We start from the raw sequence: 55,882 nt of genomic DNA on the forward strand, positions 1-55,882 counted from the left end.
GGCGCTGCTTGCGTCGCATCCTTCCGTACGCCGGCTGCTGGTCCGGCGCAAGGCCGTGCTCGATACGACGGCCGGACTGCTGCTGATGGGAGTGGGCGGGCGGATGCTGGCTGGACGCTGATTCGCGGCGTACGTTCCTCTCATGGTCATGCCGACCGTGCAAACCATTGCCGACGGCAGCGAATGGCGGTGAGGCTGCGGCGGCTTGAACTACACGTCCTGGTATGCCCGTTGCCGCACCAGCGCGCATCTCTGGCCGTGCACGTAGCGGGTACATCACTTACCTTTACGACCTTTTTACTTGCGCCCGCGAATACGTTCATTAGAATGTGTTCGCCATCCATCACCGAGCACGCATCATGCGCATCCGAAGTCCTCGTCCTCCGAGTTGCTTTTCTGCCTGACAGGCAGGACGCCTGCGTCTCGTTTTCCCGAGCCACCGTCCTGCCGCCTGGCGGACGGTGCGCGCCGTAGTCATTCCCGTGCACGCCTGAACACGACGTCGATGCGATAACCGCGCATCGCGAAGCGTGCGTTCGATCATATGTGCACGGCATATCGCATGCAACGACGCATCATCGATCCGCCGATCCGGTCCATTTATTTTGCATTCCTGATTTCATTCTGGGAAATTTCCGCTTCCGGAGCCCGTTCATGTTCGAGATCGACAAGCAGTACACACGCGAATTCATTCACACCGCCTGCGGCGGCAGCAAGCAGGGATTCTTGCCGACGAAGAACGGCAAGGTCGTGGCCGCCTGCCTGCGCACGGACCTTAACCCGCACGCGCCCGACGTCATCCTCTGCGACGGCAGCGCGTCCGCGCGCTCGGCCGGCAGGACGCTCGCCGCGCAACGCGATGCGATTCCGGTGTTCATCAAGACGGCAACCGACGCCTACCGCTTCGTCGGCCAGTACGTCGTCAGCGAATCGCTCACGGCGCCGCTCGACTGTGCGCCCTACGTGCGCAACAGTGGCTTCACGGCCGCGCAGATCTCGCGCGTGCTCAAGCTCAAGCGCAGCTGACACGCTTGCGCGGCGCACCGCGCGCCGCGTCCCGGTCGTCTTTCATACAGGAGCCATCATGCTTGGCCTGACATTCTGGAAACACGTGATCGGCGCGCGGACCGATGCAGTCCGCGACAACAGGACAATCGCGCACGACCGGCACCGCCGGGTGTCGAGAACGCTCGTGCTGACCAGCGCCGCGGTGGCGTTCGCGGCGATCGCGTTCGGTGCGCCGGTCGTCGGCATTTCGGTCTTTCTGCTGACGACGTTGCCGTTTGTGCTGTCGGGTACCTGAGGCGCCGGTATCGGGCACTGTTTCAACGGCAATCGATACGAAATTTTAATACCGCGCCCCTACGTCTCTGACACCGTCTTTACGCGGTTTTGTCTAGGATTTCCCTGTCATCCCGACACGGAGAGATCCGCATGCAAACGCAGCAGGCCGCCGCCGGCGGCCAACCCGACCTTCCCCACCGACGCGGCGGCACGCCACTCGCGACCCGGCTGGCCGACGCGTGTCCGCCGGAGCACATCCTGCTCGACGTCCCGGTGGAAAGCGCGATCCAGCTGTTCGACCTCGTCGCGCGCCATATCGAACGCACGAGCGGCGTGTCCGCCGAACGGATCCGGACCGAACTCCTCAGGCGCGAGCAGCTCGGCTCGACCGGTCTCGGCCAGGGCGTCGCGATTCCGCATGCGCGCGTCGACGGGCTCGGCTCGGCCGTCGCACTGTTCGTTCGCGCGCTGTACCCGTTCACGTTCAATGCACCGGACCGCAAGCCCGTGCGCGAATTCATCGTGCTGGTCCTGCCGCAAGCGGACGACCGCGCGCACCTCGAACTGCTCGCCGACGCGGCGCGATGTTTCAGCGAGCGCGCGTTCCGGCAGGCGTCGCGCGACGCGCAGACACCCGGCGAAATTCACCGGTTGATGCAACACACCCACTGATGCCGCACGACACGGCGACAGGCACTCCCTTCATCCTTTCGGATTCCCATGTTCCCAGACCCTGAAAGTCCCACTCTTGCGTCGCGGCGCGTAGCCGGCCTGGCCCGCTCGCTGCCGTTCATGCAGGCCCTGCACGGGCAGACCGTCGTCATCGTCAACGATGGCGGCGCGAACGACGCGCGCACCCGCGCGGCCTTCGCGCAGGATGTCGCGCTGCTCGCACTCACCGGCGTTCGCCCGATCGTCGTCCAGGGCCGACCGGCCGCGTCCGAGACGCAATCGGTCCACACCGCGCACGCCGCGATGGCCGCCGTCAATCATGAACTGGTGCGCCTGATCGGCAGTCACGGCGCCAGGGCGATCGGCATCGACGGTCACGACGGCGGCCTGCTGGTCGCCAGCGCGGAACCCGACCGCGCCAACACGAGGGCGGTCGCGCGGTTCGACGGCGCCGCATTGAATGCCTTTCTGGAAAACGGACTGGTGCCCGTCGTGATGCCGGTTGCACCGGACGACGCGGGTCGCGATCACCTGCTGCGCCCGGAACAGCTCGGCAACCTGTTCGCGCAACGCACGGGTGCCGTCACGCTCGTGATGATGGTCGGCACCGCGTTGCTGCACGAGCTTGGCGAACTTGCCGGGCTGTACGGCATCACGGAACTCGAACAATGGCTCGCCGAGCATCCGGCCGCCGATGCGGCGCCTTGCGTGCGGGAAGCGCTCGATGCACTCGCGCACGGCGTGCAGAACGTCCACCTCGCCGATATCGGGCGACCCGAATCGCTGATCGACGAACTGTTGACGGAGGAAGGATCGGGCGTGGTGTTCTGTCGGCGCGGCAACACCGACCTGCTGTCGGAAACCCGCCGCTACTTCGCCGATTCCGCTTGCGTGCTGCGCGACGGATTCAGCGTCGAGAAGAAACCGGTCGTACGGTTCTGACCGGGTAGCAGGAAAGCGCTTGCGGCGACCCGAAAAGGCCGCCGCAAGCGTGCAACCTCAACGACGCGTCGCCAGTCGCCGCACGACACGCACGAGTGCATCGACCTCGTCGCACGTGTTGTAGAACGCAAGCGACGGGCGCACCGTCGCCTCAAGCCCGAAACGCCGCAGGATCGGCTGTGCGCAGTGATGCCCCGAGCGCACCGCGATGCCCTCTTCGTTCAGCGCCTGCCCGACCTCCTCGGTTTCATAGCCCTTCAACACGAACGACAGCACGCTCGCCTTGTCGCGTGCAGTGCCGACGAGCCGCACGCCCGGCACCGGCGCGAGCACGCTCGTCGCATACGCGAGCAGGTCATGCTCGTAACGTGCGATGTTCTCGATGCCGACGCGGTTCACGTAGTCGAGCGCCGCGCCGAGCCCCACCGCATCGGCGATGTTGCCGGTGCCGGCCTCGAAACGATTGGGCGGCGGCTGAAACACCGTGCGCTCGAACGTCACGTCCGCGATCATGTTGCCGCCGCCTTGCCACGGCGGCATGTCTTCGAGGATCGCGCGCTTGCCGTATACGACGCCGATACCGGTCGGCCCGTAGATCTTGTGCCCGGAGAACACGAAGAAATCCGCATCGAGCGCCTGCACGTCCACGCGCATGTGAGAGATCGACTGCGCGCCGTCGACGAGCGCCTTCGCGCCCGCGCGATGCGCAAGCTCGACGATCTCCTTCACCGGCACGACCGTGCCGAGCGCGTTCGACACCTGCGTGACGGACACGATCTTCGTGCGGTCGTTGAGCAGCTTCCGGTATTCGTCGAGCAGCACCTGCCCCGAATCGTCGACCGGAATCACGCGCAGCTTCGCGCCTTTCTGCGCGGCAAGCTGCTGCCACGGCACGATGTTCGCGTGATGCTCGAGGTTCGATACGATGATCTCGTCGCCTTCGCCGACGTTCTGCACGCCCCACGACTTCGCGATCAGGTTGATCGCCTCGGTCGTGCCGCGCACGAACACGATCTCGTCGGGCGACGATGCGCCGATGAAGCGCTGCACCGTTTCCCGCGCATGCTCGTAGGCATCCGTCGCGCGGCCGGCCAGGGCATGTGCCGCACGGTGAATGTTCGAGTTCTCGTGTGCATAGAAGTAGGCGAGCCGGTCGATCACGGCCTGCGGCTTGTGCGTCGTCGCCGCGTTGTCGAACCAGACGAGCTGCTTGCCGTTCACGCGCTCCTGCAGGATCGGGAAATCGCGGCGAATCGCGTTCACGTCGAACGGCGGATGCGCACCGCGATACAACTGACCTTGCGGCTCGGCTGCATGCGTATCGTCGATGAAGTAACGCGGCACGTCGGCGCCCGATGCACGCGACACCGGCACGTCGCGATGCACGGCGAGCAGCTCGCGCAACGCGTCGTCGCCCGGCAGCCCGAACGCTTCCGGCGACGCAAGGCCGTTCGACGGCACGACGATGTCCTGCGGCGTCGCCTGCCAGCCCTGCAGCGAACCGTCGGTGAAGTAGTACGGCGACGCCTTCGCCGCGCCTTCCGGTGCCGGCGCATTCACCTGCGGCACGCCGAGCGCCGCGCCGCCGACACGCGGTTCGAGCGCGGGCGCGATCGACACGACGTTGTCGGGCAGCCCGTTCTGCGCGGCCGCATGCGGCGCAAGCGCCGGTGCGCGGTTGCCGAGCGACAGCACATGCGTCGGCGCGGACGGCGCAAGGTTCGCGCCGGGCACTTTTCCTTGCGGCAGCGCGAGCCCCGGCACGCCGGTGCCCGCTCCGCCCGGACCCGCGAGCGGCGAGCCGCCCGGCACCGGGTTGCTGACCGACGCGAGGATCGGCGCGGCCGCCGGCAACGCGGACGGCACGCCGCCGGCCGCACCGCTGCCGGCCGACAGCCCGGGCGCGGTGGCCTGCCCGGGCGGCGTCGCGAAGAACTCCGACGCGAGCCGCGCGAGCGTTGCCGGGTCGGGCAACCCTGCCGGCAGCGGCGCATGCGGCAGCGCGTGCGCGTCGCCGCCGGCCAGGCCGGGATTAACGGTAGGTGTCGGGATAGTCATGGAACTTGGCGATTTCGACGTCATCGAGGACAGCCAGCGCATCCGGCGAATGGACCGCGAGCGAGCAATACAGCGAGATCAGGTACGACGCGATCGCCTGGTTGTTGATCCCCATGAAGCGCACCGACAGGCCCGGGCCCTGCTCGCCCGCGACGCCGGGCTGATACAGGCCGACGACGCCCTGGCGCTTATCGCCGACGCGCAGCAGCAGGATCTTGGTCTTGCCGTCCGCGACGGGCACCTTGTCCGACGGGATCAGCGGAATGCCGCGCCACGTGAGGAACTGCGAGCCGAACAGGCTGACCGTCGGCGGCGGCACGCCGCGCCGCGTGCATTCGCGGCCGAACGCGGCGATCGCGAGCGGGTGCGTGAGGAAGAACGCCGGCTCCTTCCACACCTTCGTCAGCAGCTCGTCGAGATCGTCCGGCGTCGGCGCGCCCGTCAGCGGGAAGATCCGCTGGTCGTCGGTCACGTTCGCGAGCAGCCCGTAGTCGGGGTTGTTGATCAGCTGGCTTTCCTGCAGCTCCTTGATCGTCTCGATCGTCAGGCGCAGCTGTTCCTTGATCTGGTCATGAGGACTGCTGTAAAGATCGGAGATCCGCGTATGCACGTCGAGCACCGTGCTGACCGCATTCAGGAAGTATTCGCGCGGCTGTTCCTCGTACGGCACGAAGGTCTGCGGCAGCACGCTTTCGTCCTCGAGCTGCGTGCACGCGGCGCGCACGGCTTCCGGGTTCTTCACCTGGTTCAGGCGATAGATACCGGCCTCGACCGGCACCCATTGCAGCAGATGGGTCAGCCAGCGCGGCGTGATCGTGGAAAGCTGGGGGACGGTCTTGGTAGCGTTCGCTAGTTGGCGGGCGGCGTGATCGCTCAGCGCGGCCGTGCCGCTTGCAACGGTCGACATGTGTGGCTCCGGGTTCTTAAGATGAAAAACGGGATTGCTTATGACGCTGGGTGATTATCGGAAGCACGCCCCTGCCGGCTCAACATGCTATAGCCGTCAGGCGGTGCAACCGAACGGGAAACGGTGCGACGCGGCCTCAGGTGACGTACACGCCCGGCAGCAGCATCGAGATCGATACGTCGAACGCACGCGCGATCTTGTCGGCCGTGACGATCGACGCGATCGCCTCGCCACGCTCGATCTCGCCGACATACGAACGGTTCAGCCCCGCATGCTCGGCCAGCTGCTCCTGCGACCACGTGCGGGCTTCGCGCAGCTTGCGCACGTTGGCGCCGAAGTGATGGATGAGGTCGCTCATCGCGCCTCCTAGGCGACCCGAGCCGCCGCGCGCGGCACGGCGTTCGCTTCGCTGCGCAGCACGGCCTGCGTGACGTTTTCGCCGGCCGGCACGTCCTGCGTGAGCCATACGTTGCCGCCGATCACCGCACCGCGCCCGATCGTCACGCGGCCGAGAATAGTCGCGCCCGCATAGATCACGACGTCGTCCTCGACGATCGGATGGCGTGCGAGCCCTTTCTCCAGATGGCCGGCCGCATCGCGCGGGAAGCGCTTCGCGCCGAGCGTGACGGCCTGGTACACGCGCACGCGCTCGCCGATGATCGCCGTCTCGCCGATCACCACGCCCGTGCCGTGATCGATGAAGAAGCCCGCGCCGATACGCGCGCCCGGATGAATGTCGATGCCCGTTTCCGCATGCGCCTGTTCAGCGATGATCCGCGCAAGCAGCGGCAGGCCGAGGCCGTACAGCTCGTGCGCGAGCCGGTGATGGATCATCGCGAGGATGCCCGGGTAGCACAGCAGCACCTCGTCGACGCTGCCGGCCGCCGGATCGCCGTGGAACGCGGCCAGCACGTCGCTGTCGAGCAGCCGGCGGATCTCGGGCAATCGCGCGGCAAAGGCCTGCACGGCTTTCGACGCGACCTCGTCGACGCGATCGGGTGGCGGCCCGTCGGCATTGCGCTGGCGCGCCGCGTAACGCAATTCGAGCGTCACCTGCGCGAGCAGCGCATTCAGCGCCGCATCGAGCGCATGGGCCACGTGGAAGTTCTCGCTTTCCTGCCGAAGATCCGGCGGCCCGAGCCGCATCGGGAACAGCACGCCCTTCAGCGCGCCGATGATCTGCGCAAGCGCTTCGCGCGCGGGCAGGTCGCGCCCACCCGGTTCGAGCGAGCGCCGCTGCTTCTCGCGCCATGCGCGGCGCACCGTCTGCAGCGATTGAACGATGTCGTCGATGTCGAATGCGGCCATGCTGCTTTCTCCCTGTCCCGGCCGTGAATCAGTCCTGCGCCCACGGCAGGCCACGCAAGCGCCAACCGTTCTGGCTACCGCGATGCTGCCGCTCGTCGAGGTCGCCCTCGAAGCCTTCGAGCACATTGAATACCTGCGTGAAGCCACCCTTCGTCGCGGCCTCGGCCGCCTGCGCCGAGCGGTTTCCGCTGCGGCACAACAACAGCACGACGGCCTCCTTGCCGGTCTTCGCTTCCAGCTCGCGCACGAAGCGCGGGTTGCGCGTCAGGCTCGTGCCGGTCGCCCACGGCACATGCAGCGACTCCGGCACGTGGCCGACGAATTTCCGTTCCTCCGCCGTGCGCACGTCCACCAGCAATGCATCGCCGGCCGAGAACAACGCCCACGCGGCTTCCGGCGCAACGCCGCCCGCATAGGGCGTGCCGGCCGCCACCGCCGCCGCGCGCGCGTCTTCGAGCGCCTGCTGAGCAGCGGTTCGTTCTTCCAGTCCAACCGTCATGACACTTCCTTGTTTTCGTAGATTCGTATGAACAAATACACCGGGAATTCGGCCGTTGCAGCTTGCGTGCTGTCTATAGCCGTCAGCGCCACTATGCGAGTGCGCTCGGGTAAGCAGAACCAATAAAAATTCATTTCCTAATCAGCGCCGCGGGGAATGCAATAGCAGACGCGCGCTATCGGCGCGGGCTCGCTGGCGGGCTGGAAATGCGGGACGAGGACCGTTCGATGTCATGCATCGAAGGGTTTTGAAAGGAAGAGAGAGACGATCAACGCGGCGCGCGCCGCGTTGTCATGGAATCCGAAATGGAACGAACGGGCAGTCGAGAATGGCACGCGCATCGCCGACGCACGCGCCCATCAAACCATCACGACACCGGATCGACCGGTGTGATCGGCACGCCACGCGCTTCGATATCGCGCCCTGCGAGCAGACACAGATCCTCGCGATGATGCGGGGCCACCACCTGCACGCCAACCGGCACGCCGTTCACGAGCGACGTCGTGACGGCCAGCCCCGGCAGCCCCATCGCGGGCAGCGCGCGCAACGTGAGTTGCGCTTCCCACACGCGCTCGAAGCCGTCCGGCCCCTGGCGGTCGAGATCGTCTGCGAACGGCAGTTCCGATGAAACGGGCAGCAGCAACACCGGATACGCGTCGAGAAACAGCCGCCAATGTCGCGTCAGCGTCGTACGCCGGACCAGCGCCCGGCTGATCACGTCGGCCGGCAGGTCGCGCACCTTGCCGCGCACCGCGGCAATCACGGCCGCCGCGCCCGGATCGCCGTCCTTCTCGACCGAATTCGCCAACGCATCGAAACCGTCGCCGAGCCATAACTGTTCCTGCAGCAACGCAGCTTCGCGCATCGGCGGCGTATCGTCGATCTCGTCGACGGTCCAGCCCGCGTCGACCAGCCGGCGCGCGGCATCACGCAACGCGGCCTCCACGTCGGGCACGACCTGCAAGCCGCCCGGGCGAACGCACAGCACCGCGCGCTTCGGCACCTCGCGCCCGTCGAACGGCACGGCCACGTTCCATGGATCGCGCGGGTCCGGCGCAGCGAATGCACGCAGCGCGAGCGACAAGTCGTCGATCGTGCGCGCGATCGGCCCCGCCGTCGACATCAGCTGCGCGCCGATCGCACGCTCGGGCGACGACGCATTGAACGCCGGCACGCGGCCGAGCGACGGCCGGATCCCGTGCACGCCACACGCATAAGCCGGGTAGCGCACCGAGCCGCCGATGTCGGTACCGACCGCGAGCGGTCCGATCCCGGCCGCCACCGCGGCCGCCGCACCGCCGCTCGATCCGCCCGGCGTCAGCGACACGTTACGCGGATTGCGCGTGTGGCCATGCACGAGATTCGACGTGAACCAGCGCAATGCGAACGTCGGTGAATTGGTGCGGCCCAGCAGGATTCCGCCAGCCTTCCGGATATTGGCGACCACCGGGCTGTCGGCCGGTGCGATCAGGTTTTCCTGCAGGCGTGTGCCGTTGGTCGTCGCAAATCCCGCCTGATCGATGTTGATCTTCACGGTGACGGGCACGCCCGCGAGCGGCCCCGGATCGTCGCCACGCGCGAGCGCGCGATCGACTTCGTCGGCCTGCCGCCGCACGTCGCCGGGACGGTGTTCGACCACCGCATTGATCGCCGGATTCACTGCATCGAGACGATCGAGCACGGCGTCCGCCACTTCGCGCGCGGACACTTCACGCTGACGCACGCGTTTCGCGAGTTCGGTTGCGGACAGTTGCCAGAGTTCGGTCATGACTTCTCCTGGTGGAAAGACATCACAAACGCCCACGGCGCCGCGCTTCCTCACGAAAGCACGGCACCGTGTTCACTCACTGCATATCCTGCTTCGCGCGTTCGGCGGCCGCGATGATCGCGTCGGCCACGGCCTTCGGCTGGCTCAGCATCGCGACATGGCCGCCGTTCACACGCGCAACCGTCGCACCGATCCGCTTCGCCATCGTTTCCTGCAGCGTCGGATCGATCATCTTGTCTTGCGTCGCGACGACGAACGTCGACGGCTTCGCATGCCACGCGGCCTGTGAGACCTTCTCCGAAATGCAACCGCTATACCACGGCCCCTGGGTCGCGGCAACGATACGCTGTTGCGCGGGCGGCAAGTCCGGCGCGAAATCCTGCGCGATCGCCTTGTCCGACAGCCGGGCGAAACCGCCTGCATCCTTGCGCAGCTCGCCGGCCCAGGCCGGCGCCGGCAATCCTTGCGTGACATCGGCGATCGACTGACCGTTGTCGGGCGCGAACGCCGCGACGTACACGAGCGACTTCACCTTGTCGTTGTTGCCGGCATCGCTGATCACGACGCCGGCCCACGAATGGCCGACCAGCACGACCGGCCCTTTCTGCTCGTCGATCGCGCGCTTCGTCGCGGCCGCATCGTCGGCGAGCGAGCTCAGCGGATTCTGCACCGACACCACGTGCAGCCCGCGCGCCTCGAGCAGCGGAATCACGCGGTTCCAGCTCGATCCGTCAGCGAACGCGCCGTGTACGAGCACGACATTCGTGCCCTTCAGGTCTTCCGTTAGCGCAGCCTGCGCCGCGACCGCACCGAACAGTCCGCCGATCACCGCGGCGGACACCAGAACGCTTTTCATCAAACCGGCCATCGTCATGCTCCTTTCTATGTCGTGTTGTTCAAATGAAGTCCCGCACCGAAGGCCGCGCCTGCACGCAACAGGCGCGGCACCCGATCACGAATGCGCGTACAGGTCGTCGGCCGCATTCCGTGCGGAGCGCGATTGCGCCGCGTCGCGATGGCCGGCAGGCGTCGACGCATCGGCCACGTTGTCGCCTTGCGACTTCGACGGGCCGTTCTGGTCGGAACGCGCCACCTGCAGCGCGGCGACAACGTCTTCCGGGTAGTGCGGCTCGCTACGTGCCGGGTTGTAGCCGGCCTGTTCGAGGCGGACGAGTTCGGCACGCACGTCGGCACGCGTGAGGCTGTGGCCGGTATCGGCGAACGACAAAACGGGAGCGACGGCGAGGACGGCAACGGCGAGGATTCGAGTGGCATTCATGAGGGTTCTCCTTGACGGAAGTTGAGGTGTCGATCACTTGGCATCCGGTACGAACGTCTGGCACCGAACGTTTGCTGCATGTCGACAGTAGAACCCGCCCACGTATCCGGCATGTTTCCGGAACCGGTGCTTTCTGCATGCCAGTTTTTCAGGAACGCCCGCAGATACAGTGCGATACAAACCCGTTTGCCGATGCGCGCGTTCACGCCCACGCACCATAAAAAAAGCGTGCCTCGCACGGCACGCTTTTTCCATTGATCTCACATCGTCGTTTCACGTCACGGTGCAAGCCGCGTGAACACGTAGTCGTGGTTCTTCACCAATGCCTGGTGACACGCAAAGCACGTCTGATGCTGGCCGATATCGGCCGGCACGCCGTTGATGAAGCGCCCGAAGCCCCAACCGCCCGTCGACGCATAGCGGCGCGAATCCTTCACCATCACCTGCACGGTCGTCGCCTTGCCGGGTACTGTCGCCGACGCGAACTCGTCGGACTGCTTGCGCTTGTACGCAAGCTTCACGAGGATCGTGCCGTCCGGAAACGGCAGCGTCGCCTGTTCGAGCGCGCGGATCGCAACGGGGTTGCCGAGCACCACGCGCAGTTCGTCGAGCGGCGCGGCCTCCTCGGCCGGCGCAACCATTTCCCACTTCCGGTAGCCGGGCGGGATCGTCACGCCGTAGATCGGCGATGCAGCCGCGTCCGGCTTCGGTTGCTCCGCGAACGCGGCCGGCCCGTTCGCCGACAGCGCGCCGCCCAGCAGCACGCCTGCGACGAGCGCGCGGCGCGCGCCGCGCTGCAACACTCCCATGCCAGCCCGCATCAGAGATGCTCCACCTGCAGGATCGCATCGGCAAATGCCTGCGGCGCTTCCTGCGGCAGGTTGTGGCCGATGCCGCCGGTGATCGTCCGGTGCTGGTACTTGCCGGTGAATTTCTTCGCGTACGCGGCCGGTTCCGGATGCGGCGCGCCGTTCGCATCGCCTTCCATCGTGATCGTCGGCACCGTGATCGCCGGGCCGGCCGCCAGACGCCGCTCGATGTCGTCGTATTGCGCTTCGCCCTTCGCGAGCCCGAGGCGCCAGCGATAGTTGTGAATCACGACGGCCACGTGATCGGGGTTCTGGAACGACGCGGCCGAGCGCGCATAGGTTTCGTCGGAGAACTGCCACTTCGGCGACGCGAGTTGCCAGATCAGCTTGTTGAACGCATCGCGGTTCGCCGCATAGCCGAGTTCGCCACGCTCGGTCGTGAAGTAGAACTGGTACCACCACTGGAATTCGGCCTGCGGCGGCAGCGGCTTGCGGTTCGCCTCCTGGCTGCCGATCAGGTAGCCGCTTACCGACACCAGCGCCTTCACGCGCTGCGGCCACAGCGCCGCGATGATGTCGGCCGTGCGCGCACCCCAGTCGTAGCCGCCGAACACGGCACTGTCGATTTTCAGCGCGTCCATCAGCGCGACGATGTCGACGGCCGTCACGGCCTGCTGGCCGTTGCGCACCGTGTCGGCCGAGCGGAACGTCGTCGAACCGTAGCCGCGCAGGTACGGCACGATCACGCGATAGCCCGCCTTGACGAGCAGCGGCGCGACTTCCGCGTAACTGTAGATGTCGTACGGCCAGCCGTGCAGCAGGAACACCACGGGGCCCTTCTTCGGCCCGAGATCCGCATACCCGACGTTGAGCACGCCTGCGTCGATCTGGTGGATCGTGCCGAGCGACGCCAGGCCGGCCGTACGCTTCCCGGTCGATGCATCGGGGGCGGATTGCGCACGCGCCAGCGCGCCGAACCCGAGGTCGGCGAGGCTCAGGCTCGCCAGCGTCGTGCCCAGGATCAGGCGGCGGCGGGTGTTCACGGTATCAGGCATGACTCGTTCTCCATTGTCGATCGCTAAGGAAGGCGCCCGCGGCACGTGCGGGCAATCAGGTGTCGCCGTTCGCAGCGGCGGCGCATGGCACCGCGCCGCCGTGTGAATCGCTTCACCGGTTTTATATCCGAACCATCCGGAGGCTTTGTATCTCAACGTATCCGTGTGCGAACACGACACACAGCGATTCAAAAATCACGCGAAAGACGACGCTTTCGGGCGGCCGCGCGGCACACGCGGCGCCCGTGCGCCGGTACGTCAGAACAGCTTGGCGATCGCGGGCACACTGAGCACCGCGACGTAGTAGCCCATGAACTGCACGCCCGTGTTGAACGCGAACAGGCGCGACAGCATCCCGCCGAACAGGCCGATCGTCACGATCACGGCGAGCCCCAGCAACTGCCCTTCCCAGACGCCGATCACGACGATCAGCCCCGCGAAGGTCGCGATGATCGCCTCGTGGCTCAGCTTGCGCGCGACGAACGACGCCGCGCGGTGCGCATGGTGCATCGCGAGCGGATAGGCGATCAGCGCGGCCAGCAGGATCGACAGCAGCCCGTAGCCGAGGAACTCGGGCCAGCTCATCAACGTATGCAGGTTGTGGATCTGCCCGCTCGCCGCATCGACCGTGAAGCGCGGCGGCGCATTGAACAGCGGCGCGGCCGGGCCGGCCGCCACCGGGCTCAGCGGCAACCCGAACGCAATCAGCGGAATCATTGCCTCGGCGATGTAGGTCGCCTCCGTCACACCGTTACGCGCGGCGATCACCGTCGTCAGGCGCTGATAAGCGTGACGCACGCGCGCGCCGACGATCTCGCCCATCAGCACCGTCATCGCGACCGGGCTGAACACGAAGGTCGCGCTCGACACGGCGGCCGTGCCGACCGTCCACGCAACCTGCTCGCGGTCGAGCACCTTCAGCGGATTCGGGAAATAGCCGCGCCAGCTTTTCACGTCGGGGGCGAGCACGAACGTCGACGGCCCGTCGCGGCGCATGCGCCGCCGCTCGGCCGGCGACAGGATCGAGAACAGGTCGGCCACCAGCGGCCCGATCGCGATCCCGAGGAAGTAGCTGACGCTCAGCTTCACGCCGTAGTGGCCCGTCAGCGCCTGCAGCCCGACCACCAGCATCACGAACGGCACGAGCAGCAGCACCGATGCCCAGCGCCCCGCGGAGAAGTACGCGATGCCGATGGCCGCCGCGAGGAACACCCACGGCGCGGCCTTCGCGATCGCGGCGCCAAACGGCGCGAGCAGCGACGCGAACAGCACCGCGAGCGGCAGCGCGACGAACGCGGCGACGATCGCGCCCGAGATCATCTTGCGCAGCGCGATGTGCGGCACGCCGAGCGCACGCAACAGCGTCGCCTGCTGCAGCAGCGGCGCGGCCATCGTGTCGCCGGGAATGCCGAGCAGCGCGGTCGGGATCGAATGCGTGATGTGCTTGGCCACCGCACCCGCGAGGAAGAACGTGAAGACGCCGGCGGGCGGCACGCCGAGCAGCGCGACGAGCAACGTCAGCGGCGCGATCGTCGTCGTTTCGTCGGTGCCGGAGATCAACCCGATGCCGGAGAACACGATCGCGCCGAGCAGCCCCATCGCGAACGCGGCCGGCAGCGCATGCAGCAGTGCGTCCATCAGCGGCCTCCCGCGCGTGCGCGCCCGGACGATGCGTCGTACGACGCGAACAGGTCGAGCAACCCGAGCTCCTCCATCTCGGCACGCGCGCTGGCCGACAGGTCGCTCGTCGAGCCCAGCCCGCCCGATGCTTCCGCGAGCTGCCGGAGCGCCTCGTCGCGCTCGGCGCCGCCGGCCGCATGTTCGATCACCGTGCGCTTCGGCTTGAACAGCACCGCGCAAATCGTGCCGGCCAGCAGGCAGCCGCCGAGGCCGATCAGCATCGCGTAAGCACGCGCAATCGCCACGTCGTGGACGAACGATGCGAGCACGATGCGGCCGATCTCGAACGCGCCGAGGCTGATCGCGATGCCGAGCAGCACCGACCACGCAAGATGTTTCGTCGCCACCGTGTCGCCCCACACCTCGACGAGCGTCGAGGCCGCCGCATCGGCGCCGGCCAACTGCCGCGCACGATGCGGCGCGGTTGCGACCGCGCTTGAACCGGTCTGTTCCATGTGTCTCCTCCTGGATTGATATGTCGCCGGTCTGGCCGGCGTGGCGCGCTGCACGCCGCACGTATCGCGCGGCGCGCAGTCCGCGCGTCAGCCGCCGCTGCGGCCCGCGAGCAACTCGACCGCGAAGTCGGTGCGCACGTCTTTCGCCGCGACCATCTGCTGCGCGATCCGGTCGATCTCCGCGCCGGTCGCACCCGCCGCGACGGCGATGTTGCGCGCATGCAGCGCCATGTGGCCACGCTGGATGCCTTCGGTCGCGAGCGCACGCAGCGCACCGAGATTCTGCGCAAGCCCGACCGCGACCGCAATTTCACCGAGTTCCTGTGCGGACGTCACGTTCATGATCTTCAGCGCGAGACGCGCGAGCGGATGCGTCTTCGTCGCGCCGCCGACGAGCCCGACCGGCATCGGCATCTCGATCGTGCCGACGAGATCGCCGTTGGCGGCCTTCTCCCACGTGGTCAGCGACGTATAGCGGCCGCTGCGGCTCGCGTACGCATGCGCGCCGGCCTCGACCGCGCGCCAGTCGTTGCCGGTCGCGACCACGACCGGATCGATGCCGTTCATGATGCCCTTGTTGTGTGTCGCCGCGCGGTACGGGTCGGTCGCCGCGAACACGTACGCGTCGATCACGCGGTCGATCACGTCTTCGCCGGAATAGGCGTCGGTCGCGAGCGTGGCGGCCGAGTACCGTACCTCTGCACGCGCCAACCGGAGATCCGCCAGGTTGGACAGTATCCGCAACCGTACCTGGCCCCCGGTAATCGCTTCGATACGCGTCGCGACGGTTTCGGCCATCGTGTTCACCGTGTTCGCGCCCATCGCGTCGCGCACGTCGACGATCAGGTGCGCGACGACCATCGCGCCGCGCGGCGTGTCGGGGAATACATGAACCTCGATGTCGCGGCAGCCGCCGCCGAGACCGACGAGCACCTTGTCGCGACTGTTCGCGAGTGCGATCAGCTCGGCCGCATGCCGCAGGATCGCGAGCCGCGCGCCGTACGGATCGTCGACGCCGATCACCTGCACCTGCGCGCGCATCAGCGGGCCGCTGCTCGACGTGCGGAAGCCGCCGGCTGCGCGGGACAGTTTCGCCATGTACGAGGCGGCCGCAACGATCGACGGCTCCTCGACGGCCATCGGCACGATCACGTCACGGTCGTTGATCCGGAAGTAACCGGCCACGGCCATCGGCAGCTCGAACGTGCCGATCACGTTCTCGATCATCCCGTTCGCGGTATCGAGCGCCAGCGCGCCGGGTTTCGCGAGCAGCGCGTGCTCGGCATCGTCGAGCCCGACGGCGCGGGACAGATGGGACAGGCGTTGCTCGGGCGTGAGCGAGCGGAAGTTCGGCAAGGCGGAATCGGTCGGCATGAGGGGTCTGCTGTTTCAGGGTGGCGGTGTCGCCCGTCGACGCTTGCGGCGGGCAGCGGATAGCCGAATAATAGTCACGCTGTACCCATTGAAAAGGTACAGAACGCGCAGACAGTCACTCAACCGTACCCATGACAGTGGACCAGCCCGACGGAACATTCCGATGAAACAGCGTGCAAAAGCCAGCCTGTCTGGCGCGATGGCGGACAATCTCGCCAGACAGATCGAGGAAGGCGTGTTGCCGGCCGGCGCGAAGCTGCCTTCCATCAGGGAATACGCTGAGGCGTCCGGTTGCTCGAAGAACACCGTGATCAGCGCGTTCGAGATGCTCGCGGCCGACGGCCTGATCGAGCCGCGCCGCGGCTCCGGATTCTTCGTCACGCGGCGCGGCGCGGCCGCCCCCGAGATCGACGAGCCGAGCTCGCTCGACCGCGCGATGGACATCGTGTGGCTGATGCGTGAGCAACTGCATGTGAAGCCCGACGTGCTCAATCTCGGCGAAGGTTTCCCGCCGATCGAGTGGCTCGAGGAAACGCGGCTGAACCAGTACCAGCAGCGCATCATGCGCACGAGCGCCGCGTCACTGTTCCGCTACGGCAGCCGCTTCGGCTACCTGCCGCTGCGCCAGTCGCTGCAGCAGAAGCTCGCCGGCTACGAGATCGAGGCGCCGCCCGCACAGATCGTGCTCACGCATGGTGCGAACCAGGCGATGGACCTCGTGCTGCGCTACTTCGTGCGCCCCGGCGACACCGTGCTCGTCGACGATCCCGGCTACTACCCGCTGTTCGGCAAGCTGAAGCTGAGCGGCGCGAATATCGTCGGCGTGCCGCGCGAAATCGACGGCCCCGACGTCGCGAAACTGGCGGAACTGATCGCCGAATACCGGCCGAAGCTGTTCTTCACGCAATCGGTCGGGCACAACCCGACCGCGACCGATACGAGCGCGGCCAAGGCGCACCGCATCTTGCAGCTCGCCGACGCGCACGATCTGATCATCGTCGAGGACGATGCACTCGCCGACCTGCGGCCACGTTCGCTCACGCGCATCGCGACGCTCGACCAGTTGCGCCGGACCATCTATATCGGCAGTTTCTCGAAATCGGTGTCGGCTGCGCTGCGCGTCGGTTTCCTGGCGTGCAACGCCGCCCTTGCCAGCGATCTCGCCGACGTGAAGATGCTGACGCATGTCAGCAGCTCGGAATACTGCGAGCGCACGCTCGATGCGATCGTCAGCGACGGCCACTTCCTCAGGCATACGAATCATCTGCAGGAGAAGCTGCGGCGCGCGACCGGCACTGCGCTCGATGCGCTCGGCCGTCTCGGTGCGGAGGTCTATCGGCCCTGTGACCAGAACCTGTATCTGTGGGCCGCGCTGCCCGGCTGGCCCGATTCGATGCAGCTTGCGCACGCGATGCTCGAGCGTGGCGTGATCCTCGCGCCCGGTGCGGTGTTTTCGCCGCAGGCCGATCGGCCGTCGAAGTATTGCCGGTTCAACGTCGCGTATCTCGCGGACAAGCGGTTTGCGCAGGCGTTGAGTGCGGTTGCGTAGCCGACGCGGCTGGCCGGAGAAAAGACGAAACCGTTGTTGCGCGGCGCTACCTCTTTCGAATTCAGGTGATCCATTTGACCGATACCCACGAACAAGGCATCTCGCCGTTGAAACCGGCCGCAAGCCGCCAACCACTCTGGGTCGCGATACTCTGGACCGTGCTCGGACTCTCGACGCTCGCGTACGTGTTTCTTCTGGGCTATTTGACGGTGTACTGTGGCTCACTCGGCGAAGCACTGTTCTGGGCATTGCTTTGGCCGGTCACCACTGCAATACACGACTCCGCGCCCTATGCGCTCAATCTGTGGACCGGACTCGGTGCATGCGCCGCAATCGTACTGATTGCCCGGCTTCTTCAACGGTTCAAAGTGACATGGATAGCATTCCTGGTCACGCTGACCAGCGTGTACTTCGTTGCGGCCATCATCGCCCGACTGATAAATGCACAAGGGAATTGCGGTCTCTTTTGACGGCTGATCCATCGCCAATCGACTGCCGACGATAAACGGTGATCCGCGTCGAAAGCCTGGCGTTCGAGAAACGCGGGCCGCACAACCGCCGGCCCGCATTCCCCGCACCTGCCCCGCTTACGTGCGCCGCAACGGCCTGAACCCTGCCCGCACCTCACGCGCAAACAATTCCGGCTCTTCCCACGCCGCGAAATGCCCGCCCTTGTCGACTTCGTTGAAGTAGATCAGGTTGTGGTAACTGCGCTCGGCCCAACTACGCGGCGCTTGATAAATCTCCCCCGGAAACACCGTGATCGCGGCCGGCAACGCGATATCGACCGCGTTGAAGTTGTTCGAGTGGTCCTCCCAGTAGATCTGCGCGGCCGACGTCGCCGTATTCGTCAGCCAGTACAGCGAGATGTCGTCGAGAATCTCGTCGCGCGGAATCGAGCGCTCCGGCACGCCGCCGCTGTACGTCCACTGCGAAATCTTGTCGTACATCCAAGCGGCCTGCCCGGACGGCGAATCGGCGAGCGCGTAACCGACCGTCTGCGGACGCGTGACCATCATCGCCGAGTAACCGCAGTTGTCGCGATAGAACGTCGCGAGCTTCTCGTACGCGGCCTTCTCCTTCGGCGACAGCGAAGCCGGCGCGGGCGAATCGGTTGCGAGCAGCGTCGCGATGTCCGGCGGCACCGTCGCCGGCATGTTCACGTGAATGCCGGCCAGCCCCTGCACGCGCTGCATCGCCATCCGGTGCGAAATCACCGAGCCGCAGTCGCCGCCCTGCGACACGAAGCGCGTATAACCGAGCCGCGCCATCAGCTCGCCCCACGCACGCGCGATGTGGTCCGAGCCCCAGCCGGTTTTCGTCGGCCGACCGGAAAATCCGAAGCCCGGCAACGACGGCACGACGACGTGGAACGCATCGTCCGCACTCGCGCCATGCGCGGTCGGGTCGGTCAGCGGGCCGATCGCCTTCAGCAGCTCGAAGATCGAACCGGGCCAGCCGTGCGTCATGATCATCGGCATCGCGTTCTCGTGCCGCGAACGCACGTGGATGAAGTGAATGTCGAGCCCGTCGATTTCCGTGATGAACATCGGGAAACCGTTCAGGCGCGCCTCGCCCTTGCGCCAGTCGTAGTCGGTGCCCCAGTAGCGCAGCAGCGCCTGCATGCGCGCGAGCCGCACGCCTTGCGATTCGTCGGCGACGGTCTCGCGGCCCGGCCAGCGCGTCGCGGCGATACGGCGGCGCAGGTCGGCGACGACTTCATCGGGAATGTGCGCGGTAAACGGACGTATGCCGCTCGCGCCGGTTGCGGCATGCAGCGCGGTGGGCAGCATCGCCGAGACCCCGGCGGCCACGGAAGTGGCCAGCAGGTGGCGACGCATCGGGGAAAACGGTGTGGAAGACATCGTTCGGCATCTCCTTTCGTGAAGTGGAAAGTGAACATGCCGCGCGCGGGATCGCACCCAGGCTTTCAATCCGGCGCGCCCTCGTCACGCGGCGTCGCCCATTTGAAAGGTCTGATGTATCCCGGATTTGTCTGATTTGTATGCGTTTGTAGTTGCCGCGCGGCGAGCGGCCCGCCCCCGCCGCCCGCTCGCCGGTGCGACGCTCAGAGCGCCTTGACGATCGCGCCGTCGACGCGAATGTTCTGCCCGGTGATGTAGCCCGCGCCGTCGGAGAGCAGGAACGCGACCGTCTTCGCGATCTCGCCGGTCTTGCCGAAGCGGCCGGCCGGAATGCGTGCGACGATCTCCGGCGTTTCCGGCCAGCTGTCGATGAAGCCCGGCAGCACCGCGTTCATCCGGATGTTCTCGGCCGCATAGCGTTCCGCGTACAGGCGCGTCCATGCGCTCAGCGCCGCACGCAGCGTCGACGAAACGGGCATCGGCTGCTCGGGCGCGTCCGCCGCGAAACTCGAGATGTTGACCACCGCGCCGCCGCCCTGCTTCTGGAAGATCGGCGTCACGCGGCGCATCACGCGCACCACGTTCAGCAGGATCAGGTCGAGGCCGGCGTGCCAGTTGTCGTCGGTGATCGCCAGCAGATCGCCCTTCGGCGGATGGCCGGTGTTGTTCACGACCGCGTCGATCCGGCCGTAGCGCGCGACGGTTTCCTGCACAAGCCGGTCGATGTCGGCCTCTTCCGTCACCGAGCCTTTGATGCCGAAGCCGCCCAGTTCCTCGCCCAGCGCCACCGCGCTGCCCGACGGCGACATCAGCGCGACGCGATAGCCCGTCGCCGCCAGTTCGCGCGCGATCGCCGCGCCCATGCCCTTGCCCGCCGCCGTGATCAACGCCACTTTTTCTACAGTCACGATTTGCTCCTCGTTCCGATTCTGCCGCCGCGCAGCCGCCATTCGGCGCGCCATGGTGGTAATGTAGGCGCATCAAATCCGGCTGTCGAACCAGTATTTCTGCCGACAGCCGATAGTTTTTCTACAGCCTGACGATGCCGCCACGCCCTTCCCGCCTGCCGCCGCTGAATGCGCTTCGTGCGTTCGAAGTGTCCGCGCGGCACCTCAATTTCCGCGCCGCGGCCGACGAGATCGGCGTCACGCAGGGCGCCGTCGCGCAGCAGGTGCGCCACCTCGAGGACGTGCTCGGCCTGAAGCTGTTCGAGCGCCTGCCGCGCGGCCTTGCGCTCACGCACGACGGCGCCGCGTATTTCTCCGACGTGCAGCGCGCGCTGCACGCGATCGCCGACGCGACCGACAAGCTCGTGAAGCGGCGCGCGGCGCTGACGATCAGCACGACACCGTCATTCGCATCGAAGTGGCTGATCCCGCGGCTCGCGCACTTCACCGAAGCCCATCCCGACTACGACGTGCGCGTGATCGCCGATCCGCAGATCGCGACGTTCCGCCACGACGGCGTCGATCTCGCGATCCGCTACGGCAAGCCGCCGTTCGGCAAGCATCTCGTCGCGCATGCGCTGTTTCCGCTCGACGTGTGTGCGGTGTGCAGTCCTGCCGTGCTGACCGCGCCGGCTTCACCACGTGCGCTGGCCGGTCAGGTGCTGCTGCACGACGCGCACGACCTGTGGCCGGAGTTCCTTGCAGCGATGCCGGAGCCCGTCGATATCGATCCACACAAGGGGCTGCGCTTCAACCAGACGTCGCTCGCGATCGATGCGGCCGTCGCCGGCCAGGGCATCGCGCTCGCAACCGATCCGCTCGTCGAGCGCGACATCGCCGCCGGCCGGCTGTGCAAGCCGTTCGATTTCGCGTTTCCGCTGTCGATGGGGTTCTATCTCGTGTATCCGGCCGAGCGCCGCGACGATGATGCGATCGTGGTGATGCGCGAGTGGATGACCGGACAGGCGGTGGCGGACGGGCGGCCTTGAGCGCCTTGAAGGTCCTGCGACAGCGTCAGGGGGCAATCCAGCGCGCCGCGTAGCCGCTTGTGCCGTTCAGATCGAACACCGCCCGGCGATGCCCTGCTCGCGCAAGTTCGAGCCAGTCGATGCGCGTGACCGTCATGTGGATCAGGCAGAAGTTTTCGTAGCCGTCGCCGGTTGGCGCGGTGCTGTCGAGATGCGCTTCTTCCGGAGAGTTGATCACCGTGCCGGGTGGCAACGGCGCACGATACAGCAACAGCGTATGCGGACGGCTCGATTCCCAGATCGCACGCCGCTGCGCTTCGTCTTCGCAGATCGAGGCAACGCCTTCCGCGCGAATCTGCACGAGCGCGTCGAGATCGTTGGCGACGATCGAGAAGCGCGGATCGCGGCGCAACTCCGCGACTTTCTCCGAGCGCGCATCGGTATGAAACGACAGCACGCGATCGGCGCGGCTCACCTGACGCAATACGATCGTCCGAACCTTCGGCGCGCCATCGAGGCCGAACGTGGCCGCCTGCAGCATCGTGAACGGCGAGCGCTTCATGCTCACGCCTGATTCGAGGCAAGACCAGACGCGGTCGTACGTTTGCGCGAGCGATTCGGAGGTCGAGTCGGACATGAGGCGGCGGCGATCGTCAGTGTGTCGATCGCGGAAGCTTAACCGTTTGTTCGGGCGGCGGCTCGCATGCGACGCGAGCCGCCGTGCCTGTGCCGATCAGTTATAGCCGAGCACGACCGGCGCGGCATCGCCGGCATCGGTGGCCGGCTCCGCGCCGAAGCGGCCGAGCACGTCGGCTACATATTGCGGCCCGGCGCTGATCTGCGACGAGCGATGCTTTGCCGGCCGATTATCGCCCGCGCCCAACGCTGCGCTCATCGATGCCGTTTCGTTGACGGTGATATTCACGTTGATGTCTCCTCACGCGGCCAGCGCCGCACCATACGCGCGCACGAGGCGCGCAACGCCTTCCCGGATCGCATCGACGTCCGGTGCGGCGAACGACAGGCGCAGCGACGCTGCGTCGACGTTGTCCGCGAAGAACGCCTTGCCGGGTACGAACACGATCTTGTTGGCGATCGCCTGTTGCAGCAGCACGTCCGACGACACCGCGCCGATCCGCGCCCACACGAACATCCCGCCTTCGGGACGATGGAATTCGATCGCATCGCCGAACCCGTCGCGCAGCGCGTCGCACATCGCGTCGCATTTGCGCTGGTATGCGGCCGTGATCCGGGGCAGATGGCGTTCGAGCGCGCCGTCGGCCAGGTATTCGGCGGCGGCGGCCTGCGTCCACGGCGTGCTGCACAAGTCGACCGTCTGCTTCGCGATCACGCAGCGCCGCGCGATCTCGGCCGGCGCGATCGTCCAGCCCACGCGCAGCCCCGGCGCGACGATCTTCGACAGGCTCGCGAAATGCACGATCCAGTCGCGCGCGCCGTCCACTTCGCTGGCCAGCGCGAGCATCGACGGCACGGCTTCGCCCGCGAAACGCAAATCGCCGTACGGATCGTCCTCGATGATCAGGAAACGGTATTGCACCGCGAGACGCAGCAGCTTCAGCCGGCGTTCGCGCGTGAGCGTCGCGCCCGTGGGGTTCGCGAAGGTTGGAACGGTGTAAAGCAGCTTCGGTTGCGCGATCGCGCCGGACGCGAGTTGCTCGGCAAGACGGTCGACGTCGAGCCCTTCACCGTCGACGGGGATCGTCACGATGCGCGCCTGCTGCAGACGCATCGCCTGCAGCGTGGCCGGGTAAGCCGGCTGTTCGGTCAGCACGACGTCGCCGGGCGACACCATCACGCGCAGCAACAGGTCGAGGCCCTGCTGCGAACCGGTCGTGACGAGCAGTTCGGCCGCCGTGCACGCGACGCCGCGACGCGCCATCAGCGCGATCAGTTGCTGCTTCAGTTCGGCGAGGCCGTCGGTCGGGCCGTATTGCAGGCAGCGCACGGGCTGCGCGTACGCACGTTCGGCGGCCGCGTTCAGGCCATCGACGTCGAACAGGTCGCTGGCCGGATAGCCGCCCGCGAAGGAAATCATGCCCGGTTCGGACAGGTACTTGAACAACTCGCGGATCGGCGAGCCGGCGGGATTCTGGAATGAGGGAGTGAACGCGTACATGTCGTCGTGAGCTGGAGGGCGCGGACGGCCGGGATAGCCGTCAAGTGCCTGCCGCTGGGGCGCTTCTGGCGCCACGGCGGTGAATTCGAGCCACGATTGTCGATAGTCATTAAGGGCTCGGCAAACGATATCTATGCACTAGGTCTTGCGGTTTGGTCATTAAATCCCGGGTTTGGGCGTAGTGGGGCTGGGGTGTTGATGCGGGTTCCGGCGGCGGCTTATCGAACGAGTGTTTGATACGGGCGATTGTTTCGCCGAACATGATGCGGCCTCACGGGCCTTGGGGTCGTGGCAGTTGTTTAACGTCGTGGTCGGTGTGGATCGCGGCGTTCGTGGCGATGCCAGGGCGATATCGCCCTGGCGATCAGTCACGTCCGGGAAACGCCTGCAACCCACTCCCTGCAGCCACATCAAGCAGCCCTCACGGGTGTTATAGCGGCGACGGTCCTCGATCGGGATCGTGGCACGACAGCTTTCGCAGCGCCAGCTGGCTATAGTCCGGCTTGATCGTGCTCGCCCGGTCGACGTCGCTGACGTGCAGGTACACGCGGTCGCCCGGCTTGAATCCGAAAATCTTGAAATTGATTTCGATCGCCTTCATTCACGGCAGGTAACAACAGGGTGCCAACGATCCGTGAACCAGTGAACAAACTGACCAAGACGCCAACAGAACAGCATGTTTGGATTCCTGATCAGCTCCAATGCTCCCATCGACATGTTGAGCTTCCGGCTTCTGCTCGGCCTTGCACTCACTGGTCATGCAACACTGGTCTAGCAGCTCTTGAAATGACTGCACATCTCGACGAGCCAATTTCTCAAGCCAACTCGGGTCGAGATTTTTTGGCATTGCCGACACCAGTGAAACGGTCACGGCAATGGCCTAGGTGGCATCGAATCACTTCGGTCACAGATCGACGAGATGCGGCTGGTGTCCGAGCTACAGCCGCATCCTCAGGTAGCTCAGTTCACTTTAGGAAGAGCCGAGCTCGAACGACCGAGACGGAGTGTCAATCCTCCGACATTCCGAACACTTCAAAGATATCTTCCTCGTCTTCACGTGCCCGAGGATCTCCGTTCTGCTCGACAGAAACGAGACTACCCTTTCCGTACATCCGCTGGCCGATCTTCCGGAACTCAACAACTGCGATTACCGGTATCGCTACCGATATTTCATCGTCATAGGCGTGAACTTCACCGTCAACATCAAATCGCAATATTTCCGGCACGCCGTCTTCCGGAGAATGACACCGGCTCGACGTCGCCAGTTGGCCATTAGGGAAGCCGATCGCACGTTTCATTGCATGAATCCGAGCATCATCCGCGTCTTCGAACGTTAGCCGCGCTGCAAGATGCATGCTGGCCATAGCAATCAGCCAAAATGGGGTGACGCCGCTTCGACTCAGAGCTATTTTGACCTCTCGCCAGTGCGCCTCCGTGAGAGGAAGCCCGAGAGCAGCCGCACGGACAAACCCCGCATCAATATCGAAGAGAACGTAACTCGGCCCCCGGTTCAGGGTCTCAAGATCCGCCTTGCGAAGGGAAGCGTAGGTTTGGTGGCCGAGACAAGCAGCGAGAAGCTGATGCACTTGCCCGAGCTTAATTTGGGGTACGTGCTTGGAAAGAAGGGAGTGCGCGACGCAACTCCAGCGAGTGAACTGGTCCATGGTTGTCTCTCAAAGCGCAGCGAACGTTGAGCGTTTAGCGTCCGCCGCCTTGACAACATGCGACGCGGAATGAAGCAATAAGTATTCGTGCCAGTTTAAGCCGCTCAAAACTTGGGCTGGGAGCCCGGGCGAGTCACGCCTGACGCGATTCTGCCATACGCACAAATCAAAAACAAATCGTGTGTATACGACCGATCGGATGTCCGACCGTTTGAAGAGCACAATGTCGAGGACATGGCATGTCTTGAGCGGAAAGGTGGAATACCGTCTGTCGCCGCATCAGCAAACACGAGGCGGCCGTAGCCGCCTCACAACAACCTACCACTCAATCAGCCCGCCACACCCCGATTCGCCTCAATCACCGTCAACGCGGCCATGTTCACAATCCGCCGCACGGTCGCGCTAGAAGTAAGAATGTTCACGGGAGCATTAACGCCCAAGAGGAAAGGCCCCACCGCCACATTGCTCCCCGCCTCGGTCTTGAGCAGGTTATAAGCAATATTCCCCGCATCCACATTCGGACACACCAGCAAATTCGCCGCTCCCTTCAACGGCGACATCGGCAGCAGCTTCGCCCGCAGTCCTTCATCCAGCGCGCAGTCGCCATGCATCTCGCCATCCGCCTCGATATCCGGCGCCTGCTCCCGCACGATCTCCAGCGCCCGGCGCATCTTCACGCCCGAAGCCGCACTCCCTGAACCGAAATTCGACCGCGACAGCAGCGCAACCTTCGGCGTCAAATTCAGCCACTCCATCTGCCGCGCCGCCGCAATCGTGAATTCAGCAATCTGCTCCGCATCGGGGTTGTCGTTGACGTGCGTATCCACCAGCGCGACCGTGCGCTGATCGAGCAGCAGGATGTTCATCGCCGCGTAAGTCGACGCTCCCGGCTTCTTCCCGATCACCTCATCCACGAACCGCAGGTGATTGTGATACTCGCCCACCGTGCCGCAGATCATCCCGTCCGCATCGCCGAGCTGCACCATCATCGCGCCGATCAGCGTCAGGCGGCGACGCATTTCCACGCGCGCCATTTCCTTCGAAATGCCGTCGCGGCACCGCAGTTCCCAATACTTCGTCCAGTACTGCGGAAAGCGCTCGTCGTACTCCGGATTGGTCACTTCGACATCCTGACCAAGTCGCAGGCGCAGGCCGAACCGCTCGATGCGCGCCAGCAGCACCTCCGGACGCCCGACCAGAATCGGACGCGCGAGCTTCTCGTCGACGATCACCTGCACCGCCCGCAGCACCCGCTCGTCTTCGCCTTCGGTGAACACGATCCGCGCCTTGCCGCCGTCACGCACCAGCCGACGCGCGGTCGCGAACAGCGGCTTCATGAACGCACCGGAGTGATAGACGAACTGCTGCAGCTGCTCGACATAGGCGTCGAGATTCGCGAGCGGACGCGTCGCCACGCCGCCCTCCATCGCCGCCTTGGCCACGGCCGGCGCGATACGCACGATCAGGCGCGGATCGAACGGCTTCGGAATCAGGTATTGCGCGCCGAACGACACGTCGTACGCACCGTATGCCGCCGCGACGACTTCGTTCTGCTCTTCCTCGGCCAGCCCCGCGATCGCGTGAACCGCGGCGATCTCCATTTCGCGCGTGATCGTCGTCGCGCCCACATCCAGCGCGCCCCGGAAAATGTACGGGAAGCACAGCACGTTGTTGACCTGGTTCGGGTAGTCCGAGCGGCCCGTCGCGATAACGACGTCGTCGCGCGTCTCGTGTGCCAGTTCAGGGAAGATTTCCGGCGTCGGATTGGCGAGCGCGAGAATCAGCGGACGCGCCGCCATCGCCTTCAGCATCTCCGCCGTGAGGATGCCGCCGACCGACAGCCCCAGAAACACATCCGCACCGCCGATCACTTCGGCGAGCTTGCGCGCATCGGTTTCCTGCGCGAAGCGCGACTTGGCCGGGTCCATCAGCGTGGTACGGCCGCGATAGACGACGCCTTCGATGTCCGTCACCCAGACGTTTTCGACCGGCAGCCCGAGGTCGACCAGCAGGTCCAGGCACGCCAGTGCGGCCGCACCGGCGCCCGACGTCACGACCTTCACCTCCTTGATCGACTTCCCGACGACCTTCAACCCGTTGATGAACGCGGCGGAAACGGTAATGGCCGTGCCATGCTGATCGTCGTGGAAGACGGGAATCTTCATGCGGTCGCGCAGCTTCTGCTCGACCGTGAAGCATTCCGGCGCCTTGATGTCCTCGAGGTTGATCCCGCCGAACGTGGGTTCAAGGCCGGCGATGATGTCGACCAGCTTGTCCGGGTCGGTCTCATTGATCTCGATGTCGAACACGTCGATCCCGGCGAACTTCTTGAACAGCACGGCCTTGCCTTCCATGACCGGCTTCGATGCGAGCGGGCCGATGTTGCCCAGGCCGAGCACCGCGGTGCCGTTCGTGATCACGCCGACCAGGTTGCCGCGGCTCGTGAAGCGGTGCGCCTGCAGCGGATCGGCGGCGATCGACTCGCACACGCTCGCCACGCCGGGCGTATAGGCCAGCGCCAGATCGCGCTGGGTCACCAGCGGCTTGCTCGCCACGACCGAGATTTTCCCGGGGGTCGGAAACTCGTGATAGTCGAACGCGGCCTGCTGCTGTGTCTCTGTCTGTTTCATGTTTTGGGTCCCGGCGTGGGCGCCAGGCCAGTCCCGGCGCGATCCATGAAGCTGATTCTAGGGATCCGCCATAAGGTGATGATTCTGTTTTAATATCGGTCCATCACTTTTTCATGATGAATACATGACTAGTCAATGACTTTTGACGCAAATGACGTGGTCAGACGGCTCGGCGCTCGTCTGAAGATTCGGCATCTGGTGCTGTTGTTGCAGATTCAACAGCACGGGTCGCTGACGCGCGTCGCCGAGCACATGGCCAGCAGCCAGCCGGCCGTGACGAATGCGCTGTCGGAGCTGGAGAGCATGTTCGGCACGCCGCTGTTCGAGCGATCGTCGCGCGGCATGCGGCCCACCGCGCTCGGCGCGGTCGTGCTCGAGCGGGCGAAGGCGATGATCAAGGATCTCGACCACCTCGCCCGCGAAATGGAGGCCGTCGCCGCCGGGCACGCGGCCCATCTGCACATCGGCGTGATTCCGTTCATCTCCGGCCAGATGCTGTCGGCCGCGCTGAAGCGGTTGCAAGCGCGGATGGAGCGACGGCTGACCGTGACGATTCACGAAGGCACCAGCGATCAGCTGCTGCTGCAGCTCAGGGATCACAGCGTCGACATCGTGATCGGGCGCGCGTCGTCGGCGATCGATCTGGGGCAGGTTTCGTTTGAAGTGCTGTACCAGCAGCAGCCGCGCATGATCGCGAGCCGGCGTCTTGCGGCCAAGCTGGCGCGCACGCCGCTCGACTGGCACAAACTGCACGCGCTCGACTGGATTCTCGGCGCGCCGCATACGCCGATGCGCGAACAGGTGACCGACCTGTTCCTGTCGGCCGGCATCGCGCCGCCCGTGCCGATCGTCGAAAGCTACTCGTCGAAACTGATCGGCGAAATGATCGCGTCGAGCGACGAGGCCGTGTCGATCGTGCCGGCCGATATCGCGGAAGAACTGGTGCGGATCGCCGGTGTGGCGATCGTGCCTTACTCGCTCGTGTGGACGCTTCCGCCGATTGCGCTGTTTACGCGCTCCGCCGATTCACGTTCGCCCGCGCGCGATCTGCTCGTCGAGGCGCTGCGCGGCGTGTGCAGAGAGACGTACGGGGAAATGCAGCGATAAGCGGCTATTTGCTCGCGGCAAGGCGGCGCAGGATTTCCGCGCGCTCGGCGGTCAGCACGTGGTCGGAGCCCTCGCCGCGGTCGTAGCGCTTCGCCGTGCGATAGGAAAAGCGTTTCGAGTACTGATTGGCGGCGGGATCGAACACCCACGCGTCGACTTCGAAGAAGTGCTTGCCGAAATGGTCCTCGTCCTTCTCCCAGATATAGTCCGCCCGGACGAACAGCGGATACGGCGACACATCCGGCAACTTCCACATCGCGCGGTCGGCCATCTCCGTCTGGGTGACTTTCGGCATCAGGTTCTCGATCTTGCCGTTCGCGCCGACACGCAGGACGGCCACGCGCTCCAGCATCCCGCTGCCGCCGCCCGAGAACATCCCCGAGAAGAACACCCACGAGCCGCCCGACGCGATCGGCAACCGCTCGGACTTCGGATCCAGGCCGAACTGGTAAAGCCCCCTGGAAGAATGGGGAAGCGGCGCCGGCGGCATCTCGAAGCATGGTGCATGGTCGGGAAGCACGCAGAGCTTCACGCCGGACAGCGGGAGCCCGTCGCTGTCGAGCTTGCCTTCCACCTGCGTATAGCGCGGGAATGCGGATTCGCCAGGGGCTGCCTGAACGTCGGCGATCCCGACGACTGCAAAGCTCAAGATCACCGCGAGCGTCTTGCCGGTCCTGCGCATACACCACCCTCTCTGATTTTTTGAATGACGTGGATTGTCGATGATTCGGCAGGCTTGTGCCGACAATCGTTGCCGGGTTCACTTCGTTTGACGAGACGCCTGCGAGCAACCCGTCGATGATCCGGTCGACAGTCGATCGGCCGGCCTCTCGTACAACGACCAGTCACGGCCGTCCGACTTCAATCCGACGCGGACAAAGCCGAGCGATTCGTAGTAAGCGCAAAGCTTCGTGTTTTCAGCGTCGCAGTCGAGTCTAACGAAACGCCGGTTCGAGCCGCTCACCTCGCGGGCACACCAGTCAAGCACGAAGCTGCCAATCCCCAGCCCGTTGAAACCTTGCCGCACGCATAGCCCATGCACGTACCCGGCGACCGGTGCTTGAGGCCCCCAGTGGTTGTCGTCGTCGAAACCGAGCGCGAACGTTCCGATCAACGTGCCATCCTGTTCGACGACATACACCGCTTTCTCGGCGACATTGTTTCGCACCCACCGCTCGGAGAAGCCGTCGCCCGCGTTGCCCCACACATAATCGCCATGCGCGACCTTCTTGGCGTGTGCATCGTTCCGGATCTGCGTGAGCGCCGGCACGTCGTCTGCCGTGGCCCTGCGGATGACTTTCGAATTCATCGCTCGTCTTTCCGTTGAGTCTTCGCGGCGTGGCACGACAGCCTTCATCTCGCCAAGCCGCATTCGCAATAGCAATCGTGACGCTCTTACGAAGTCGTACCCTGGAACCAACGCGAACACGGGCCAGAATAAATGAGCACAGTCGCAATCGCATTGGCGAAAAAGGACACTTCGATCAGGTTCATCCTGAACGGGAGCGCCACCACAATGAAGGCCAGCGTCGTGACAATCGTGAGTACCAGTTCCAGCGTGCGTGCCAGCTTTTGTCGTTGGCAAAGGCCTATGATCAGGCTGGCGTTCAGGAACAGCCAGAATCCCTGAATCACGGCGATCATGGCAAGGCCCTGACGCATGAGCGTTACCTTTGCCGTGGGCACTTCACCAATTTGACTGATACCCATCTTCTGAAGCCAGACTGCAAATCCGGCCTCGATGAGCCAGACTATCGTGAAGAGCGCGATGGCATGACGGATCTGCGGCGGCGCGTCCGTGTGAAACGCCGGCATAGCCTTCAGTTTGCTGATTGGCATTGTCTTTTCGGGAGGCCGACGGCCGCCCGCCCCGGAATGTATTGGTATCGTCTCCGCCGCTAGCCGGCGCCGCGTAGCACCGAACGCCGACCGAGTGTAGCGCACCCGCTCTCACGGCAATTAAAACCCGACAAAGCGACCATAAATCCCAAAGCAGGCTTCGGCGGCGAACAATAGCGAAACGACGATACAGACAATACGCCAGCCACCGCGCAAACGGGTCGCCGCGAAATACAATCCGGCCGCGCCGACAAAAAGCGTCACTGGCCAGTAGTCGGCGCCGATCAAGATCGCGACGATATAAAAAGGCAAATCGATGGCGATGTCACTCATCCCGGTCGGCCCCCGTGCGCGCCTGACGCATGCGTTTGATCGTGCTTTCGAACACATCCGTCCGCCACCGACGGATCACCCCTCCGCCTGATGACAAACCACCTCGATATTGTGCCCATCCGGCCCGATGACGAACGCCGCGTAGTAGTTCGCGTGATAATGCGGCCGCAGCCCCGGCGCGCCGTTGTCCTTCCCGCCCGCCTCCAGCGCCGCGCGATGGAACGCATCGACTTGCTGCCGATTGTCGGCTACGAACGCGATGTGGAGATGCGCCGGTTTCTCGGCCGTCTGGAACAGACACAACGAAGGCTTGCCGGGCGGACTGATCTCGATCCCGTATGAAGGCTCGCCCTCACCCACCGTCACTGCACCGATCGGTGCGAGTGCCTTGAGGAAAAACGCCTTGCTGGCGGCAAAGTCGCTGACTCCGAATTTGACGTGGTCAAACATGAGATCCCCTCGGATAGACGGGCTGGCCTGCACCCGGGTGTGATGTCGAGACCACCGCGATGGTGCCACACACAGCCGGCGACCGTACACCTTCCGCTCACCAACAAAAAAAGCCCGACAGCGTCGGGCCAACGAGCGAGACACAAGGAGAATCCCGCTCACCCCTCACCGGGCGGTCACGCCGCGCCGCGTGACGTTGTCGAGATTCGGGCGATACCTGACGATCGCATGTCGATCGCCCTGCTTGCCTGAAAGGATTCGGAGAAACCGTGCTACTGCGAAACGGGCGCAGCGGCTGATCCGTCAGCCGGCATTTGAGGAAGAGGTACGGCCGCCCCGCTGTTCGATCCGCCACTCGTTGCGCCCGCAGCATTCGTGCTGCCCGTTTGCCCGCGACGGCCCCGGTGCGCGCCACGCACGACCGCAGGCTCACTCGCCGCGACCGGCCGCATCGGCGGATGGGTGATGTACTGGAAATTCTCGTTGATCGCGCTATTGCCCGTGTCGTACGGCGGGTGCACAAACACACTGCTGGTAACGGGCGCACTGGCTTGGGCGAACGCTGCCGGAACGATGAACATCGCGGCGGCAGCCGCCGCTACTCGCAACGCGACGAAGCGCGCGAGCGAACCGGCATCCCGGGCAGTCGGGTGTACTGTCACGCTAGTTTTCCTCCAATGCGCGTCCGGCTGGCGATCATTCGACCGCCGACGACACCCGCTCGAAAAAGTTGGCCCACGCTGAAAAGCGCGGGCCGAGCGGAGGTCACACAACACCTTGGGGGGGACAAGGCGAGACCAGTCTAGCCGGAGTCATCGGAAAGAAGATTTCATGCGGGATTACAGCTATTACTTCATATGACGAAGCCTCGGCTGGCGTCGTCGGCACCAGGCTGCAACACGTCGTTCGGACGCCCGCGTTACCGTGCGACCGGCTTCCGAATCGTCGAAGGTATGCAGCGCATCGCCGGGTTTGTTATCGTCCAATGGCGTGATGCCCCAACCCTCCACACCCACATCGAAGAAGGCGGCTCAATGATCGACCACGTCTACCTCTCCGTCACCGACATCGACAAGTCGCTGGCCTTCTATGCCGAAGCCTTGAAACCGCTCGGCTGGCACATCTTCGGCAACTACGATTCCGCGTCAGGCCCCGAAGGCGTCCCCGATCTTTACGGCCTGGGCGACGACGTGTACGGCAAGGGCAACGCGGTCGGATCAAGCATCTGGCTCCGCCAGCGCAAGCCCGGTGAAACGGGGCTGTATCTCGGGATCGTCTGCGACACCAACGAACTGGTCGACGCAGCCTATGCAGCCGCCATCAGGGCCGGCGGCATCGACGAGGGGAAACCGGCGGATCGCACCTATTTCGCACCAGGCTACTACGCGGCCAACGTCGCCGACTTCGACGGCAATCGCCTCGAGTTCGTCCACAAGGCATGGAACCCGAAGCGGCACGCATAGCGCCAACGAGCGCGGGCTCAGGTCAGTGCGCGCCACCCAGATGCTGCGTGAACCATTCCGCCGCCGCCCGACTGGTTGCGTCGAAGTGCTCGATATACGGCGTGAAATGGCCGCCTGTGATCTGGAGCAACCGCTTCGGTTGCAGCGCGTTTTCCCACGCCTTGAGGCAAAGGTCGGTCGGCGTCAGCACGTCCTGGTCGGCGACGATCATCAGCAGCGGAGTCGGCGAGATCCGGTCGATGTACTGACCCGGTTCGTTCTCGCGCGATAGCTCTGCACTGCGTAACGTCACTTCATTTCGCCAGTTCGGCGCAAACTGCGCGGCCGATTCGGTGAAGAACCGGTACGCATCCGCGCCGGCCATCGCACAGGCGGCCGAGGGGTCGGCACTGACGGTCGGCAACATGGCCGGCGGGCCACCCGCGAAGCGCTGCCGGCGATCGTCGTCGAAGCGCGCCAGCATCGCGGGTACGAGATCGGACCGCGTGCGGCGCAAGCCCGACTGATACCCGCTGATCGTCGGCACCTGCGACACCACGCATTTCACGCGCCGGTCGATGGCGGCCACTTCGAGCACGTGGCCGCCGCTGTAACTGGTGCCCCAGATGCCGATGCGTTCGGCGTCGACATCGGCGCGCGTCAGCAGATAGCTGATCGCATCGCGATAGCCACGCTTCTGTTGCACGGGATCGATTTCCTGACGAGGAACTCCGTCGCTTGCGCCGAAGTTCTTGTGATCGTAGAGCAGCACGGCAAAGCCGTTGGCGGCGAACACCTCCGCGTAGCGGTCCAGATACTGCTCCTTCACGGCCGAAAAGCCGTGCGCCATCACGATGGCGGGCCATGCTTCCCCGTCGGCGCTGCGCTGCGACGGCGCGTAGAACCAGCCTCGCAGCGTCGTGGATTCGGACGGGAATTCGATGTCGTGTCGCGTCATGTCGGGTTGCCTCATTCGGTCGGCGGGTTCGATGACCAACACGATAAGTGCAACACGCCCAGTCCCGCGTGTTCCGGAAAGACGTTTGCTACGCGGAATCGGACAGTTTCGCGTAAGCGCTCGGCGTTGTGCCGGTGAAGCGGCGAAACACGGTCGAGAATGCGCTCGTCGTTTCGTAGCCCAGATCGGCCGCGACGGCGATCACCGAGCAACCCGATGCCAGCAACGGGCGCGCGGCGGAAATCCGGGCCTGCTGTCGCCACTGGCTGAACGACAAACCGGTTTCCGCGGTGAACAGCCGGGCCAATGTTCGACTGGACGCACCGACTTCACCGGCCCACTCCGTCAGCGTGCGCTGATCGGCCGGATTCGACAGAATCGCATCGCAGACGCGTGCAAGCCGCCGATCCTGGCCGGACGGAAGTCGCAACGGCTGCTCCGGAGACCATTCGATTTCAGCGAGCATGAGCTGGATGACGAGATCGTCGCGGCCGGCAGGATGCGCGTCGATCGGAAGGGACGACGCGCGCACGATCAGCTCACGCAGCAGCGGTGAAACGTTGACCAGTCGCGGTTGATTCGGGTAGGCCGACGGGTACGCACGCGGGTCGACATATGCAGTTCGCATTTCGAGCTGCCCATGTGCGCGCATCGCATGCGAAAGGTCAGGCGGAATCCAGAGCGCGCGATGAGGCGGGATCATCCACATCGACTGGCACGCGAAGACTTCGGCAATGCCTGTGGTCGTGTAGACGAGTTGTGCGCGCGGATGCTGGTGCTCCGCGACGACGAAGCCGTCGGGAAACGCTTTCGGCATGACCGCCGCGATACCCGGCGCGCTCTGGTAGTCGCGCGGGTCGGTGCTCTTCTGAACGGAGGCGATGCCGGCGCGCTTCGGGTTGGTTGTCGCGTTGCGCTTGATCGCGCTATCGTGGCCGCTCCGTTCGCCCTTCATCGCTCGTCCTTTCACCTGTGCGGGATGGCCGGGTCATGCGATCCCGGCGAATCGGACGAATGATACGGGAATGCCTGCTGCGCTCCGACGAATAATGTCCCGATCGCGCGCTTCAGGTCGGAATGCGAGTGCCCGCTCGGACACCTGCATTCCACCCTCCCGACGCTCATGGAAAGCGCGTCGTTTATCGACTGCCTGCGAAAGAACGCGTCAAAGAATCCGGTTCAACGCATCCGAGAACCGCTTCACCGCGCCATCGACATCATGCAGCTTGTCGAGACCGAACAACCCGAGCCGGAACGTCTTGAAGTCCTCTGGCTCGTCGCATTGCAGCGGAACCCCCGCCGCAATCTGCAACCCGACATCCGCAAACTTCTTCCCGGTTCGAATCCCGTCATCGTCCGTGTAGCTGACCACGACACCCGGCGCCTCGAACCCTGCCGCCGCCACGCTCCTGAACCCTTTCTCGGCCAGCAACGCACGAATGCGTTCGCCAAGCTCGAGCTGCTCGGCCTTCACCTTGTCGAAGCCGTATGCCTCGGTTTCCTTCATCACGTCGCGCAGCGTCGTGAGGCTGTCGGTAGGCATTGTCGCGTGATACGCAAACCCGCCGCCCTCGTACGCCTCCATGATCTGCAGCCACTTGCGCAGGTCGCATGCGAAGCTGGTGCTGGTCGTCGAATCGATGCGTTCGCGCGCAAGCGGGCTCAACATGACCATCGCGCAACACGGCGACGCGCTCCAGCCCTTCTGCGGCGCGCTGATCAGGATATCGACACCACTCACCTGCATGTCGACCCAGACCGTACCCGACGCAATGCAATCCAGCACGAACATCCCGCCCACCGCATGGACGGCGTCGGCCACCGCGCGCAGGTATCCGTCAGGCAGCATCATCCCGGAAGCCGTTTCGACGTGCGGCGCAAACACCAGATCGGGCTTGCTCTCGCGGATCGCGGCGACCACTTCGTCGATCGGCGCCGGCGCGTACGCGGCCTGGCGGCCCGCTTCGACCGGACGCGCCTTCAGCACCGTCGTTTCGGACGGAATGCTACCCATGTCGAAAATCTGCGACCAGCGGAAGCTGAACCAGCCGTTGCGGATTACGAGGCACTTCTTGTTCGTCGCGAACTGCCGTGCCACGGCTTCCATGCCGAACGTCCCGCTGCCCGGGACGATCACGGCCGATTTCGCGTTGTAGACTTTTTTCAGCGTGGCGGAAATGTCGCGCATGACACCTTGAAAACGCTGCGACATGTGGTTGACCGAGCGATCGGTGTACACCACCGAATATTCGAGGAGACCCTCGCGGTCAACATCGGGAAGTAAACCTGGCATGCTCGCCTCCGGTGAAAGATGAACGATGGAATCAGGGCGCGCAGCGCCTGCGACTCGATACTGCTCTGCACCAATGCAATTGCGTCATTTCCTCGACGAATGCAGATTCTAACGAACGCCGCCGGCCGATTGGGGCATATTTTGTCCGCATTCCGGTTCGATGCGCGTCAATGCCGGCGCGTGCCGCGCACGTAGCCCTGTTCCGTGTAAGGGTTAACGACGCATGCGGCGGGCAGCCCATAACATGTCGACCAGACTCTTCACGACGGAATCCTCGATGACCTCCTCTTCAGCTTCGTCACTGCAGTCGTCAACCGATCCCGCGCTCGCCGAGCGCATCGATGCGGTGCTGTCCCGCCAGCTCGACACGCAACGCCTCGTCGGCGCGGTGGTCCTGGTCTCACGCGACGGCGAACTCGTCTACCGCCGCGCAGCCGGGTTCGCGGACCGCGAATCACGCACGCCGATGCGCGAGGACACGCTGTTCCGCCTCGCGTCGGTGACGAAGCCGATCGTCTCGGCGGCCGCGATGGTGCTCGTCGCGCAACGCAAGCTGTCGCTCGACGACGACGCGACGCGCTGGCTGCCGGAGTTCCGTCCCGCGCTGTCCGACGGCCGCGTGCCGGCGATCACGGTGCGTCAGTTGCTCGTGCATACCGCCGGCCTCGACTATCGTTACCACGAAACCGACGAGAACGGCCCCTATGCGCGCGCGGGCGTGTCCGACGGGCTGGACGGCGCATCGATCACGCTCGCCGAAAACCTGCGCCGGATCGCAAGCGTGCCGCTGCTGTTCGCGCCCGGCACCAACTTCAACTATTCGCTGTCGATCGACGTCATCGGCGCGGTGATCGAAGCCGTCTGCGGCGTGCCGCTCGCCGACGCGATCGATGCGCTCGTGCTCCACCCGCTCGGTGTGCGCGATACGGCTTTCGTCGCACGCGATCCCGCACGACTCGCCACGCCCTACGTCAACGACACGCCGCGGCCGCACCGGCTCGCCGAGAACGAAGCCGTACCCATCGACGAAGGGACCGTCGGCGTCACATACTCGCAGTCGCGCGCACTCAACGCGCAGGCGTTCCCATCGGGTGGCGCCGGAATGGTCGGTACGGCCGGCGACGTGCTGACGGTGCTCGACACGCTGCGCGCGGGCGGCGGCGCGATCCTGCCAGCCGACCTGGTCGACGAGATGGGCCGCGTACAGACCGGCGACTTCGAATTGGCGGATCTGCCCGGCGCGGGTTTCGGGATCGGGTTTTCGGTATTGCACGACCCGCAGGCGGCCGCATCGCCGGAATCCGTCGGCACATGGCGCTGGGGTGGCGTCTACGGTCATTCGTGGTTCGTCGATCGCGCACGCGGGCTGACCGTCGTGTCGCTGACGAACACGCTCTACGAAGGGATGAACGGCCAGTACACGCTCGATCTGCGCGATGCCGTCTACGGCGTGGGATAACGCGCGAAACAAAAAAAGGCCCGACAAGCGTCGGGCCAATGGGTTTGAGACACAAGGAGAATCCCGCCCACCCCACTTCCGGGCGGTTACGCCGCGCTACACGACGTTCTTTTCGACGATCGGCCGGTTTTCCAGCACGCGCGCCCAGCCGAGCGACGACAGGTCGAGCGTGTCGTAACGCCCGCCCAGAATGAGTTCGCTGACGCCCCGCCCCGTCGCCGGCCCCTGCTGCAGCCCGTGGCCGCTGTAGCCGTTCGCGAACACGACGTTGTCGAGTTCGGGGTGGTAACCGATGATCGCGTTGTGATCGAACACGTTGTACTCGTAGTATCCGGACCAGCAATTCTGGACTCGCAGCGCCTCGAATTCCGGCACGCGATTCGCGAGCGTCGGCCAGATCACCTCGTCGAACAGGTCGTGGTCGACTTCGTCGAGCGGCAGGTCGTCCGGATCGCGATCGGGGCTCGGTGACGTGCCGCAGATATACGTGCGCCCTTCCGGCCGGAAATACACGCCGCTCGGATCGATCAGCAACGGACAATCGGTGAGCTTCGCCGGCGACGACACGTTGAAGATGCTGCGGCGCCGCGCAAACACCGGAATATCGATGCCCATCATCGACGACAGCGTGCGCGTCCACGCACCGGCTGCGTTGACGAGCGTGTCGCACGCGTAACGCTCGCCGTCGCCCGTCACGACATGCGTGATCCGGCGGCCGTCGCGCACGACGTCCTTCACATCGGCCGGCACGTAGCGGGCACCGAGCGCCTGCGCCTTCTTGCGCAGCGCCTGCACGAGCCCGTAGCCGTCGAACCAGCCTTCGCCGCTCACGCCGTACGCACCCGACACGAGATCGTCGACATTCAGCCACGGAAACTTCGCGCGCAGCGCATCGCCGTCCATCAGCCGGATATCGGCGCCGAGGCTCGTCTGCAGCGCATGATTCTCGCGCAGCGTCGCATCGCCGGCCGGCGTCGCGAGGAACAGGTAACCGCCTTCGTGCAGATCGATCGACGGCCGGTTGCCGTCCACTTCGAGCCGCTCGCCGATCGTGCGCAGGAAGTCGATGCCGAACAGCGACATCTCGATCGACAGCGGCGTCGAGAACTGCTGGCGAATCGACGCGGCCGACAGCGCCGACGACGATCTTGCATAGGTGGGGTCGCGTTCGATGACGGTCACGGCGACCGTGGGATCGGTGGCGCGCAGGAAATAAGCGATCGAACTGCCGATCACACCACCGCCGACGATGACGACTTGAGAACTCACGACTGACTCCGGTTGCACGTAAAAGGCGCGGCCTGCCGACCGCGCCCGTGGGTTGTTCGTGCCGCGTCGTGCGCGGCGTCGCGTGGGCAGACTGCCCCGGCGATCGCTTCGGCTATTTCAGCACGTCCCGCATCGCCGCGAAAGTCTGCTCGCGCGGATTGCGTTCAGTCCGCCGATTTCGTCGTGACGGGCTGCCACGCGGCGTTCTTCACTTCATACAGCGTCGAGCTCGGGTTCTTCAGGTCGCCCGTGTTCGTGAACGCGATCGTGCCCGTGATGCCGTCGTAGCGCGTGCCCTTCAGCGCGCCGTTGAAATCGGCCGGCTTGGTCGAGTTCGCTTTCTGCATCGCATTGATCGCGATCCACGTCGCGTCGTAGGCGAACGGCGCATACGCGAGCATGTCGACGCCGTACTTCTGCTTGAATTTCGTTTCGAACTGCTTGCCCTTCGCAAGACGCGACAGCGGCTGCCCGTATTCCCACACCGATGCGCCTTCGGCCGCACCGCCGGCGAGCTTGATGAAGTTCGCGTTCATCACGCCGCCGCCCGCGAGAAACTGCGCGCGGATGCCGAGCTGGCGCATGCGCTTCACGAGCATCGCGGCCTGCGCGTCGAGGCCGCCGAAGAACACGAGATCGGCGTTGGTGCTCTTGATCTTCGTGAGCTGCGCGCTGAAGTCGACGGCCTTGTCGTTCGTGAATTCGCGCGCGACGATCGTGCCGCCGTTCGCCTTCACGGCCTTCTCGAATTCGTCGGCTTCACCCTGGCCGAACGCGGTGCGGTCGTCGATGATCGCGATGCGCTTCGCCTTCGTCACGCTCGCGGCATACGTACCGGCGTTGCCCGCGTTCTGCGTATCGGTCGCGATCACGCGGTACACGGTGCCGAGCCCGGCGCGCGTGATGTCGGGATTGGTCGCCGACGGCGTGATCATCGGAATGCCGGCCTTCGCGTAGATCTTCGACGCGGGCAGCGTCGTGCCCGAATTGAAGTGGCCGATCACGACGGCCACCTGCGCGTCGGCGAGTTGCTGCGCGGCCTGCACGCCGGTGCGCGGATCGCTCTGGTCGTCCTGCGACGCGATCACGAACTTCACCGGCTTGCCGCCGACCGTCGTGTGCGCGGCATTCGCTTCGTCGACCGCCATGCGCACGCCGTTCTCGATGTCCTTGCCGTAGGCGGCGCCGCCACCCGTCAGCGGGCCGGCCACGCCGACCTTCACGACCGTTTCCTGCGCGTGGGCCGCGCCCGTCTGGAACGCGAGGAGCGCGGCGGCCAATGCAACGCCGGAAAGCGAACGAATGCGGAACGTCATGGCAATCCTTCTTCTGTGGGTCGGGGTGCAACGCGCGCTTGCCGCGCGTCGGCGACCTCTTGCGCGCCGGTGATGTCTTGCGCTGCCGGGGCGCAATTTGATGCGCCCGACCGGCCGGCCGATCACCGCGATTCCGTCTCCGAAGAACCTTTCATCGCGAAAGAGGTGAATGGATTGTGGATAGCCAATACCCGTGCAGCAAACGAAATATCGGAACTATGTTGTGAGGATTTGTCATCAAGTTCCGCGTGCGTGGCCGACCCGCGGCCGCGCAGCGGCGGGCCGTGGGTGGAAAACTTCAATGGGGAATGGCGGTAGCGCCCTTGGGTAAAGGCCGGCCGTGGTCATGCCGATCGCGCATCACCGTACCGGCGGCGGCCCGGCCGGCCATCGCGACGCCCGCGACGGGCGCCGCGTCATCGGTCAGTGCCGATCGGCGCCCGTGTGCTTGCGCACCGCATCGGCTGCCTCGCCGGCCTTTTCCTGGATCTTGCCGGCCTGCTGCTCGGCGATGCCTTCCGCTTCCGTCCTGCGGTCGCCCGTCACCTTGCCGAGCGCTTCCTTGACCGAACCCTTGACCTGCTTGAGCTTGCCTTCGATGCGATTCCTGTCCATGGTCGTCTCCTGCGATGGATGGGGAGAGCCGGCGATGTAACGGCCTGCGCCGCACCGCCGAGTGGACAGGATCGCAAGCGAACGCAGCGCGCGGCAGATGCGGATGCACCAGTGTGCGTGGTGCATTCGTACCGTCGGCGTCAGTCCTTGCCTTTCGGGCCGCCCTTGTCGCCGCGCGCGCCGTTCGCTTCGGCCGCGCCGACGATCCCGCGCTCGCGCGCCCACACGATCGCCTCGCCGCGGCTATGGACGTCGAGCTTCGCGTAGATCGTCGCGACGTGATTGCGCACGGTGTTCGGCGCGAGCCCAAGGCGACCGGCGATCTCCTTGTCGGCGAGACCGTGGCACAGCAGGTCGAACACGTCGCGCTCGCGCGCGGTCAGGTCCGACAGCTGCGCGCCGGCGTCGGGCGCATTCGCGCGCCGCACGTTCGCGAGCTTCTCGATCAGCGTGCGGCTGAACCACGACGCATCCTGCATCGCGGTCTCGATCGCATAAACGAGTTCCATCTCGGTGCGCTTGCGATCGCTGATGTCGAGCAGCGCGACGAGCAGGCAGTCGCGGCCGTGAATCGCGACCGGATCGGCCGACACGACGCAATCGCGCACATCGCCCTCACGCGTGCGAATCTGCACATCGGCGTTGCGTACGTTGCCGTCGCGCGCAAGGCGGCCTTCGACGCGCTGCCACGCGCCGCGCTCGGCCCACAGCCCGATTTCATCCGCGGACTTGCCGAGCAGGTCGTCCTGCGCATGGCCCGTCATCGCGGCGAATGCGCCGTTCACGTCGAGCAATTCGAAGCGGTCGGCCGTGACGATCGCGGTCGCGACCGGCGCCATCCGGAATGCCGTCGCGAAGCGTTCCTCGCTCTGCTTGAGCGCGCGCTCGGCCTGCTTGCGCGGCTCGAGATCCATGAACGTGAACAGCATGCATGCCTCGTCGTTCATGTCGATCGGCTGCCCGGCGACGACCACCGCCTTCGTGCCGCCATCCGCGAGTTTCAGCACGGCTTCCATCTGCGGGATCGTCGCGCCTTCGCCGAGCCGCTCGATCGCGAGCTCGCGCCGCTCGGCCTGTTCGAGCACGTCGACTTCGTACACCGAGCGGCCCAGCACGTCGTCGCGCGCGTGGCCCGTCATGTCGAGAAAGCCCTGGTTGACCTTCACGTAGCGCAAGTCGTCGAGCCGGCAGATCACGGCCGGCGCCGGGTTCGCGTTGAAGGTGCGCTCGAAGCGCTCCTCGGCGCTCGCCCATTCGGTCGCGTCGTGCAGCACGAGCGCGAGGCAGTCGGGTTCGCCGGCCGCGTTCGTCAGCACGAGGCTGCGGATGCGGTGAACCCAGCTCACGGTTTCATCGGCGGCCGACTCGACTTCGACCGTCACGTCGCTGAACTCTTCGCCGGCGATCACGCGATCCATCGGATAGTGGCCGTCGCGCACCGGATGGTTGTTCCGGTAGCGCAGCCGGAAGCGCTCGCGGTATTCGGTCACGGTCGCACCGAGCGCCTTCAGTTCGGTCACGCCGTGCATCGCGAGCGCGGCCTCGTTCGCCCACACGATCCGCTGGTCGGGCTCGACCAGGATCACGCCCTCGGTGAGGCCCGCGATGATCTGGTGCAGCTGGCGGCGGTCGGTATGCGACTTGAGCGCCTGTTCGTTTACCTGTTCGTTCATCGAATGGTTCCGCTGGGTCGACACGCGCCGGCCGGCGCGTGGGGCGATGATCGCTTGCCGCGCATCGGCACGACAGGCGCGAATGCACTAGCCGTCATAGTACATTCGCACGGCGCGCCACCATCGTGCGGCATCCCGCCGACCCGGAAGCATCCGCTGCGCCCGCTTGCCCCGCTTTGCGGTCGGCGAGCACCTCTCCCTCCTTCTTCGCCCCCCGTGCAAACGCACTAGCCGATCAGGTGAATTTGCGCGATGTCCGCTCGCGTTCGCTTCGGTACGCTGGTCCTGCATCGGCGCGCATGCGCTGCCTTCCCAACCGCAGAGGAGAAGCACGATGAAGCTGCATCAGACACCCGATCCGACGCGGCCCGAACCGCCTCCGGACAGTCCGCCAGAACCGCCGCCCGGCACCGATCCGCCGGTGCCGCTGCCACCCGACGTGCCGCGCCCCGACATGCCGCCGCGCGAGCCCGGCTACGACACGCCGATCGTCCGGTAACGCACGGAACGATCCTTGCTCGACGATCAGTCCACTCACCACGCCAATCGAAGGAGAACATCAATGAACAAGATCTCGCACCTTTCGACGCTGCTCGCCGTCAGCGCAGCTTTCCTGCTCGGCGCCGCGCCGCTCACGAACGCGGTTGCACAGGACGCGTCTGCCGACAACGGCATGAAGACGGAATCGAACCAGCCCGTCACCGACACGTGGATCACGACCAAGGTGAAAAGCCAGCTGGCCGCCACCGATGGCATGAAGAGTGTCGACATCAGCGTGAAGACGGTCGACGGCGTCGTCACGCTCACGGGCGTGCTGCCGACGAAGATCGCCGTGAAGAAGGCAATCGCCGTGTCGCGCGCCGTGAAGGGCGTGAAGCACGTCGACGCATCCGGCCTGAAGGCGAAGGCCTGACCTCCCGGCGCGGCGCGCCGCCGCGCCGTTTTATCCCTGCACGACAAGGAGCACACGATGAACGAGGACAAGATCAAGGGCCAGTGGAAGCAGCTCACCGGCAAGCTGAAGGCCAAGTGGGGCAAGCTGACCGACGACGATCTCGCGGTCGCCGAAGGCAATCGCGACTATCTGGCCGGGAAGATCCAGGAACGTTACGGGATCGCCCGCGACGCGGCCGAGAAGCAGTTGAAGGAATTCGATCGCGAGCTGTAACGCAACCGGCCATCTCCCCCCGCCGCGACGCTGCCGGCGTCGCGGCCATCAGGATCACGACATGGGCAAATACCTGATCGCCTGGCTGCTCGGCGTGCCGTTCGGGCTGCTGGTGCTGTTCTATCTGATCACGCACGTCTTCTGAGCGCACGGCACGCGCCCGCGGCCTTCGCGGCCCCCTCGCCTTCACGACTACGCAATCGACCGCGACACGGCGTTCCGCTGCATCGCGGCCGCCCAACGCAAATCGGGCAGGACGCTTGCACGCCCTGCCCGATCCGCTCACTCATGCTTCAGGGACGCGCGTCACGCGCAGCCCCCGGTTCGTTACTTCGCCGCGTTCGCCGTCATCTTGAAGATGCCTTGCGCGTTGCCCGCATCGAAACGCAGGTCGGTCACCCAGCGGCGCGCGCCCTGGTCGAACGTGCGCTTGCGCGTGATGAACTCGTAGAACGAACCCGGCACGTTGCGCTTCACCGTGCCGCCGTCGCGCGTGCGGAACTCGCGCTCGACGGTGTCGGCACGATACGCGGTCTGGAACACGCGGCCCGAGCGCGAGCGCTCGACTTCCGGCTTCATCGGCCGCCCCTTCGCCTTCTCGTCGTCGGACAGCTTGAACACGTCGGCAACGCGATCGGTCGCATGATTGAACGCGTTGCCTTCGGTCGAGATCCACGCCATTTCCGCCGATTCCATCAGCAGCGTTTCGTAGTCGAGTTCGTTCGGCAAGTCGTGCTGGCGCGCGAACGCACCGACGATTTCCGGCAGCAGCGCCTGCGCGGCTTCCAGCGACAGCCAGCCCTCGCGCTCGACTTCCCACAGCAGCGCGACGGCCGCCGGAGACAGCGGATCGCGCGACGAACTGACGACGTTCGTCACGGCCTGCTGGAATTCCTTCGAGAAACGTTCCGGATGCAGTTCGCTGACGAAGAACTGCGCGATTTCGTCCGGTGCGTCTTCATGCGCATACGCGCGGCCCGTCATGCCGAGCTTGTCGAGCGGGTAGCGGCCGTTCAGGCGGAAGCCGAGCGGACGCAGGATGCGCGTGAACGCGGCTTCTCCCGGCGGCAGCGCGCCCGTGTGCGGCCAGCGCACCGTGCGCAGCGCACCGTGGTCGAAATAAACCGAGCCGCCGCTTTCGATCGCTTCGGCCGTGTACGCCCGCCCGTTCGCCGAACGCTCGAGCAGCCCTTCGAACAGCGCCATGTTCATCGCCTGCGCGATTTCCGCGCGCGTCACGACGCCGTCTTCCCATTCTTCGAGGATGGCCGGCATGTTCAGGGTCGAGAACAGGGCGTCGGTCTTCGCCTGTCCCAGCAGCTTCGTCAGCAAGCTCTCGATATTCGGATTGCGCATCAGGATTCTCGTCTCGGGGGACCGCCGGCAAACGTGCCGGCAACTCGTTGGCCGGCCGCCCAGCGGGCGCCTGGCCTTGCATGGGAAGCATTATTCAAAGGGTTGCAGCCGGGCGTAAAGCGAGATTAAATTGACATGTGATGAGTTTTTGGAATTATTAGCCATTCCTCGCCCGCCTTCCGCCCCCGCGCGGCGCGGCCCTGTTCGTCAGACGAATCGAGCATCATGCGTAAATTCAAGATCCCCAACATGGGCGCGCTCGTGGCCTTCGAAGCCGCCGCGCGCCACGAGAGCTTCACGCACGCGGCCAAGGAGCTGTTCCTGACCGAAAGCGCGGTGTCGCGCCAGATCGCGACGCTGGAGGCCAGCCTCGGCGTGCGGCTGTTCGCCCGGGTGAAGCAGCGCGTCGTGCTGACGCGCGCCGGCAAGCTGTACGGCACGCAGGTGCGACGGGCGCTGGAAACGCTCGACCGCGACACGCTGTCGATCATCGCGCACGGCAGCGGCGGCGGCTACCTGGAACTCGCGGTGCTGCCCACCTTCGCATCGCACTGGCTGATCCCGCGCATCAAGAGCTTCTACGACCGCACGCCCGACGTGCGCGTGAACATGGGCAGCCGCACCGACCTGTTTTCGTTCGAGGACACGCACTTCGAGGCCGCGATCCACTACGGCAAGCCGACCTGGCCGGGTACGTCGTCCGACTACCTGTTCGGCGAGGAAGTCGTGCCGATCTGCTCGCCCGCGCTGCTCGACGGGCCCGTCGAGCGCGTCGAGGATCTGCTCACGTATCCGCTGCTGCACTCGACGACGCGCCCCGGTGCGTGGGCGCAGTGGTTCGAGACGCACGGCGTCGAGGACATCCGCACGATGCAGGGCGTGCGCTACGAACTGCACACGATGCTGATCAGCGCGGCCGCGGCCGGGCTCGGGATCGCGCTCGTGCCGAAGTTCTTCGTCGAGGAACAGTTGCAGCAGCTCGGCCTGATCGTGCCGTGCGACGCGGCGACGGTCGGCGATTCGGCGTACTACCTCGTGTATCCGACCGAATTCAGCCACAGCAAGCCGCTGGAGCTGTTCCGCGGCTGGCTGCTCGAACAGGCGAGCGCGTATGCGGCGCCGGGGCGCGTGGAGGAGGATGGCGACCTGGAGGATGACGAGGACGTCGAATAACGGCGCGCTTGCGCCAGCGTCAGGGCGCGGTGGCGTGGCAGGCGTGCCGCGCCGGCACGCTGGCCTTGACGACCTTCACCAGCCGCGCGCTATCGGGCGTTTCCAGCCCCGGGCACGCGGTGTACACATCGCGAATCACGAGCGTCGCGCGCCCGTCGAGCAGGCAAACGCCGTGCGGCTGCGCGGCGGGCAGCCGCAGCCCGCGTCGCGCAACGTCCTGGTTCGTGAAAACGATCATGCCCGCGCGTTGCGAGCGGTCGGGCAAGCGCTTCGCCGACGCATCGTCCTCTTCGAACCACACGTCCGGCCCGATCGCTTCATCGTCGTAATCGACCGCGTAACGCCCCGACAGCGTGATCGCGCGGTCGACATGCACGGCATGGCATTCAGGCTCGGCATCGGCCAGGATCGGCTGCTCGCCCGCCGCGGCCGGACCGCACGCCAGCAACAACAAGGCGCACAGCATGCGGGCGCGGCCGGTCAGGTTCGATACATCGATCGCTTGGCGGATCATGGGGCGTGAGAGGCGGGCCATCGTGACGATGACCCGCATTGTCGCGCAACGCACGCGCGATGCGCGTGTCGGGCGTTACATGTGCCACTTCACCGTGGCGGTCAGCGTGCGCGGATCGCCGGGCATGTTGTACAGGTCGGCGTTGCCGTGCGCGGCGATGAAGTAGCGGCGATTGAACAGGTTGTCGAGCGTGAGCGTCACGTCGACCTTCTTGCTGCGATACCCGGCGCCGAGGTTGAACACCGTGAACGACGGCAGCGTGACGAGATCGCTCGCCGATGTATAGCGCGCCGACTGGAACTGCATGCCGGCCGCTGCATAGAAACCGTACGGCAACTCGCGCTTGAGCCACAGGTTTGCGCTGTGGCGCGGCATCAGCCCCGGCGTGTTGCTCGACACCGCGAGGCCGGCCGCCGTCGATTGCGCGGAACCGTCGACCGTGCCGTTCAGGTACGCGTAACCCGCATACACGGACCACTTCGGCGCGATCTCGCCGGTGAAGCCCAGTTCCATTCCATGCACGTGCTGCGTGCCGATCGGCAGCGCATAACCGGGGTTCGCGGGATCGCCGATCTGCTGGTTGGTCTGACGCATGTCGAACAGCGCGACGCTGGCCGTCGCCTTGCCGCCGAGATCGAAGCGCGAGCCGACTTCATACGCGGTGGTCTTCTGCGGCGCGAGCGCGGCGCCGTTCGCGAACGCGCCGGAACTGATCAGCGTATCGGCGAGCGGCGAGAACGACTGGCTGAACGACCCGTACAGCGTCAGCCAGTCGAGCGGTTCGTAGATCAGGCCGACGCGCGGGCTCCACGCGTGGTCGGTACGGTCGAGGTTGATGTTCGACGACGTGTAGTCGTGGCGGATCTGGTTCAGGTAGTCGAAGCGCAAGCCGGCCAGCACCTTCCAGTGCTCGGTCAGCGAGATCAGGTCCTGCGCGTAGACGCCCGCGAGCCCGACGACGGTCGACGCATTCGTCTTCGCCCGCGCACCAGTCGGCACGCCGGGCAGGATCACCTGCTGCGGATTGAACAGATCGTAGGTCGCGACCTTCGTCACACTGTAGATCGTGTCGAACTTCTGCTGCTGCGACAGTTCGAGCCCGTACAGCAACTCATGGCGCATGCCGAACAGCGAGGTCTTCTGCGTGAGTTCGAACACGCCGTCGATGCCGTGATCGGTGCGCTGGCGCGTCGACTGGTCGAGCGTGACGACCGGGCGCGCCGCCGTCTTGATCGGCTCGTACGTCACGTAGTTCTTGCGTTCGAGCGAGAAGTCGTACGCGCGGATCGCGCCGTGGAACGACAGCGAATCGTTGAAGCGGTGATCGAGCGACACCGTCGCGCTCTTCGCGGAAATGTCGTTGTACGAACTGTTCGCCGCGTCGGCCGAACCGTAGTACGTGTTGATCGGCACGTCGACCGGCCGGCCGCCATACGCGGGCAGGCCCTGGTCGGACGTGCGGCGGTCGTGCAGGTAGTCGAATTCGACGTTCAGCACCGTGTCGCTGTCGAGCTTGAACTGCGCGGACGGCGCGATCGCCTGGCGGTTGAGCTGGAACTGGTCGCGGAAGCTGTTCGAGTTCTCGGCCGCGCCGGTGATGCGGAAACGCGCCACATCGTTCGCGTTCCAGCCGAGGTCGAATTCGCCACGCCGCTCGCCGCGCGTGCCGAGCGTCACGCCCACATCGTTCACCGGGGTCGCCAGCGGCCGCTTCAGCACGCGATTCACGATGCCGCCCGCCGAGCCACGCCCGTACAGCACGGCCGCCGGCCCCTTCAGCACCTCGACGCGATCGACGTTCGACAGGTCGCGGTAGTACAGCGCATCGTCGCGAATACCGTCGACGTACTGGTCCGTGATGCTGTTGAAACCGCGGATCGTGATCTGGTCGCGCTGGCCATCGCCGACCGAGAAGCCGACGCCCGGCACGTTGCGCAGTGCATCCTGCATCGACGTCGCGTTCTGGTCCTCGATCACTGCGTGCGGGACGACGTTCACCGTCTGCGGGACATCCATCAGCGACATGTCGGTCTTGGTCGCCGCGCGCGAGTGGCCGCCGTCGTACGACGCATGCTCGGCGGCCGCGTTGACGGAAATCGCGGGCAAGGTTGCCGCGGCATCGCTCGCCTGGGCGAACGCGGTACGCGCGCCAGCCAGCGACGTGGCGATCAGAAGCGCATGGCAGGCGCTCTTGTTGAGTTTCATCGTGAACGTAGGGGTGGTGAAGAAAAACGGCGAACGCAAACGTGTCCGGCCAATGCGCGAGTCGGGCGGCGAATCGGCTGACGACGCCCTTTCCGTGAAGCAGGCGGTGGCGCGCGGAGGATCGCCCCGTCGCGCATGCCGGCCGGCACGACCGGCACGAAAGAGCCGTGACGGGATGTCGTGGCTCGTAACGGAGCGAAATATTAAACGAGAATGATTCGTGTTTTTAGTTAATTTTTAACGTGTCGCCTGCCCGCAACGTGCGTACGCATTGCGCTCTGGATTCCTGACGAATGCCTTTCTGTTTCGCGGGTTTGGCCCGCCAGGAACGTAATAAAAACGAAAGAATCAGACCGGCCGCGTCATGCGGAGACGATCAAACAAAAGGCGGGATTCGGGAAACGACGGGGGAGAAACTGGAGAGGATCACGAAGGATCCGGTGAAGCACGCGGGACGCATGCAAATGTCCGGTGCGCGCCGGACCGGGCAACCCCGACCCGGCGCTCCGGGCAGCCGACCTCGCATCGGCATCGCGGCGGACCTACTTCTGTTCTTCACTACGTCTGCTCTCAGGCTCACTTCATTTTTTTCTTCGCCGCGCCGCGCCATTATCCGCTCAATCCGGTCAGAGTGAAACGTTTGCGAACGCACCAGGCACGTTATACCGGCTATTCGGAAACAGTCTTTCCAAATGCTTACGGCTCACGCCAAGCGATTCGGCAATTCTTGCATTCGCGACGGCGTTCCTTTTTAATGGAACTGGTTCCATTCATTGATTCGGCCAGGTTCCCGCGTGACGCATCGTCGTGTGCGCGTCATCATGCCGATTCAGGATCGAGGATCAATCAGCTCAGGATTCGCATCGCCCGTCCTTCCCGGACACCCCGTCAAACGAGACCGTCATGCCCGATTCCGCCTCCCTGCAGCAGCTGTTTCCCGCCTATCAGGACATCCCCGCCGAGTTCCGGCTCACTGCACCGATCCACCAGCGCGTGTCGCTCGTCGACGGCGAACTGCGACCGTGGGACGGCGCGACCAAGACCGTGCTGTCGCCCGTGTGCGTGCGGCAGGCGGACGGCAGCGTCGAGCAGGTCGAAATCGGCAGCTACCCGGTGATGGGCGAAACGGAAAGCGACGCGGCGCTCGATGCCGCGGTGCGCGCATACGATGCCGGCCGCGGCGAGTGGCCTACCATGAAGGTCGAGCAGCGCATCGCGTGCATGCAGGACTTCATCAAGCGGATGGTCGCGCAGCGCGAGCTCGTCGTGAACCTGATCATGTGGGAGATCGGCAAGAGCCTCGCCGATTCGCAGAAGGAATTCGACCGCACCGTCACGTACATGACGCAGACGATCGATGCGCTGAAGGAGCTCGACAACGCGAACTCGCGCTTCGTGATCGCGGAAGGCACGATCGGCCAGATCCGCCGCACGCCGCTCGGCGTCGTGCTGTGCATGGGCCCGTACAACTATCCGCTGAACGAGACCTTCGCGACGCTGATCCCCGCGCTGCTGATGGGCAATACCGTGGTGTTCAAGCCGCCCCAGTACGGCACGCTGCTGTTCGAGCCGCTGCTCGAAGCGTTCCGCGACGCGTTCCCGAAGGGCGTGATCAACACGATCTACGCGCCCGGCGCGGTGGTCGTGCCGCACATGCTCGCATCGGGCAAGATCAACGTGCTCGCGCTGATCGGGTCGAGCAAGGTCGCCGACCACCTGAAGAAGCAGCACCCGAAGTCGCACCGGCTGCGCGCGATCCTCGGCCTCGACGCGAAGAACGCGGCGATCGTGCTGCCCGACGCCGATCTCGACCTGACCGTGAAGGAGTGCCTGCTCGGCGCGCTGTCGTTCAACGGCCAGCGCTGTACCGCGCTGAAGATGCTGCTCGTGCACCGCTCGATCGTCGACGAATTCCTGAAGCGCTTCACCGCCGCGCTCGAACAGCTGAAGATCGGCATGCCGTGGGAGAAAGGCGTCAGCATCACGCCGCTGCCCGGCATGCATCGCACGGCCTACATGACGGACGCGATCGACGACGCGAAGGCCAGGGGCGCGCAGGTCGTCAATCATTCGGGCGGCGAGTTCAGCAAGACGCTGTTCTATCCGGCCGTCGTGTATCCGGTGTCGGAAGGGATGAAGCTGTACCGCGAGGAACAGTTCGGCCCGATCATTCCGGTCGCGCCGTTCGACGACGTCGAGACCGCCCTCGACTACGTGACGACGTCGGATCACGGCCAGCAGGTCAGCATCTTCGGTTCCGATCCGGCGCAGATCGGCGCGCTCGTCGATCCGCTCGTGAACCAGGTGTGCCGCGTGAACATCAACTGCCAGTGCCAGCGCGGGCCCGACGTGTTCCCGTTCGCGGGCCGCAAGGATTCGGCCGAAGGCACGCTGTCGGTGAGCGACGCGCTGCGCGCGTTCTCGATCCGCTCGATGGTCGCCGCAAAGCAGACCGACAGCAGCAAGCAGCTGCTCGATTCGATCGTGTCGGATCACCACTCGAAGTTCATCAACACGGGCTTCATTTTCTGAAGCCGCGTCGATGCGGGAGCCCTCCGCCGTGCGTCGGCGCCGCGGAGGGTTTCGGCAACGACCGCGCGGCTAGACGTTCGTCACCAGCAGCCGAATCCCCGCCACGCCGAACACGACGGCCAGACACGCCTCCATCGCACGGCGGCCACGCACGTACAGCCGGCGTGCGCCGTCCATCGAGAACACGAGCGCATACCCGCCGAACACGAGGCTGCCGATCACGAGGCAGCCCGGCACGACGGCGCCGTGCGACGCACCCGCCCCGTTCGACGACAGCGCGACGATCGATACCCACACGAGGATCGCCTTCGGATTGGTCAGGTGCAGCATCGCGCCGCGCACGTAGAAGCGCGACAACCGCTGCTCGCGCGCCGCGTTCACCGATGCCGCCGCCGGGCCCGACAGCGCCGTGCGCGCCGACTTGAACGCGAGCCACAGCAGGTACAGCCCGCCGAAGACCTTGATCGCGACCAGCAGCTTCGACCACGCGAGCAGCGCGGCCGATACGCCGAGCGCCGCGACCGTCGCCCAGAACATCGACCCGGAAATGACGCCGAGCGCGAACGCCAGCGCCGCCTTGCGGCCCTGGTTCGCGGCGACCGACATGATCGCCAGGTTGCTCGGCCCCGGGCTGGCCGTGCCGATGAAGTAAGCCGTATAGGCGAGCAGCAGGTTGGCCGAGAAGAAGGCGTGGACGCTCATGTCGAACCTCGCAGGGATGATCTGGAGATTGTTGGCAAACGCGCGCCGTCTGCCCATGGACAGTTGGCCGGCAATTCGCTGGGCCAGTTTCGTGGCCATGGGCCCGGATCGTCGCTCGCGTATACGTCTCGGTTTTGAAACAACTGAGGCATTCGCAGCGGGTTTGCGTCGCGCTACGCGAGGCGTCCCGTTCCGGCATGTCGCACCGGCGAACGTACGTCAGACGTGGCCGGGACGCGCGAAACGCATCGTCCCGGCCGCTCGCTGACGAAATCATGCGACAGGTTTTATGCGGGCGTTACGTTACATCCCTGAAGCATTTCGACTCGTCGATCCGTTTTGCGTGCGCGGCACACATCGCGCCGCGCGTATGGATGTCTTCCTCGACCGCCGCCTCGATCCAGTACCGGCGGGACTCGCCGACGTCGCGTTATCACGGCTCAACATTACTCAACAATCGTCCCGCGACGCTGGTACGGAACCTGCATTCCGTTCGGGTGAACACCGCGCCGATCAAAGCGCGGACACACATCCACCCACGGGCGCGTCCACGGATTCGCCCGAACGATCCGCACACGCACGAGGCTCTTCATGGATGCGCTGCCCAACTCGTCCGATACGTCATTCCAGCTCTTTCTCGCGAAAGTGCTCGAACAGCCGCTGCCCGACTGGACCGAAAAACAGCAGATGGAACTCGAGATGGCGCGCACGCTGTCGACGCAAATGGTCAACCTCGCCGAAGACATGCGCGGCCGTACCCCCGATCTCGCACGTTGCCTCGTGCTGCTTCGCTACGCCAAAGTACTCGACTTCATGCTGACGTCGCTTGCATCGCACCGCGACATTCATCCGCAGACGCTGCGCACGCTGTTCCGGCTCGCGAACCTGAAGGTCGACGACGCCTATCCGGCTTGAACTGGCACACCGCATCGGCTGCCACGGACAGCCATCGCGGCAGGCACGGCCGCGCCGGGTTCCGTTCGTCGACATGCCCCTCGTGAACGCGGCCGACTTCGACCGGATCTGGCCGGCCATCTGCGATACGCCAGCCTGGTCGGTGACGAAAGGCCAGGGCAGCTTCCTCACGTTCGAGTTCGGACAACCCGCGCTGCATGTCAGCGAGCCGTGCGTCGGCGCGTCCGGCCTGTCCGCCTCGGCGCGCGACAGGCTGGCGTCGCGGCGCGTGACCGTCGCCGGCGACGGACACCTGTGGATCTGCTACTGCCACTGGTCGATCGCGTTCGACGGCCGTGAACTCGCGCATAGCGAATCGCGCGCCGGCGACATCGCGGCCGCCGCGCTGCAACTCGACGGACAGTTCCTGAGATCGGTCGCGCCGCGCACCCAGCCGGGTGCGTGGGCCTTCGACTTCGACCTCGGCGGCAAGCTGACGACCTGGCCGTACGGCGACGACCCGGCCGACGAGCAGTGGCATCTGTACGACGGGCGCACCGGCAACGTGCTGATCGCGCGGGCCGACGGCACGTGGTCGTACGGCCCCGCGAACGTCGCACCGGACCCGGGATCAGTCGGCCCGCAATAACCCCGCATTCCGCTTCCGGCCGCGCATCGGCTGATCCCGCCCATCAGCGCCGCACGCCAGTCCGTGCGCGCAAACGGATGTACAATCGCGCGCCATGAACGCACTTCGCCACTTCCTGCTTCGGCCAGGCGTCGCGCGACAGCTGCTGTGGGGTTTCCTCCTCGTGACGCTGCTGTCCCGCGCGCTGATGTCGGGCGCCGTGATGCTCGATCCGGACGGTCCGGATGCGGGCTCGGTGGTGCTGTGTTCGGGCCGCGGCCCGCTGATCGTCGCGGGCGCCGCACTGGCCGCCCGCTTCGATGCGAGCACGCCGATCACGCCGGCCAACGATGCGCTGGCGCTCGTCGATGCGCTCAAGCATGACGCGCATGCCGGCAAGACGGCGTCCTCCGGCAACGGCGACAGTCTGTGCGCATTCGGTGCCGCGCTGTTCACCGCGCTCGCGTCGTTCGTGCTGCTGGTGCTGCTGTTTCCCGCCGCGGCGCCGCGACGGTTCCGCGTTCACTTCGACAGTCTTCCTTTCGTGCGATCGATATTCGACGATCGCCCGCCTTCTCGCGCGCCTCCTCTGTTCTGCTGAACGTTCCGCCCTGTGGCGCATGCACGTCGATGTGCATGCGCGTTCACGCCGTTCGTTTCACACGACCTGATTCAAGCGTTCATCCGCATGCCCGCATCGCGCGGGCGACGCCGCGTCGCGCACCGTTTGCGCACGACGCCGCGCCGCCCGTCGCGTCGATGCGCGCACGCGGGTGCGACGCGCGTTGACGGCGGCCGGCCCGCGCCGGTCCTGCCGCTCGACGAACACGAGGAGCTGACACCATGTCGACCACCGTCGATCGGGCAATCTCGCCCACCCGTTCCGCAAGCGCCGGTTACCGGACACTCTGGCGCTGGCACTTCTATGCCGGCCTGTTCGTGATGCCGTTCCTCGTGATCCTCGCGATCACGGGCACGCTTTACTGCTTCCAGCCGCAGATCGAGCCGCTGCTGTATCCGCACCGGCTGGTCGTCGAGCCGCAGACCACGCCGCGGCTCGATGCCGACACGCTGCTCGCGCGCGCACGCACCGCGATGCCGGCCGGCGCAACACCGGTGTCCGTGCAGGTGTCCACCGCGCCCGACCGCAGCGCCGAATACGTATTCCGGCTGCGCGACGGCAGCCGCGAGAGCGTGTACGTGAACCCGTACGACGGCAGCGTGCTCGGCACGCTGAGCGTGGAGAACCGCTTCATGCAGGTCGCCCGGATGCTGCATCGCAAGCTGCTGCTCGGCAAGACGGGCGAGCTGCTGATGGAGCTCGCCGCGTGCTGGACCTTCGTGATGATCGGCACCGGCATCGCGCTGTGGTGGCCGCGCGGCGCCACGCGCGTCGGGCGCGCACTGCGGCCCGACCTCTCGCTGCGCGGCCGGCCGCTGTGGAAAAGCGTCCACGCGACGGCCGGCATCTGGCTCGCGGCCGGCACCGTCGCGTTCATCCTGTCGGGGCTGCCGTGGTCGGGCTCGTGGGGCAAGAACTTCAAGGCGCTCGCCGCGACCGTGAACCTCGGCGCGCCGGAAGGCGCATGGGGCGGCTCATCGGTGCGCTCGACGCGCCCGGGCGCGGTAACAACGCCCGAGCATGCGCCCGCGCAAGCCGCCGCACCGTCGGGCCATCACCACGATTCGGACGACTCGATGCCGGGGATGGTGATGGACGACCTGCCGTTGCCGCAAACGCCGTGGGCGGTGGGCAACGTACCCGTTCCGCATTCGCCTTCAGCGCCGACGCCCGCGCCGCTGCCGCTGGCCCGCGCGATCGCGATCGTCGCTGGCCTCGGCGTGACGAGCGGCTACACGCTCGCGCTGCCGTCCGGCGCGGACAGCGTGTTCACCGCGTCGTACTTCCCCGCCGACCCGAAGGCGGAACGCACGATCTACATCGACCAGTACAGCGGCGCCGTGCTCAAGGACATCCGCTATGACGACTACGGCGCGGTATCGCGGGCCGTGTCGTACGGCACGTCGCTGCACATGGGCCGCTACTTCGGGCTCGCGAACCAGATCATTTGCGCGGTGTTGTCGCTCGGGCTGGCCGCAATGGCC

At 65.6% G+C, this 55,882-nt stretch carries 57 protein-coding genes (2 of these 57 only partly in view); 20 read left to right on the top strand and 37 right to left on the bottom strand.

Going from position 1 to position 55,882, the window contains the following annotated elements; genetic code table 11:
- The 5 genes from U5809_RS17785 to U5809_RS17805 form a co-directional block, all read left to right on the top strand.
- Positions 1-121, top strand: the 3' portion of a protein-coding gene (locus U5809_RS17785) for a LysE family translocator (protein WP_322087504.1). The gene continues 494 nt to the left of window position 1, outside the view; 121 of the gene's 615 nt are visible here — the last part of the coding sequence; the start codon falls outside the window, past its left edge; it ends in the stop codon at positions 119-121.
- 533 nt (positions 122-654) lie between these two features.
- Entirely contained in the window at positions 655-1,026 is a 372-nt protein-coding gene (locus tag U5809_RS17790) for a DUF6697 family protein (RefSeq protein WP_322087505.1), read from the top strand.
- A gap of 58 nt (positions 1,027-1,084) precedes the next feature.
- Positions 1,085-1,303 carry a hypothetical protein gene (locus U5809_RS17795; RefSeq protein ID WP_282507753.1) on the top strand — a complete coding sequence of 73 codons (219 nt, stop codon included), beginning with the start codon at positions 1,085-1,087 and terminating at the stop codon, positions 1,301-1,303.
- A 131-nt stretch (positions 1,304-1,434) separates the two neighbouring features.
- Positions 1,435-1,956 carry a PTS sugar transporter subunit IIA gene (locus U5809_RS17800; protein WP_322087506.1) on the top strand — a complete coding sequence of 174 codons (522 nt, stop codon included), beginning with the start codon at positions 1,435-1,437 and terminating at the stop codon, positions 1,954-1,956.
- Positions 1,957-2,004: 48 nt separating this feature from the next.
- Positions 2,005-2,898 carry an acetylglutamate kinase gene (locus U5809_RS17805; RefSeq protein ID WP_322087507.1) on the top strand — a complete coding sequence of 298 codons (894 nt, stop codon included), beginning with the start codon at positions 2,005-2,007 and terminating at the stop codon, positions 2,896-2,898.
- A 57-nt stretch (positions 2,899-2,955) separates the two neighbouring features.
- Here U5809_RS17805 and U5809_RS17810 read toward each other — a convergent pair whose 3' ends face one another.
- The 13 genes from U5809_RS17810 to U5809_RS17870 all read right to left on the bottom strand — a co-directional run bounded on the left by U5809_RS17810 (position 2,956) and on the right by U5809_RS17870 (position 16,090).
- Positions 2,956-4,956 (bottom strand): family 2A encapsulin nanocompartment cargo protein cysteine desulfurase, encoded by a 2,001-nt coding sequence (locus tag U5809_RS17810; protein WP_322087508.1) that lies wholly within the window; start codon positions 4,954-4,956, stop codon positions 2,956-2,958.
- A complete protein-coding gene (locus tag U5809_RS17815) occupies positions 4,931-5,863 on the bottom strand; it encodes a family 2A encapsulin nanocompartment shell protein (RefSeq protein WP_021156739.1) in 933 nt (310 codons plus the stop codon). Before U5809_RS17815 ends, U5809_RS17810 begins: the two co-directional genes overlap by 26 nt.
- Before the next feature lie 136 nt (positions 5,864-5,999).
- Positions 6,000-6,221: a helix-turn-helix domain-containing protein gene (locus U5809_RS17820; protein ID WP_059237663.1), complete on the bottom strand. Its 222-nt coding sequence runs from the start codon at positions 6,219-6,221 to the stop codon at positions 6,000-6,002.
- A gap of 8 nt (positions 6,222-6,229) precedes the next feature.
- On the bottom strand, positions 6,230-7,171 hold the full coding sequence (gene epsC / locus U5809_RS17825) for a serine O-acetyltransferase EpsC (protein WP_322087509.1): 942 nt from the start codon (positions 7,169-7,171) through the stop codon (positions 6,230-6,232).
- A 28-nt stretch (positions 7,172-7,199) separates the two neighbouring features.
- Positions 7,200-7,670 carry a rhodanese-like domain-containing protein gene (locus U5809_RS17830; protein ID WP_282507761.1) on the bottom strand — a complete coding sequence of 157 codons (471 nt, stop codon included), beginning with the start codon at positions 7,668-7,670 and terminating at the stop codon, positions 7,200-7,202.
- Between the two features lie 367 nt (positions 7,671-8,037).
- Positions 8,038-9,438 carry an amidase family protein gene (locus U5809_RS17835; RefSeq protein WP_322087510.1) on the bottom strand — a complete coding sequence of 467 codons (1,401 nt, stop codon included), beginning with the start codon at positions 9,436-9,438 and terminating at the stop codon, positions 8,038-8,040.
- A gap of 76 nt (positions 9,439-9,514) precedes the next feature.
- Positions 9,515-10,306: an alpha/beta hydrolase gene (locus U5809_RS17840; RefSeq protein WP_322087511.1), complete on the bottom strand. Its 792-nt coding sequence runs from the start codon at positions 10,304-10,306 to the stop codon at positions 9,515-9,517.
- An 84-nt stretch (positions 10,307-10,390) separates the two neighbouring features.
- Positions 10,391-10,717: a DUF4148 domain-containing protein gene (locus U5809_RS17845; RefSeq protein ID WP_322087512.1), complete on the bottom strand. Its 327-nt coding sequence runs from the start codon at positions 10,715-10,717 to the stop codon at positions 10,391-10,393.
- Between the two features lie 278 nt (positions 10,718-10,995).
- Complete coding sequence (locus tag U5809_RS17850) at positions 10,996-11,538, bottom strand: cytochrome P460 family protein (protein WP_322087513.1); 543 nt, start codon at positions 11,536-11,538, stop codon at positions 10,996-10,998.
- Positions 11,538-12,581 (bottom strand): alpha/beta hydrolase, encoded by a 1,044-nt coding sequence (locus U5809_RS17855; RefSeq protein ID WP_322087514.1) that lies wholly within the window; start codon positions 12,579-12,581, stop codon positions 11,538-11,540. Before U5809_RS17855 ends, U5809_RS17850 begins: the two co-directional genes overlap by 1 nt.
- Before the next feature lie 258 nt (positions 12,582-12,839).
- Complete coding sequence (locus tag U5809_RS17860; protein ID WP_322087515.1) at positions 12,840-14,219, bottom strand: tripartite tricarboxylate transporter permease; 1,380 nt, start codon at positions 14,217-14,219, stop codon at positions 12,840-12,842.
- Positions 14,219-14,716 carry a hypothetical protein gene (locus U5809_RS17865; RefSeq protein ID WP_322087516.1) on the bottom strand — a complete coding sequence of 166 codons (498 nt, stop codon included), beginning with the start codon at positions 14,714-14,716 and terminating at the stop codon, positions 14,219-14,221. Before U5809_RS17865 ends, U5809_RS17860 begins: the two co-directional genes overlap by 1 nt.
- An 87-nt stretch (positions 14,717-14,803) precedes the next feature.
- Positions 14,804-16,090 carry a hydroxymethylglutaryl-CoA reductase, degradative gene (locus U5809_RS17870; RefSeq protein WP_322087517.1) on the bottom strand — a complete coding sequence of 429 codons (1,287 nt, stop codon included), beginning with the start codon at positions 16,088-16,090 and terminating at the stop codon, positions 14,804-14,806.
- Between the two features lie 163 nt (positions 16,091-16,253).
- Between U5809_RS17870 and U5809_RS17875 the strand changes: the two genes are divergently transcribed.
- Positions 16,254-17,639 carry a PLP-dependent aminotransferase family protein gene (locus tag U5809_RS17875; RefSeq protein WP_322087518.1) on the top strand — a complete coding sequence of 462 codons (1,386 nt, stop codon included), beginning with the start codon at positions 16,254-16,256 and terminating at the stop codon, positions 17,637-17,639.
- Between the two features lie 74 nt (positions 17,640-17,713).
- Positions 17,714-18,109, top strand: a complete 396-nt coding sequence (locus U5809_RS17880) for a hypothetical protein (protein ID WP_322087519.1) — start codon at positions 17,714-17,716, stop codon at positions 18,107-18,109.
- 117 nt (positions 18,110-18,226) lie between these two features.
- Here U5809_RS17880 and U5809_RS17885 read toward each other — a convergent pair whose 3' ends face one another.
- Complete coding sequence (locus tag U5809_RS17885) at positions 18,227-19,504, bottom strand: epoxide hydrolase family protein (protein WP_322087520.1); 1,278 nt, start codon at positions 19,502-19,504, stop codon at positions 18,227-18,229.
- Positions 19,505-19,707: 203 nt separating this feature from the next.
- Positions 19,708-20,412: an SDR family oxidoreductase gene (locus U5809_RS17890; protein WP_322087521.1), complete on the bottom strand. Its 705-nt coding sequence runs from the start codon at positions 20,410-20,412 to the stop codon at positions 19,708-19,710.
- Between the two features lie 134 nt (positions 20,413-20,546).
- Here U5809_RS17890 and gcvA point away from each other — a divergent pair, with 134 nt between their 5' ends.
- Positions 20,547-21,440, top strand: coding sequence for a transcriptional regulator GcvA (gcvA, locus tag U5809_RS17895; RefSeq protein WP_322087522.1), 894 nt, complete (start codon positions 20,547-20,549; stop codon positions 21,438-21,440).
- A gap of 25 nt (positions 21,441-21,465) precedes the next feature.
- On the opposite strand, the gene U5809_RS17900 is transcribed toward gcvA, so the two are convergent.
- From U5809_RS17900 to U5809_RS17925, 6 genes are all read right to left on the bottom strand, one after another.
- Positions 21,466-22,056, bottom strand: coding sequence for a pyridoxamine 5'-phosphate oxidase family protein (locus U5809_RS17900; RefSeq protein WP_322087523.1), 591 nt, complete (start codon positions 22,054-22,056; stop codon positions 21,466-21,468).
- 96 nt (positions 22,057-22,152) lie between these two features.
- On the bottom strand, positions 22,153-22,344 hold the full coding sequence (locus U5809_RS17905) for a hypothetical protein (protein WP_322087524.1): 192 nt from the start codon (positions 22,342-22,344) through the stop codon (positions 22,153-22,155).
- Positions 22,345-22,356: 12 nt separating this feature from the next.
- Entirely contained in the window at positions 22,357-23,556 is a 1,200-nt protein-coding gene (locus tag U5809_RS17910) for a PLP-dependent aminotransferase family protein (protein ID WP_322087525.1), read from the bottom strand.
- Positions 23,557-23,986: 430 nt separating this feature from the next.
- Positions 23,987-24,157, bottom strand: a complete 171-nt coding sequence (locus U5809_RS17915; RefSeq protein WP_322087526.1) for a hypothetical protein — start codon at positions 24,155-24,157, stop codon at positions 23,987-23,989.
- Between the two features lie 406 nt (positions 24,158-24,563).
- Positions 24,564-25,220 (bottom strand): hypothetical protein, encoded by a 657-nt coding sequence (locus U5809_RS17920; protein ID WP_322087527.1) that lies wholly within the window; start codon positions 25,218-25,220, stop codon positions 24,564-24,566.
- 329 nt (positions 25,221-25,549) lie between these two features.
- Positions 25,550-27,850 (bottom strand): NADP-dependent malic enzyme, encoded by a 2,301-nt coding sequence (locus tag U5809_RS17925; RefSeq protein WP_322087528.1) that lies wholly within the window; start codon positions 27,848-27,850, stop codon positions 25,550-25,552.
- 135 nt (positions 27,851-27,985) lie between these two features.
- Between U5809_RS17925 and U5809_RS17930 the strand changes: the two genes are divergently transcribed.
- Complete coding sequence (locus U5809_RS17930) at positions 27,986-28,957, top strand: LysR substrate-binding domain-containing protein (RefSeq protein WP_322087529.1); 972 nt, start codon at positions 27,986-27,988, stop codon at positions 28,955-28,957.
- Positions 28,958-28,961: 4 nt separating this feature from the next.
- Here the strand turns inward: U5809_RS17930 and U5809_RS17935 are convergent, their stop codons facing one another.
- The 5 genes from U5809_RS17935 to U5809_RS17955 form a co-directional block, all read right to left on the bottom strand.
- Positions 28,962-29,639, bottom strand: a complete 678-nt coding sequence (locus U5809_RS17935; protein WP_322087530.1) for a hypothetical protein — start codon at positions 29,637-29,639, stop codon at positions 28,962-28,964.
- A gap of 78 nt (positions 29,640-29,717) precedes the next feature.
- Positions 29,718-30,266: a GNAT family N-acetyltransferase gene (locus tag U5809_RS17940; RefSeq protein ID WP_322087531.1), complete on the bottom strand. Its 549-nt coding sequence runs from the start codon at positions 30,264-30,266 to the stop codon at positions 29,718-29,720.
- Positions 30,267-30,352: 86 nt separating this feature from the next.
- Positions 30,353-30,796: a hypothetical protein gene (locus U5809_RS17945; protein WP_322087532.1), complete on the bottom strand. Its 444-nt coding sequence runs from the start codon at positions 30,794-30,796 to the stop codon at positions 30,353-30,355.
- A gap of 120 nt (positions 30,797-30,916) precedes the next feature.
- On the bottom strand, positions 30,917-31,129 hold the full coding sequence (locus tag U5809_RS17950) for a hypothetical protein (RefSeq protein WP_322087533.1): 213 nt from the start codon (positions 31,127-31,129) through the stop codon (positions 30,917-30,919).
- Between the two features lie 75 nt (positions 31,130-31,204).
- Complete coding sequence (locus U5809_RS17955; RefSeq protein ID WP_282507783.1) at positions 31,205-31,579, bottom strand: VOC family protein; 375 nt, start codon at positions 31,577-31,579, stop codon at positions 31,205-31,207.
- A 953-nt stretch (positions 31,580-32,532) separates the two neighbouring features.
- On the opposite strand from U5809_RS17955, the gene U5809_RS17960 reads away from it, so the two are divergent.
- The gene (locus U5809_RS17960) at positions 32,533-33,042 is read left to right on the top strand and encodes a VOC family protein (RefSeq protein ID WP_322087534.1); all 510 of its coding nucleotides are present in this window, start codon (positions 32,533-32,535) and stop codon (positions 33,040-33,042) included.
- A gap of 22 nt (positions 33,043-33,064) precedes the next feature.
- Here U5809_RS17960 and U5809_RS17965 read toward each other — a convergent pair whose 3' ends face one another.
- The 3 genes from U5809_RS17965 to U5809_RS17975 form a co-directional block, all read right to left on the bottom strand.
- The gene (locus tag U5809_RS17965) at positions 33,065-33,979 is read right to left on the bottom strand and encodes an alpha/beta hydrolase (RefSeq protein WP_322087535.1); all 915 of its coding nucleotides are present in this window, start codon (positions 33,977-33,979) and stop codon (positions 33,065-33,067) included.
- An 88-nt stretch (positions 33,980-34,067) separates the two neighbouring features.
- Entirely contained in the window at positions 34,068-34,934 is an 867-nt protein-coding gene (locus tag U5809_RS17970) for a helix-turn-helix transcriptional regulator (RefSeq protein ID WP_322087536.1), read from the bottom strand.
- A 210-nt stretch (positions 34,935-35,144) separates the two neighbouring features.
- Positions 35,145-36,272, bottom strand: coding sequence for an aminotransferase class V-fold PLP-dependent enzyme (locus U5809_RS17975; RefSeq protein WP_322087537.1), 1,128 nt, complete (start codon positions 36,270-36,272; stop codon positions 35,145-35,147).
- Positions 36,273-36,549: 277 nt separating this feature from the next.
- On the opposite strand from U5809_RS17975, the gene U5809_RS17980 reads away from it, so the two are divergent.
- Complete coding sequence (locus U5809_RS17980; protein ID WP_322087538.1) at positions 36,550-37,731, top strand: serine hydrolase domain-containing protein; 1,182 nt, start codon at positions 36,550-36,552, stop codon at positions 37,729-37,731.
- 96 nt (positions 37,732-37,827) lie between these two features.
- On the opposite strand, the gene U5809_RS17985 is transcribed toward U5809_RS17980, so the two are convergent.
- The 4 genes from U5809_RS17985 to U5809_RS18000 all read right to left on the bottom strand — a co-directional run bounded on the left by U5809_RS17985 (position 37,828) and on the right by U5809_RS18000 (position 42,604).
- Complete coding sequence (locus U5809_RS17985; RefSeq protein WP_322087539.1) at positions 37,828-39,000, bottom strand: FAD-binding oxidoreductase; 1,173 nt, start codon at positions 38,998-39,000, stop codon at positions 37,828-37,830.
- 164 nt (positions 39,001-39,164) lie between these two features.
- Entirely contained in the window at positions 39,165-40,316 is a 1,152-nt protein-coding gene (locus U5809_RS17990; protein ID WP_322087540.1) for a branched-chain amino acid ABC transporter substrate-binding protein, read from the bottom strand.
- A gap of 423 nt (positions 40,317-40,739) precedes the next feature.
- Positions 40,740-40,931: a CsbD family protein gene (locus U5809_RS17995; protein WP_322087541.1), complete on the bottom strand. Its 192-nt coding sequence runs from the start codon at positions 40,929-40,931 to the stop codon at positions 40,740-40,742.
- Positions 40,932-41,071: 140 nt separating this feature from the next.
- The gene (locus tag U5809_RS18000) at positions 41,072-42,604 is read right to left on the bottom strand and encodes a helix-turn-helix transcriptional regulator (protein ID WP_322087542.1); all 1,533 of its coding nucleotides are present in this window, start codon (positions 42,602-42,604) and stop codon (positions 41,072-41,074) included.
- Between the two features lie 334 nt (positions 42,605-42,938).
- Between U5809_RS18000 and U5809_RS18005 the strand changes: the two genes are divergently transcribed.
- The 3 genes from U5809_RS18005 (at position 42,939) to U5809_RS18015 (ending at position 43,772) form a co-directional block, all read left to right on the top strand.
- Positions 42,939-43,103: a hypothetical protein gene (locus U5809_RS18005; RefSeq protein ID WP_322087543.1), complete on the top strand. Its 165-nt coding sequence runs from the start codon at positions 42,939-42,941 to the stop codon at positions 43,101-43,103.
- A gap of 63 nt (positions 43,104-43,166) precedes the next feature.
- Positions 43,167-43,517, top strand: a complete 351-nt coding sequence (locus U5809_RS18010) for a BON domain-containing protein (RefSeq protein ID WP_322087544.1) — start codon at positions 43,167-43,169, stop codon at positions 43,515-43,517.
- Positions 43,518-43,574: 57 nt separating this feature from the next.
- Complete coding sequence (locus tag U5809_RS18015) at positions 43,575-43,772, top strand: CsbD family protein (RefSeq protein ID WP_048251752.1); 198 nt, start codon at positions 43,575-43,577, stop codon at positions 43,770-43,772.
- 327 nt (positions 43,773-44,099) lie between these two features.
- Here the strand turns inward: U5809_RS18015 and U5809_RS18020 are convergent, their stop codons facing one another.
- Positions 44,100-45,128 (bottom strand): DUF1338 domain-containing protein, encoded by a 1,029-nt coding sequence (locus U5809_RS18020; RefSeq protein WP_322087545.1) that lies wholly within the window; start codon positions 45,126-45,128, stop codon positions 44,100-44,102.
- Between the two features lie 225 nt (positions 45,129-45,353).
- Between U5809_RS18020 and U5809_RS18025 the strand changes: the two genes are divergently transcribed.
- Positions 45,354-46,301, top strand: a complete 948-nt coding sequence (locus U5809_RS18025) for a LysR family transcriptional regulator (RefSeq protein WP_322087546.1) — start codon at positions 45,354-45,356, stop codon at positions 46,299-46,301.
- Between the two features lie 19 nt (positions 46,302-46,320).
- On the opposite strand, the gene U5809_RS18030 is transcribed toward U5809_RS18025, so the two are convergent.
- Together U5809_RS18030 and U5809_RS18035 are read right to left on the bottom strand one after the other, a co-directional pair.
- On the bottom strand, positions 46,321-46,854 hold the full coding sequence (locus tag U5809_RS18030) for a hypothetical protein (protein WP_322087547.1): 534 nt from the start codon (positions 46,852-46,854) through the stop codon (positions 46,321-46,323).
- 36 nt (positions 46,855-46,890) lie between these two features.
- Complete coding sequence (locus tag U5809_RS18035) at positions 46,891-49,020, bottom strand: TonB-dependent siderophore receptor (protein ID WP_322087548.1); 2,130 nt, start codon at positions 49,018-49,020, stop codon at positions 46,891-46,893.
- A gap of 903 nt (positions 49,021-49,923) precedes the next feature.
- On the opposite strand from U5809_RS18035, the gene U5809_RS18040 reads away from it, so the two are divergent.
- Entirely contained in the window at positions 49,924-51,552 is a 1,629-nt protein-coding gene (locus tag U5809_RS18040) for an NADP-dependent glyceraldehyde-3-phosphate dehydrogenase (protein ID WP_282507803.1), read from the top strand.
- Between the two features lie 69 nt (positions 51,553-51,621).
- Here the strand turns inward: U5809_RS18040 and U5809_RS18045 are convergent, their stop codons facing one another.
- Positions 51,622-52,254 carry a LysE family translocator gene (locus U5809_RS18045; protein WP_322087549.1) on the bottom strand — a complete coding sequence of 211 codons (633 nt, stop codon included), beginning with the start codon at positions 52,252-52,254 and terminating at the stop codon, positions 51,622-51,624.
- A gap of 591 nt (positions 52,255-52,845) precedes the next feature.
- On the opposite strand from U5809_RS18045, the gene U5809_RS18050 reads away from it, so the two are divergent.
- The 4 genes from U5809_RS18050 to U5809_RS18065 form a co-directional block, all read left to right on the top strand.
- On the top strand, positions 52,846-53,169 hold the full coding sequence (locus U5809_RS18050) for a DNA-binding protein (RefSeq protein ID WP_282507805.1): 324 nt from the start codon (positions 52,846-52,848) through the stop codon (positions 53,167-53,169).
- A 73-nt stretch (positions 53,170-53,242) separates the two neighbouring features.
- Positions 53,243-53,797: a hypothetical protein gene (locus U5809_RS18055; protein ID WP_322087550.1), complete on the top strand. Its 555-nt coding sequence runs from the start codon at positions 53,243-53,245 to the stop codon at positions 53,795-53,797.
- A gap of 94 nt (positions 53,798-53,891) precedes the next feature.
- Positions 53,892-54,377, top strand: coding sequence for a hypothetical protein (locus U5809_RS18060; protein ID WP_282507807.1), 486 nt, complete (start codon positions 53,892-53,894; stop codon positions 54,375-54,377).
- Positions 54,378-54,619: 242 nt separating this feature from the next.
- On the top strand, positions 54,620-55,882 hold the 5' portion of the coding sequence (locus U5809_RS18065; protein ID WP_322087551.1) for a PepSY domain-containing protein. The gene runs 207 nt beyond the window's last position; the window shows 1,263 of its 1,470 coding nt (coding positions 1-1,263); its start codon is at positions 54,620-54,622; its stop codon lies beyond the right edge, outside the window.

Origin of the sequence: Burkholderia sp. BCC1999, assembly GCF_905339975.1 — a bacterium.
Taxonomy (GTDB): domain Bacteria; phylum Pseudomonadota; class Gammaproteobacteria; order Burkholderiales; family Burkholderiaceae; genus Burkholderia.

What these genes read in the sequence shown, in the direction of transcription:
- U5809_RS17945 (WP_322087532.1), bottom strand. Translation starts at nt 30,796, where the DNA reads ATGCCAATCAGCAAACTGAAGGCTATGCCGGCGTTTCACACGGACGCG.
- U5809_RS17970 (WP_322087536.1), bottom strand. Translation starts at nt 34,934, where the DNA reads ATGAAGGGCGAACGGAGCGGCCACGATAGCGCGATCAAGCGCAACGCG.
- U5809_RS17835 (WP_322087510.1), bottom strand. Translation starts at nt 9,438, where the DNA reads ATGACCGAACTCTGGCAACTGTCCGCAACCGAACTCGCGAAACGCGTG.
- U5809_RS17995 (WP_322087541.1), bottom strand. Translation starts at nt 40,931, where the DNA reads ATGGACAGGAATCGCATCGAAGGCAAGCTCAAGCAGGTCAAGGGTTCG.
- U5809_RS17850 (WP_322087513.1), bottom strand. Translation starts at nt 11,538, where the DNA reads ATGCGGGCTGGCATGGGAGTGTTGCAGCGCGGCGCGCGCCGCGCGCTC.
- U5809_RS17920 (WP_322087527.1), bottom strand. Translation starts at nt 25,220, where the DNA reads ATGGACCAGTTCACTCGCTGGAGTTGCGTCGCGCACTCCCTTCTTTCC.
- U5809_RS17790 (WP_322087505.1), top strand. Translation starts at nt 655, where the DNA reads ATGTTCGAGATCGACAAGCAGTACACACGCGAATTCATTCACACCGCC.
- U5809_RS18005 (WP_322087543.1), top strand. Translation starts at nt 42,939, where the DNA reads ATGAAGCTGCATCAGACACCCGATCCGACGCGGCCCGAACCGCCTCCG.
- U5809_RS18045 (WP_322087549.1), bottom strand. Translation starts at nt 52,254, where the DNA reads ATGAGCGTCCACGCCTTCTTCTCGGCCAACCTGCTGCTCGCCTATACG.
- U5809_RS17900 (WP_322087523.1), bottom strand. Translation starts at nt 22,056, where the DNA reads ATGTCCGACTCGACCTCCGAATCGCTCGCGCAAACGTACGACCGCGTC.
- U5809_RS17975 (WP_322087537.1), bottom strand. Translation starts at nt 36,272, where the DNA reads ATGCCAGGTTTACTTCCCGATGTTGACCGCGAGGGTCTCCTCGAATAT.
- U5809_RS18000 (WP_322087542.1), bottom strand. Translation starts at nt 42,604, where the DNA reads ATGAACGAACAGGTAAACGAACAGGCGCTCAAGTCGCATACCGACCGC.
- U5809_RS17915 (WP_322087526.1), bottom strand. Translation starts at nt 24,157, where the DNA reads ATGAAGGCGATCGAAATCAATTTCAAGATTTTCGGATTCAAGCCGGGC.
- U5809_RS17875 (WP_322087518.1), top strand. Translation starts at nt 16,254, where the DNA reads ATGAAACAGCGTGCAAAAGCCAGCCTGTCTGGCGCGATGGCGGACAAT.
- U5809_RS17845 (WP_322087512.1), bottom strand. Translation starts at nt 10,717, where the DNA reads ATGAATGCCACTCGAATCCTCGCCGTTGCCGTCCTCGCCGTCGCTCCC.
- U5809_RS17795 (WP_282507753.1), top strand. Translation starts at nt 1,085, where the DNA reads ATGCTTGGCCTGACATTCTGGAAACACGTGATCGGCGCGCGGACCGAT.
- U5809_RS17870 (WP_322087517.1), bottom strand. Translation starts at nt 16,090, where the DNA reads ATGCCGACCGATTCCGCCTTGCCGAACTTCCGCTCGCTCACGCCCGAG.
- U5809_RS17855 (WP_322087514.1), bottom strand. Translation starts at nt 12,581, where the DNA reads ATGCCTGATACCGTGAACACCCGCCGCCGCCTGATCCTGGGCACGACG.
- U5809_RS17930 (WP_322087529.1), top strand. Translation starts at nt 27,986, where the DNA reads ATGACTTTTGACGCAAATGACGTGGTCAGACGGCTCGGCGCTCGTCTG.
- U5809_RS17980 (WP_322087538.1), top strand. Translation starts at nt 36,550, where the DNA reads ATGACCTCCTCTTCAGCTTCGTCACTGCAGTCGTCAACCGATCCCGCG.
- U5809_RS18035 (WP_322087548.1), bottom strand. Translation starts at nt 49,020, where the DNA reads ATGAAACTCAACAAGAGCGCCTGCCATGCGCTTCTGATCGCCACGTCG.
- U5809_RS17860 (WP_322087515.1), bottom strand. Translation starts at nt 14,219, where the DNA reads ATGGACGCACTGCTGCATGCGCTGCCGGCCGCGTTCGCGATGGGGCTG.
- U5809_RS18060 (WP_282507807.1), top strand. Translation starts at nt 53,892, where the DNA reads ATGAACGCACTTCGCCACTTCCTGCTTCGGCCAGGCGTCGCGCGACAG.
- U5809_RS17950 (WP_322087533.1), bottom strand. Translation starts at nt 31,129, where the DNA reads ATGAGTGACATCGCCATCGATTTGCCTTTTTATATCGTCGCGATCTTG.
- U5809_RS17940 (WP_322087531.1), bottom strand. Translation starts at nt 30,266, where the DNA reads ATGAATTCGAAAGTCATCCGCAGGGCCACGGCAGACGACGTGCCGGCG.
- U5809_RS17815 (WP_021156739.1), bottom strand. Translation starts at nt 5,863, where the DNA reads ATGTCGACCGTTGCAAGCGGCACGGCCGCGCTGAGCGATCACGCCGCC.
- U5809_RS18010 (WP_322087544.1), top strand. Translation starts at nt 43,167, where the DNA reads ATGAACAAGATCTCGCACCTTTCGACGCTGCTCGCCGTCAGCGCAGCT.
- U5809_RS18055 (WP_322087550.1), top strand. Translation starts at nt 53,243, where the DNA reads ATGCCCCTCGTGAACGCGGCCGACTTCGACCGGATCTGGCCGGCCATC.
- U5809_RS17830 (WP_282507761.1), bottom strand. Translation starts at nt 7,670, where the DNA reads ATGACGGTTGGACTGGAAGAACGAACCGCTGCTCAGCAGGCGCTCGAA.
- U5809_RS17910 (WP_322087525.1), bottom strand. Translation starts at nt 23,556, where the DNA reads ATGTACGCGTTCACTCCCTCATTCCAGAATCCCGCCGGCTCGCCGATC.
- U5809_RS18050 (WP_282507805.1), top strand. Translation starts at nt 52,846, where the DNA reads ATGGATGCGCTGCCCAACTCGTCCGATACGTCATTCCAGCTCTTTCTC.
- U5809_RS18025 (WP_322087546.1), top strand. Translation starts at nt 45,354, where the DNA reads ATGCGTAAATTCAAGATCCCCAACATGGGCGCGCTCGTGGCCTTCGAA.
- U5809_RS17960 (WP_322087534.1), top strand. Translation starts at nt 32,533, where the DNA reads ATGCAGCGCATCGCCGGGTTTGTTATCGTCCAATGGCGTGATGCCCCA.
- U5809_RS17865 (WP_322087516.1), bottom strand. Translation starts at nt 14,716, where the DNA reads ATGGAACAGACCGGTTCAAGCGCGGTCGCAACCGCGCCGCATCGTGCG.
- U5809_RS17810 (WP_322087508.1), bottom strand. Translation starts at nt 4,956, where the DNA reads ATGACTATCCCGACACCTACCGTTAATCCCGGCCTGGCCGGCGGCGAC.
- epsC (WP_322087509.1), bottom strand. Translation starts at nt 7,171, where the DNA reads ATGGCCGCATTCGACATCGACGACATCGTTCAATCGCTGCAGACGGTG.
- U5809_RS17955 (WP_282507783.1), bottom strand. Translation starts at nt 31,579, where the DNA reads ATGTTTGACCACGTCAAATTCGGAGTCAGCGACTTTGCCGCCAGCAAG.
- U5809_RS17925 (WP_322087528.1), bottom strand. Translation starts at nt 27,850, where the DNA reads ATGAAACAGACAGAGACACAGCAGCAGGCCGCGTTCGACTATCACGAG.
- U5809_RS17805 (WP_322087507.1), top strand. Translation starts at nt 2,005, where the DNA reads ATGTTCCCAGACCCTGAAAGTCCCACTCTTGCGTCGCGGCGCGTAGCC.
- gcvA (WP_322087522.1), top strand. Translation starts at nt 20,547, where the DNA reads ATGCCGCCACGCCCTTCCCGCCTGCCGCCGCTGAATGCGCTTCGTGCG.
- U5809_RS17800 (WP_322087506.1), top strand. Translation starts at nt 1,435, where the DNA reads ATGCAAACGCAGCAGGCCGCCGCCGGCGGCCAACCCGACCTTCCCCAC.
- U5809_RS17965 (WP_322087535.1), bottom strand. Translation starts at nt 33,979, where the DNA reads ATGACGCGACACGACATCGAATTCCCGTCCGAATCCACGACGCTGCGA.
- U5809_RS18015 (WP_048251752.1), top strand. Translation starts at nt 43,575, where the DNA reads ATGAACGAGGACAAGATCAAGGGCCAGTGGAAGCAGCTCACCGGCAAG.
- U5809_RS17935 (WP_322087530.1), bottom strand. Translation starts at nt 29,639, where the DNA reads ATGCGCAGGACCGGCAAGACGCTCGCGGTGATCTTGAGCTTTGCAGTC.
- U5809_RS18020 (WP_322087545.1), bottom strand. Translation starts at nt 45,128, where the DNA reads ATGCGCAATCCGAATATCGAGAGCTTGCTGACGAAGCTGCTGGGACAG.
- U5809_RS18040 (WP_282507803.1), top strand. Translation starts at nt 49,924, where the DNA reads ATGCCCGATTCCGCCTCCCTGCAGCAGCTGTTTCCCGCCTATCAGGAC.
- U5809_RS17820 (WP_059237663.1), bottom strand. Translation starts at nt 6,221, where the DNA reads ATGAGCGACCTCATCCATCACTTCGGCGCCAACGTGCGCAAGCTGCGC.
- U5809_RS18030 (WP_322087547.1), bottom strand. Translation starts at nt 46,854, where the DNA reads ATGCGGGTCATCGTCACGATGGCCCGCCTCTCACGCCCCATGATCCGC.
- U5809_RS17990 (WP_322087540.1), bottom strand. Translation starts at nt 40,316, where the DNA reads ATGACGTTCCGCATTCGTTCGCTTTCCGGCGTTGCATTGGCCGCCGCG.
- U5809_RS17885 (WP_322087520.1), bottom strand. Translation starts at nt 19,504, where the DNA reads ATGTCTTCCACACCGTTTTCCCCGATGCGTCGCCACCTGCTGGCCACT.
- U5809_RS17840 (WP_322087511.1), bottom strand. Translation starts at nt 10,306, where the DNA reads ATGGCCGGTTTGATGAAAAGCGTTCTGGTGTCCGCCGCGGTGATCGGC.